Origin of the sequence: Nonomuraea sp. NEAU-A123 (assembly GCF_018603905.1) — a bacterium.
Classification (GTDB): Bacteria; Actinomycetota; Actinomycetes; order Streptosporangiales; family Streptosporangiaceae; genus Nonomuraea.
On sequence record NZ_JAHFZZ010000001.1, the window covers coordinates 741057 to 796723 of the forward strand.

At 70.3% G+C, this 55667-nt stretch carries 55 protein-coding genes and 1 pseudogene (2 of these 56 cut by a window edge); 36 read left to right on the forward strand and 20 right to left on the reverse strand.

Annotation, left to right across the window (positions count from 1 at the left end; translation table 11 throughout):
- The 10 genes and pseudogenes from KLK06_RS03385 to KLK06_RS03425 all read left to right on the forward strand — a co-directional run.
- Positions 1-293, forward strand: partial view of an AMP-binding protein gene (locus tag KLK06_RS03385; protein ID WP_214633756.1) — the 3' portion only. 937 nt of this gene lie to the left of the window's left edge; the window shows 293 of its 1230 coding nt (coding positions 938-1230); its start codon lies off the left edge, out of view; its stop codon occupies positions 291-293.
- The gene (locus KLK06_RS03390; RefSeq protein WP_214633757.1) at positions 290-1543 is read left to right on the forward strand and encodes an MFS transporter; all 1254 of its coding nucleotides are present in this window, start codon (positions 290-292) and stop codon (positions 1541-1543) included. Before KLK06_RS03385 ends, KLK06_RS03390 begins: the two co-directional genes overlap by 4 nt.
- Positions 1540-2388, forward strand: a complete 849-nt coding sequence (locus KLK06_RS03395; protein ID WP_214633758.1) for an SDR family NAD(P)-dependent oxidoreductase — start codon at positions 1540-1542, stop codon at positions 2386-2388. The genes KLK06_RS03390 and KLK06_RS03395 overlap by 4 nt, the downstream gene beginning before the upstream one ends.
- On the forward strand, positions 2385-2822 hold the full coding sequence (gene paaI / locus KLK06_RS03400; RefSeq protein ID WP_214633759.1) for a hydroxyphenylacetyl-CoA thioesterase PaaI: 438 nt from the start codon (positions 2385-2387) through the stop codon (positions 2820-2822). Before KLK06_RS03395 ends, paaI begins: the two co-directional genes overlap by 4 nt.
- Complete coding sequence (locus KLK06_RS03405; RefSeq protein WP_214633760.1) at positions 2819-4138, forward strand: MFS transporter; 1320 nt, start codon at positions 2819-2821, stop codon at positions 4136-4138. The genes paaI and KLK06_RS03405 overlap by 4 nt, the downstream gene beginning before the upstream one ends.
- A gap of 9 nt (positions 4139-4147) precedes the next feature.
- Positions 4148-5404: a hypothetical protein gene (locus KLK06_RS03410; protein ID WP_214633761.1), complete on the forward strand. Its 1257-nt coding sequence runs from the start codon at positions 4148-4150 to the stop codon at positions 5402-5404.
- 96 nt (positions 5405-5500) lie between these two features.
- Positions 5501-5623: pseudogene (locus KLK06_RS62930) on the forward strand (RNA polymerase subunit sigma-24); the annotation flags it as partial.
- Positions 5624-5634: 11 nt separating this feature from the next.
- Positions 5635-6009, forward strand: a complete 375-nt coding sequence (locus tag KLK06_RS03415; RefSeq protein ID WP_308168081.1) for a sigma-70 region 4 domain-containing protein — start codon at positions 5635-5637, stop codon at positions 6007-6009.
- Positions 6006-6701, forward strand: a complete 696-nt coding sequence (locus tag KLK06_RS03420) for a hypothetical protein (protein ID WP_214633763.1) — start codon at positions 6006-6008, stop codon at positions 6699-6701. The genes KLK06_RS03415 and KLK06_RS03420 overlap by 4 nt, the downstream gene beginning before the upstream one ends.
- A gap of 148 nt (positions 6702-6849) precedes the next feature.
- Positions 6850-7338, forward strand: a complete 489-nt coding sequence (locus tag KLK06_RS03425; protein ID WP_250904767.1) for a hypothetical protein — start codon at positions 6850-6852, stop codon at positions 7336-7338.
- On the opposite strand, the gene KLK06_RS03430 is transcribed toward KLK06_RS03425, so the two are convergent.
- Both KLK06_RS03430 and KLK06_RS03435 read right to left on the reverse strand, forming a co-directional pair.
- Entirely contained in the window at positions 7331-8038 is a 708-nt protein-coding gene (locus tag KLK06_RS03430) for a TetR/AcrR family transcriptional regulator (RefSeq protein WP_214633764.1), read from the reverse strand. The two genes, KLK06_RS03425 and KLK06_RS03430, sit on opposite strands and share 8 nt — an antisense overlap.
- 95 nt (positions 8039-8133) lie before the next feature.
- Positions 8134-11466, reverse strand: coding sequence for a S8 family serine peptidase (locus tag KLK06_RS03435; RefSeq protein ID WP_214633765.1), 3333 nt, complete (start codon positions 11464-11466; stop codon positions 8134-8136).
- Positions 11467-11556: 90 nt separating this feature from the next.
- Between KLK06_RS03435 and KLK06_RS03440 the strand changes: the two genes are divergently transcribed.
- A complete protein-coding gene (locus KLK06_RS03440) occupies positions 11557-12567 on the forward strand; it encodes a helix-turn-helix domain-containing protein (RefSeq protein WP_214633766.1) in 1011 nt (336 codons plus the stop codon).
- Between the two features lie 150 nt (positions 12568-12717).
- Here KLK06_RS03440 and KLK06_RS03445 read toward each other — a convergent pair whose 3' ends face one another.
- Complete coding sequence (locus tag KLK06_RS03445; RefSeq protein WP_214633767.1) at positions 12718-14127, reverse strand: glycosyl hydrolase family 28 protein; 1410 nt, start codon at positions 14125-14127, stop codon at positions 12718-12720.
- A 178-nt stretch (positions 14128-14305) separates the two neighbouring features.
- Between KLK06_RS03445 and KLK06_RS03450 the strand changes: the two genes are divergently transcribed.
- Together KLK06_RS03450 and KLK06_RS03455 are read left to right on the forward strand one after the other, a co-directional pair.
- Positions 14306-14755 carry a hypothetical protein gene (locus tag KLK06_RS03450; protein ID WP_214633768.1) on the forward strand — a complete coding sequence of 150 codons (450 nt, stop codon included), beginning with the start codon at positions 14306-14308 and terminating at the stop codon, positions 14753-14755.
- Positions 14756-14766: 11 nt separating this feature from the next.
- Positions 14767-15132, forward strand: coding sequence for a hypothetical protein (locus tag KLK06_RS03455; RefSeq protein WP_214633769.1), 366 nt, complete (start codon positions 14767-14769; stop codon positions 15130-15132).
- On the opposite strand, the gene KLK06_RS03460 is transcribed toward KLK06_RS03455, so the two are convergent.
- Entirely contained in the window at positions 15122-15511 is a 390-nt protein-coding gene (locus KLK06_RS03460) for a DUF4440 domain-containing protein (RefSeq protein WP_214633770.1), read from the reverse strand. The two genes, KLK06_RS03455 and KLK06_RS03460, sit on opposite strands and share 11 nt — an antisense overlap.
- A 181-nt stretch (positions 15512-15692) precedes the next feature.
- Here KLK06_RS03460 and KLK06_RS03465 point away from each other — a divergent pair, with 181 nt between their 5' ends.
- The 3 genes from KLK06_RS03465 to KLK06_RS03475 all read left to right on the forward strand — a co-directional run bounded on the left by KLK06_RS03465 (position 15693) and on the right by KLK06_RS03475 (position 17926).
- On the forward strand, positions 15693-16856 hold the full coding sequence (locus tag KLK06_RS03465; RefSeq protein ID WP_214633771.1) for an FAD-dependent monooxygenase: 1164 nt from the start codon (positions 15693-15695) through the stop codon (positions 16854-16856).
- A gap of 63 nt (positions 16857-16919) precedes the next feature.
- On the forward strand, positions 16920-17483 hold the full coding sequence (locus KLK06_RS03470) for a TetR/AcrR family transcriptional regulator (RefSeq protein ID WP_214633772.1): 564 nt from the start codon (positions 16920-16922) through the stop codon (positions 17481-17483).
- Positions 17484-17533: 50 nt separating this feature from the next.
- Positions 17534-17926, forward strand: coding sequence for a tautomerase family protein (locus KLK06_RS03475; RefSeq protein WP_214633774.1), 393 nt, complete (start codon positions 17534-17536; stop codon positions 17924-17926).
- 223 nt (positions 17927-18149) lie between these two features.
- Here the strand turns inward: KLK06_RS03475 and KLK06_RS03480 are convergent, their stop codons facing one another.
- The gene (locus tag KLK06_RS03480; protein ID WP_250904768.1) at positions 18150-18998 is read right to left on the reverse strand and encodes an LLM class flavin-dependent oxidoreductase; all 849 of its coding nucleotides are present in this window, start codon (positions 18996-18998) and stop codon (positions 18150-18152) included.
- A 212-nt stretch (positions 18999-19210) separates the two neighbouring features.
- On the opposite strand from KLK06_RS03480, the gene KLK06_RS03485 reads away from it, so the two are divergent.
- Positions 19211-19777, forward strand: coding sequence for a helix-turn-helix domain-containing protein (locus tag KLK06_RS03485; protein ID WP_308168082.1), 567 nt, complete (start codon positions 19211-19213; stop codon positions 19775-19777).
- Positions 19778-19942: 165 nt separating this feature from the next.
- Complete coding sequence (locus KLK06_RS03490; RefSeq protein WP_250904769.1) at positions 19943-20587, forward strand: DUF1707 domain-containing protein; 645 nt, start codon at positions 19943-19945, stop codon at positions 20585-20587.
- 31 nt (positions 20588-20618) lie between these two features.
- Here the strand turns inward: KLK06_RS03490 and KLK06_RS03495 are convergent, their stop codons facing one another.
- Positions 20619-21344, reverse strand: coding sequence for a helix-turn-helix domain-containing protein (locus KLK06_RS03495; RefSeq protein WP_214633778.1), 726 nt, complete (start codon positions 21342-21344; stop codon positions 20619-20621).
- Between the two features lie 235 nt (positions 21345-21579).
- On the opposite strand from KLK06_RS03495, the gene KLK06_RS03500 reads away from it, so the two are divergent.
- Together KLK06_RS03500 and KLK06_RS03505 are read left to right on the forward strand one after the other, a co-directional pair.
- On the forward strand, positions 21580-22737 hold the full coding sequence (locus tag KLK06_RS03500) for a serine hydrolase (protein WP_214633779.1): 1158 nt from the start codon (positions 21580-21582) through the stop codon (positions 22735-22737).
- A 91-nt stretch (positions 22738-22828) separates the two neighbouring features.
- Positions 22829-23728, forward strand: a complete 900-nt coding sequence (locus KLK06_RS03505; protein WP_214633780.1) for a DUF4097 family beta strand repeat-containing protein — start codon at positions 22829-22831, stop codon at positions 23726-23728.
- 7 nt (positions 23729-23735) lie between these two features.
- Here the strand turns inward: KLK06_RS03505 and KLK06_RS03510 are convergent, their stop codons facing one another.
- Complete coding sequence (locus KLK06_RS03510) at positions 23736-25349, reverse strand: DUF4038 domain-containing protein (RefSeq protein ID WP_214633782.1); 1614 nt, start codon at positions 25347-25349, stop codon at positions 23736-23738.
- A gap of 121 nt (positions 25350-25470) precedes the next feature.
- On the opposite strand from KLK06_RS03510, the gene KLK06_RS03515 reads away from it, so the two are divergent.
- The 3 genes from KLK06_RS03515 (at position 25471) to KLK06_RS03525 (ending at position 30321) form a co-directional block, all read left to right on the forward strand.
- Positions 25471-27054: an AMP-binding protein gene (locus KLK06_RS03515; protein ID WP_214633783.1), complete on the forward strand. Its 1584-nt coding sequence runs from the start codon at positions 25471-25473 to the stop codon at positions 27052-27054.
- 90 nt (positions 27055-27144) lie between these two features.
- Complete coding sequence (locus KLK06_RS03520) at positions 27145-29523, forward strand: CoA transferase (protein WP_214633784.1); 2379 nt, start codon at positions 27145-27147, stop codon at positions 29521-29523.
- Between the two features lie 30 nt (positions 29524-29553).
- The gene (locus KLK06_RS03525; protein WP_214633785.1) at positions 29554-30321 is read left to right on the forward strand and encodes an enoyl-CoA hydratase/isomerase family protein; all 768 of its coding nucleotides are present in this window, start codon (positions 29554-29556) and stop codon (positions 30319-30321) included.
- Between the two features lie 41 nt (positions 30322-30362).
- Here the strand turns inward: KLK06_RS03525 and KLK06_RS03530 are convergent, their stop codons facing one another.
- Complete coding sequence (locus KLK06_RS03530; protein WP_214633786.1) at positions 30363-30704, reverse strand: indolepyruvate ferredoxin oxidoreductase subunit alpha; 342 nt, start codon at positions 30702-30704, stop codon at positions 30363-30365.
- Between the two features lie 30 nt (positions 30705-30734).
- Positions 30735-31706, reverse strand: a complete 972-nt coding sequence (locus KLK06_RS03535) for an NAD(P)/FAD-dependent oxidoreductase (protein WP_214633787.1) — start codon at positions 31704-31706, stop codon at positions 30735-30737.
- A 237-nt stretch (positions 31707-31943) separates the two neighbouring features.
- Between KLK06_RS03535 and KLK06_RS03540 the strand changes: the two genes are divergently transcribed.
- The 8 genes from KLK06_RS03540 (at position 31944) to KLK06_RS03570 (ending at position 39195) form a co-directional block, all read left to right on the forward strand.
- Positions 31944-33161 (forward strand): Rieske 2Fe-2S domain-containing protein, encoded by a 1218-nt coding sequence (locus tag KLK06_RS03540; RefSeq protein ID WP_214633788.1) that lies wholly within the window; start codon positions 31944-31946, stop codon positions 33159-33161.
- Positions 33161-34138 carry a hypothetical protein gene (locus KLK06_RS03545; protein ID WP_214633789.1) on the forward strand — a complete coding sequence of 326 codons (978 nt, stop codon included), beginning with the start codon at positions 33161-33163 and terminating at the stop codon, positions 34136-34138. The genes KLK06_RS03540 and KLK06_RS03545 overlap by 1 nt, the downstream gene beginning before the upstream one ends.
- On the forward strand, positions 34135-35463 hold the full coding sequence (locus KLK06_RS03550) for a M20 family metallopeptidase (protein ID WP_214633790.1): 1329 nt from the start codon (positions 34135-34137) through the stop codon (positions 35461-35463). Before KLK06_RS03545 ends, KLK06_RS03550 begins: the two co-directional genes overlap by 4 nt.
- A gap of 9 nt (positions 35464-35472) precedes the next feature.
- Positions 35473-36333 (forward strand): alpha/beta fold hydrolase, encoded by an 861-nt coding sequence (locus tag KLK06_RS03555; protein WP_214633791.1) that lies wholly within the window; start codon positions 35473-35475, stop codon positions 36331-36333.
- Between the two features lie 2 nt (positions 36334-36335).
- Positions 36336-36470 carry a hypothetical protein gene (locus tag KLK06_RS61280; RefSeq protein WP_284734860.1) on the forward strand — a complete coding sequence of 45 codons (135 nt, stop codon included), beginning with the start codon at positions 36336-36338 and terminating at the stop codon, positions 36468-36470.
- Positions 36471-36483: 13 nt separating this feature from the next.
- Positions 36484-37362, forward strand: a complete 879-nt coding sequence (locus KLK06_RS03560; RefSeq protein ID WP_214633792.1) for an alpha/beta fold hydrolase — start codon at positions 36484-36486, stop codon at positions 37360-37362.
- Positions 37362-38318, forward strand: a complete 957-nt coding sequence (locus KLK06_RS03565; protein WP_214633793.1) for a zinc-binding dehydrogenase — start codon at positions 37362-37364, stop codon at positions 38316-38318. Before KLK06_RS03560 ends, KLK06_RS03565 begins: the two co-directional genes overlap by 1 nt.
- An 85-nt stretch (positions 38319-38403) precedes the next feature.
- Positions 38404-39195, forward strand: a complete 792-nt coding sequence (locus tag KLK06_RS03570; protein ID WP_214633794.1) for an IclR family transcriptional regulator — start codon at positions 38404-38406, stop codon at positions 39193-39195.
- A 6-nt stretch (positions 39196-39201) separates the two neighbouring features.
- On the opposite strand, the gene KLK06_RS03575 is transcribed toward KLK06_RS03570, so the two are convergent.
- The gene (locus KLK06_RS03575) at positions 39202-40011 is read right to left on the reverse strand and encodes an alpha/beta fold hydrolase (protein WP_214633795.1); all 810 of its coding nucleotides are present in this window, start codon (positions 40009-40011) and stop codon (positions 39202-39204) included.
- Between the two features lie 135 nt (positions 40012-40146).
- Between KLK06_RS03575 and KLK06_RS03580 the strand changes: the two genes are divergently transcribed.
- Positions 40147-40953, forward strand: a complete 807-nt coding sequence (locus tag KLK06_RS03580; RefSeq protein WP_214633796.1) for an IclR family transcriptional regulator — start codon at positions 40147-40149, stop codon at positions 40951-40953.
- A 68-nt stretch (positions 40954-41021) separates the two neighbouring features.
- Here KLK06_RS03580 and KLK06_RS03585 read toward each other — a convergent pair whose 3' ends face one another.
- From KLK06_RS03585 to KLK06_RS03605, 5 genes are read right to left on the reverse strand one after another with little or no spacing between them, the layout of a single operon-like run.
- Positions 41022-41924, reverse strand: a complete 903-nt coding sequence (locus tag KLK06_RS03585) for a sugar phosphate isomerase/epimerase (RefSeq protein WP_214633797.1) — start codon at positions 41922-41924, stop codon at positions 41022-41024.
- 24 nt (positions 41925-41948) lie between these two features.
- On the reverse strand, positions 41949-44039 hold the full coding sequence (locus tag KLK06_RS03590; protein ID WP_214633798.1) for an ABC transporter ATP-binding protein: 2091 nt from the start codon (positions 44037-44039) through the stop codon (positions 41949-41951).
- Positions 44036-44917 carry an ABC transporter permease gene (locus tag KLK06_RS03595; protein ID WP_214633799.1) on the reverse strand — a complete coding sequence of 294 codons (882 nt, stop codon included), beginning with the start codon at positions 44915-44917 and terminating at the stop codon, positions 44036-44038. The genes KLK06_RS03590 and KLK06_RS03595 overlap by 4 nt, the downstream gene beginning before the upstream one ends.
- 2 nt (positions 44918-44919) lie before the next feature.
- Positions 44920-45867: an ABC transporter permease gene (locus KLK06_RS03600; protein ID WP_250904770.1), complete on the reverse strand. Its 948-nt coding sequence runs from the start codon at positions 45865-45867 to the stop codon at positions 44920-44922.
- A 33-nt stretch (positions 45868-45900) separates the two neighbouring features.
- A complete protein-coding gene (locus KLK06_RS03605) occupies positions 45901-47463 on the reverse strand; it encodes an ABC transporter substrate-binding protein (protein WP_214633801.1) in 1563 nt (520 codons plus the stop codon).
- A gap of 378 nt (positions 47464-47841) precedes the next feature.
- Between KLK06_RS03605 and KLK06_RS03610 the strand changes: the two genes are divergently transcribed.
- The gene (locus tag KLK06_RS03610) at positions 47842-48774 is read left to right on the forward strand and encodes an NADP-dependent oxidoreductase (protein WP_214633802.1); all 933 of its coding nucleotides are present in this window, start codon (positions 47842-47844) and stop codon (positions 48772-48774) included.
- A gap of 55 nt (positions 48775-48829) precedes the next feature.
- On the opposite strand, the gene KLK06_RS03615 is transcribed toward KLK06_RS03610, so the two are convergent.
- Together KLK06_RS03615 and KLK06_RS03620 are read right to left on the reverse strand one after the other, a co-directional pair.
- Positions 48830-49930 (reverse strand): Gfo/Idh/MocA family protein, encoded by a 1101-nt coding sequence (locus KLK06_RS03615; protein ID WP_214633803.1) that lies wholly within the window; start codon positions 49928-49930, stop codon positions 48830-48832.
- A 39-nt stretch (positions 49931-49969) separates the two neighbouring features.
- Complete coding sequence (locus KLK06_RS03620; RefSeq protein ID WP_308168083.1) at positions 49970-51103, reverse strand: Gfo/Idh/MocA family oxidoreductase; 1134 nt, start codon at positions 51101-51103, stop codon at positions 49970-49972.
- 87 nt (positions 51104-51190) lie between these two features.
- Between KLK06_RS03620 and KLK06_RS03625 the strand changes: the two genes are divergently transcribed.
- Positions 51191-52408, forward strand: coding sequence for an ROK family transcriptional regulator (locus KLK06_RS03625; RefSeq protein WP_214633805.1), 1218 nt, complete (start codon positions 51191-51193; stop codon positions 52406-52408).
- 6 nt (positions 52409-52414) lie between these two features.
- Here the strand turns inward: KLK06_RS03625 and KLK06_RS03630 are convergent, their stop codons facing one another.
- Positions 52415-53005, reverse strand: coding sequence for a TetR/AcrR family transcriptional regulator (locus KLK06_RS03630; protein WP_214633806.1), 591 nt, complete (start codon positions 53003-53005; stop codon positions 52415-52417).
- Positions 53006-53139: 134 nt separating this feature from the next.
- On the opposite strand from KLK06_RS03630, the gene KLK06_RS03635 reads away from it, so the two are divergent.
- The gene (locus KLK06_RS03635) at positions 53140-53934 is read left to right on the forward strand and encodes an SDR family oxidoreductase (protein WP_214633807.1); all 795 of its coding nucleotides are present in this window, start codon (positions 53140-53142) and stop codon (positions 53932-53934) included.
- Between the two features lie 129 nt (positions 53935-54063).
- Positions 54064-54828, forward strand: a complete 765-nt coding sequence (locus tag KLK06_RS03640; protein ID WP_250904771.1) for an SDR family oxidoreductase — start codon at positions 54064-54066, stop codon at positions 54826-54828.
- An 8-nt stretch (positions 54829-54836) separates the two neighbouring features.
- Here the strand turns inward: KLK06_RS03640 and KLK06_RS03645 are convergent, their stop codons facing one another.
- Positions 54837-55259, reverse strand: a complete 423-nt coding sequence (locus tag KLK06_RS03645) for a roadblock/LC7 domain-containing protein (RefSeq protein WP_214633809.1) — start codon at positions 55257-55259, stop codon at positions 54837-54839.
- Positions 55256-55667, reverse strand: the 3' portion of a protein-coding gene (locus KLK06_RS03650) for a nitrate- and nitrite sensing domain-containing protein (protein ID WP_214633810.1). 2357 nt of this gene lie beyond the right edge of the window; only the last 412 of its 2769 coding nucleotides appear in the window; its start codon lies off the right edge, out of view; it ends in the stop codon at positions 55256-55258. Before KLK06_RS03650 ends, KLK06_RS03645 begins: the two co-directional genes overlap by 4 nt.

Here is a 55667-nt window from a genome sequence, read left to right on the forward strand (position 1 = left end):
TGGACGACATCGTCGCCCAGGCGGAGCGCGAGCCGGGCGTCTCCCGGGCGCAGATCCTCATCACCGAGCAGCGGGGCCGGGTGTCCGCGGTGGACGTGCTGCTGCTGGCCGACCGGGACGCGCCGCCGGACCTGCCCGAACGGCTGCGCGGCGAGCTCATGTCCGCGACGTTCACGATCAGCACGGCCTTCCAGCACGACCCGCACGCGTTCCGGGTCAAGGTCGTCGACGCGCTGATCAGCAACGAGCGCACCGGCAAGACCGCCGGCTTCGTCGTTCGGGAGGAGCCGTGAGGTTCCCGGGATCCCTGGGCAGGCAGTTCAACCTGTACTGGGGCGGCCAGACGGTGAGTCTCGTCGGCGACCGGGTCACGGTGTTCGTCGTCCCGACCCTGATGATCTTCGTGCTGCACGCCTCCGCGCTCGAGGTGGGGATCGTGGCCATGGCCCAGTACCTCGGCATCCCGCTGCTGGGGCCGGTCGCCGGGGTGCTGGTCGACCGGTGGGACAAGCGCCTGACCATGCTGATGTGCGACGTCGTGCGGCTGGTGGCGGTGGCGGCCGTACCCGTGGCCTACTGGTGCGGGGTGCTGTCGACGCCGGTGCTGTTCGTCTGCGTGGCGCTGATCAGTGGCGCGACGATCTTCTTCAACGTCGGCTACCTCGTCGCCGTGCCCACCACGGTGCCGGAGGACAAGCTGGTGCGGGCGTACTCGCGGCTTGAGGGCAGCAGCACGGTGTCAGAGGTGGCCGGGCCGTCGATCGCCGCGGGCCTGTACCACGTGTTCGGGGTGGCGGCGCTGCTCGTCGACGCGGCCAGCTACCTGGTCTCGGCGGCGTGCTTCCGGGCCATGCGGCCCTGGGGGACCAAGGCCGTCCAGCAGGGTTCCGTGTGGTCGCGGCTGGTGCTGGGGTTCCGGCTGAACTGGGCCGATCCGGTGCTGCGCCGGGTGGTGATCGCCGCCGTGACGCTGAACTCAGGCGGTCCGATCTTCGTCACGGTCCTGCCGGTGCTGGCGTACCGGGGCCTGGGCATCTCGGTGGGCGTGTTCGGGGCGGCGATGTCGGCGGGGGCGGGCGGCGCGGTGCTCGGCGCGCTCGTCGCGCCCAAGATCAGCGACCGGCTGGGTCTCGGCCGGACCATGGCCTGGGGGCTGCTGCTGCACTGCCTGGTCGGGCTGGGCATCCTCGCCGCGCCCGCGCTGCCCGCCGCACCCGTGATCGGCGTGACGTTCGGCTGCTACGGCTTCTTCATGTCGTGCATCAACGTCTGCAGCGCCCCGATCCGCCAGTCGCGGATGACGGCCGAGAACCAGGGCGTGATGCACGCGGCATTCCGTACCGCGACGTGGGGGGTGATCCCGCTGGCCGCCCTCGCCGGGGGGACGGCGGTCACCCTGCTGACCGGCAGCCTGGGCGTGCTCGACGCGGCCAGGGCGGTCATGGTCGGCGGCACGCTGCTGGCCGCGTTCTCGTTCCTGCCCGCGGTGGGGATCCAGCCGCTGCTGGACCGCGCCAAGCAGTTCGAGGGGAGCCCGGCATGATCGTGCTGATCACCGGTACGTCGTCCGGCATCGGCCTGGCGACCGCGATCACCGCCGCCAAGGCCGGATTCACCGTGGTGGCCACGATGCGTGACCCGGGTAGGGACGGCGCGCTGCGCGAGGCGGCGGACCACGCCGGGGTGACGGTGGACGTCCGCCGCCTCGATGTCACCGACGGCGCGTCCATCGCCTCGTGCCTCCAGGACGTGCTGGAGGTGTACGGGCGGCTGGACGCGGTGGTCAACAACGCCGGCGTCTCCAACTTCGACCCGACGATGGAGATGTCCACCATGGAGGCCCTGCGGGCCAACCTGGAGGTGAACTTCTTCGGCGTCGTCGCCGTGAGCCGGGTCGCGATGCCGCTGCTGCGCGCCGCCCGTGGCCGCCTGCTGACCGTCGGCAGCGTGCACGGCGTCGTCGGGCAGCCGTTCAACGAGGCGTATGCGGCGGCGAAGTGCGCCGTCGAGGGGTTCATGGAGAGCCTGGCTCCGGTCGCGGCCGCGCACGGGGTGCGGGTCAGCGTGGTCGTGCCCGGCTTCGTCCCGGACACCGAGTTCGGCATTTTTCCGGACATCAACCGGGGGACCATCCGGGCGGCCTCGGGGCCGTACGCGGGGACGTTCGACGGCTACCTCGACTGGGTGCGCGGCGCGGGCTGGGAGGGAGCCGGCCAGTCCAAGTGGGAGGTGGCCGAGGTGGTGGTGCGCACGTTGAGCGAGGACGAGCCGCCGTTCCGCGTCGCCACCAGCGCCTGGGTGGCCGAGTACCTGGCGCGCAAGCTCGCCGACCCGGACGGCTCGGCCGTCCAGGGCCTGGCCAGGACGTGGATCGGAGCCTCGGTATGAACCCCCTCGGTATGACCGCCTTCGGTATGAACGCCGAGGACCCGGCCTGCCGCTCGCTCGGCATCGCGCTGGAGGAGGTGGCCACCGGCCGGGCGCGGCTGCGGATGCGGATCACCGAGGAGATGGTGAACGGCCACGGCATCGCCCACGGCGGCTACCTGTTCCTGCTGGCCGACGCCGCGTTCGCGTACGCCTGCAACACCTACGGCCACGTCACGCTGGCGCACAGCGCGCAGGTGACGTTCCTGCGCCCGGCCGCGGCCGGCGACGAGCTGGTGGCCGAGGCCACGGAGCGCGTCAGGTACGGCAGGAACGGCGTCTACGACGTGACCGTACGCCGTCCGGCCGGCGAGATCGTCGCGGAGTTCCGCGGTCAGAGCGTGATGGTCTCCGGCCGACCCGATGGATCCACCAGTGAAGGGAAGCATTCATGAGTGAGAAGCGGAGGACCGGGCGCTGGATCGATCACTGGGAGCCGGAGGACCCCGGCTTCTGGGCGGCCACCGGGCGCCGCGTCGCCACCAGGAACCTGGTCTTCTCCATCTTCGTGGAGCATCTCGGCTTCGCGATCTGGCTGCTCTGGAGCGCGATCGTCGTCCTGCTCCCCAAGGCGGGGTTCCCGTTCACCGTCGACCAGCTCTTCTGGCTGGTGGCGGTGCCGAACCTGGTCGGGGCCACGCTGCGGCTGCCGTACACGTTCGCGGTCTCGGCCTTCGGCGGCCGTAACTGGAACGTGGTCAGCGCGCTGCTGCTCCTGGTGCCGGTAGGGATGCTCGCCTGGCTGGTCACGGACCCGGCGCACCCGTACTGGATGTTCCTGGTCGCCGCGGCGGCGGCCGGGTTCGGCGGCGGGAACTTCGCCTCCTCCATGGCCAACGTCTCCTACTTCTATCCCGAGCGGCGCAAGGGGTTCGCGCTGGGCGTGAACGCGGCCGGTGGCAACCTGGGCGTGGCCGTCGTGCAGTTGCTGATCCCGCTCGTGGCGACGGCCGGCCTGGTGTACGCCGGGCTGGTGTGGGTGGTGCCGATCGTGGCCGCCGCGCTGTGCGCGTACCTCTTCATGGACAACCTGGGCGTGGCGAACACCGACTTCGGCACCCAGGGGAAGGCGTTCCTGCGCACGCACACCTGGGTCATGTCCTTCCTCTACATCGGCACCTTCGGCTCCTTCATCGGCTACTCGGCGGCGTTCCCGCTGGTCGTCAAGGCGACGTTCGCCGAGTCCGCGTCGCCGTACTTCGCCTTCCTCGGGCCTCTGGTCGGCTCGCTGTCGCGGCCGGTCGGCGGGTGGATGGCCGACAAGTACGGCGGGGCCAGGGTCACCGCGTGGTCCTTCATGGCCATGGCGGTGGGGGTCGTCGGCGCGCTCGCCGGGCTCAGGCAGCACGGGTTCCCGCTCTTCCTGGGCGCGTTCATGCTGCTGTTCACCGCCTCGGGGATCGGCAACGGGTCCACGTACCGGATGATTCCGGCGATCTTCACGGCCCAGGCGGAGCACGGCGAGCCGGCCGCCCGGCTGCGCGCCAGGCGGGAGGCCGCGGCGGCCATCGGCATCGCCTCGTCGATCGGCGCGTTCGGCGGGTTCCTCATCCCGCGCGGTTTCGCCATGTCACTCGGGCAGACCGGGTCCATCGACCTGGCGTTGTACGTGTTCATCGGCGGCTACGCCGTGTTCCTGGCGACCAACTGGTGGTTCTACCGCCGCCGGGTGCTGGCCCGGGTCCCCAATCTGGCCCACAGCCGAATCTAGGAGCGACACATGCCCGCGAAATCCCTGCGTGACCTGATCGAGTTCGCCCGCCGCCACTCGCCCTTCTACGCGGAGGTGTACCGCGACCTGCCCGACGGCGTCTCCGACCTCACCCGGCTGCCGATCGTCGACCAGAAGGCGTTCTGGGCCGCGAACACCTTTCCGGACAACCGCCTGCTGACCGGGCCGCTGACCGACGCCGGCGTGTACGCCTCCGGCGGCACCACCGGCGCGCCGAAGTTCTCCCCGTGGACCCGCACGGAGCACGCCGACTCGGTGACCGCGTTCGGCGCGGGCATGGTCCGGGCCGGGCTGAAGCCGGGGCACCGGGTGGCGAACCTGTTCTCGGCCGGCGAGATGTACGGGGGTTTCCTCTACATCGAGCACGCCCTGCACAACGCCCCGGTGGAGAACGTCCGGCTGCCCATCGCCTGCCACGCGTCGGACGATTCCGTCGCCGACCTGATCGCCTACTTCGGCGTCGACGTGCTGGCGGGCCCGCCGATGAAGCTCGCGAGCGTGGCCGAGGCGGTGACCGCCCGTGGGCAGGTGGCCGACACGGTGGAGCTGCTGCTGTTCGCCGGCGACCTGCTCTTCGACGACCTGCGTCCCCAGCTCGCCAAGGCGTTCCCCGGGGCCGGGATCGCCTCGCTCGGGTACGCGTCGGTGGACGCCGGGCTGGTCGGCGCCCCGGTGCCGGGCGACGACGTGCGGGTGCACGAGGCGTTCGCCGACCGCACCCTGGTGGAGCTGATCGACGACACGACCGGCGACCCGATCACCGTGCCCGGCGTACGTGGCCGGGTGGTCGTCACCAACCTGTTCAGGACGCTGATGCCGATCATCCGCTACCCGGTCGGCGACGTGGCGGAGTGGACCGACGCGGACTGCCGGGCATTCCGGCTGGCCGGCCGGACGGACGAGGGTGCCAGGGTGGAGACGGTGGCGATGTCGACGGAGGCCATCCGCGCGGTCCTCGTCGCGGCGGACCCGGACCGGGCCATGTCGGGGATGCAGATGGTGCAGCGCCGCTGGAACAGCAAGGACGGGCTGCTGCTGCGGCTGGCCTGCGCCGAGGAGCCGCCGCCGGAGCTGACACAACGGCTCATCGACGCCGTGTACGCGGCCAAGCCGCTGTACCCCCAGTCCGTGGAGGAGGGGCTCATCCACCCGCTGGAAGTCGAATGGGTCCGGCCGTCGGAGCTGGTGCTGCATCCCCGTACCGGGAAGGTCCTGCAGGTGGTGGACGAACGCCCCCACTCCTGACCCGTCGCAGCGCGGGAAACACTTGCGGAGATGCCGGACACCTAGTGAGGTGTTCCGGCATTCTTCGGTAAGGAGACACCTGTGCAGGATCCACGCGTGCCCCCCGACACGCGAGATCGTTTCGAGAGGCTCTATCTCGATTGCTATCCGGCCGTACATCGGTACGCGCTGCGCCGTACCGATGCGATCGACGACGTCGCCGACGTGATCGCGGAGACCTTCCTCGCCGCGTGGCGGCGGCTGGACGACGTTCCCGACGGGGACGCCGCCGTGTCCTGGCCAATCACCGGCGCGGGGAGTCGCGCCGCAGCGCGCTGGCCTCGCGGCTCCGCGGTGAACTGGCCGTCGGCCAGGAGGCCGCACCCGCTGATCCGCGGACCGAGGCGGTCCGCACCGCTCTCGCCGCCCTGGACCCGGCCGACCGCGACGTGCTCGCGCTGGCCTGCTGGGAGGAGCTGACCGGCCCGCAGATCGCCGCGGTACTGGGCTGCAGCAGCACCGCCGCCCGGCTTCGGCTGTATCGGGCCCGTAAACGACTGGCCCGGCTGCTCGACACGACGGATGAGGTCACTGTGATGACCGCGCTGAGAGGAGAGACACGATGAACAAGCTCGACCGTATGGTGTCCGCCGTCGATCCGGCCGCGGCCTTCACCGAGCCTTCCATCAGCCAGGGCGTCCATGACCTCCTTGAGGAGATCGTGGCGACCCCGCCCGCGCCGCGCCGCGGGCGTTCACCGTTGCGTCGGCCCCTGCTGGCGGGGGCGGCGGTCGCGGGCCTCGCGGCGGCCGCGCTGGTGGCCGTGCCGGTGATCTCGCTGAGCCCGGCATATGCGGTGGTGAAGAACTCCGACGGCACCGTTCAGGTGACGGTCAACGAGTTGCGGGACCCCGAGGGGCTGGAGGCCAAGCTCAAGGCCGAGGGAATCACGGCCGACGTGACGTACACCGAGGCGGGCAAGCAATGCGCCCGTGGCCGTTTCGTCGGTGCGGACCTGGCCTACGACCCACCGAACCCGCAGAACATGACCGAGCAGGAGCGCAAGGAGGCCGACAAGCCGGACAACTGGCGCTCCCGAGACGTCGCCGCGCCGATCAACCAGGACACCTTCGTGATCTCCCCGCGTTTCATGCGGCCGGAAGAGACGCTGGTCCTGGAGTTCCGACCGGGTAACCACCCGGGAGTGGGCTGGGCGTTCCTCCCCTATCTGGCCAAGGCGGGCAGTACGGTCGCGCCCTGCAGGCTCGTGAACGCGAACTCCGACGGAGATATCGCCAAGGAGCTGGCCGGAAACTGATCACCGGTCCCTGGGGTACGGCGGGTACGTGGGCACCCGCCGTGCCCTGAGCGCCTACCCGCTCTGGCGGCGAACTTTTCTTCGGCGGGCGGCATCAGAGAGGGGGATACCAACTCCTGTTACAAGAAATGGGGCGACGGGGATGCACATGACTCGACTGGTGGCGGCGGCGCTGGCGGCCACGAGCGCGGCGCTGGTGATCGCGAGCCCGGCGGGGGCCACCGCCGCCGCGCCGGGCACCTTCGGCCCGTACGGCTACGGCGGCGTCAAGCTGGGGATGACCGCCAAGCAGGCCAAGGCCACCGGCAAGGTCGTGCTCAAGATGCGCGGCTACTGCGCGGGCTGGGACTACAAGGCCCACCGCAACCCCAGCGACGAGGTCGGGCTCTACATCTCCAAGAAGCGCGGCGTCGCCGTCATCTTCGGGTGGCGCGGGGTGCGTACCCCCAAGGGCGTCGGCGTCGGCTCCACCCTCAGCCAGGTCAAGAAGGCCTACCCGAGCGTCAAGAAGGAGGAGAGCGGCTACTACGCCACCGTGCCGGGCAACCCCAAGGCGTACTACTACTTCGGCGTCAACCAGCGGAACAAGGTCGAGCAGTTCGCTCTCGGCCTCAAGACCCAGGACTGCGTCAACTGACCTTGCGCGGGGTGTGCGGACCAGCGGTGAGCATGCCGTCGAGGAGGACGTCGAGGGCCCAATCGGCCCGGTCCGGGCCGGCTCCGGACACGAGTTCGTCACCGAGCCGGGCGAGGTGGGGAAAGCGCGCCGCGTCCACGGTGGCGATCTGCGCGGCCAGGGCCGTCAGGTCTTCGGTTTTCCGGGTGGCCGACTTCTGACTGCTCAGCTCGACGGCGATCGCGGTGGGATAGAGCAGCAGCAGGTCCAGGCCCCACGCCGCCGCCCGGTCCGGCACGCCGCCCTCGTTGAGCAGGCCCACGATCGCGTCGCCCAAGGCCAGGTAGTTGGGGCCGCTGGGCTGCGTGGACAGGGCCATCCGGGCGATCTCCGGATGAGCGAACAGGACATCGCGGTAGCCGGTCAGCAGAGCCTTCAACCGGTCCCGCCACGATCCGGCTCCGGGCGCGGCCGCCGTCACCGGCGCCAGCAGCGTGTCGAGGATCTGCGCGTGCAGATCCTCGGTGTCACGGATATAGACGTACAACGATGCCGGCCCGGTATCCAGCGCCGTGGCGATGCGCCGCATCGTCACCTTGCTCAGACCCTCGTCACGCAGGATCATCAGTGCGGCGTCGATGATCCCCTGCCTGGTCAACGCGGGCTTCGCCGGACGCTCCCGCCGGCTGACGGGTGCCCGGGGACGGTCGTCGGAGGTCATGCGAGGAACCTAGCACGAACATGTTCGTGAGGCTTCCCGCTCGAATCGGCCCGCGCCCGAAGCGCCTGGTCAAGCGCGGCGGGGCGTCCCGGTGGTTACTTGACCTGGTATGCCCTGATGACGGTCTCGGCGAAGCCGTTGCCGCCGCTGTCGGTGGCCTTGACGCGCAGCGAGGCGAACTTGCCGCGCGCGCTGACCGGGTGCCAGGTCTCGGCGGACCAGGTGTCCTGGGCCGACGGGTGCACCAGCGTGGGCAGCCAGGTGCGGCCGTCGTCGTAGGAGATCTCCACGGTGAGCGTCCGCAACTTCAGCTCGGGTGAGCCGTCCTGACGCTGGACGCGCAGCGGGATGCGCATGTGGCCCGCCGCGGCCCGGTTGCGGTCGTCCAGCTCCGGATTGATCTTGACGGTCAGCAGCGGCAGCACCTGCCGCCGGCCCGGCTCGGGCGTCTTCGACCTGAACCGCCACTCGGCGCTGACCCGGGTGGACACCTTGGTCTGGGCCGGCACGCGGTCGGCCGTCATGGTGAGCCGGTACTCGCTCTCCTTCGTCTCCGCGGGCACGTCGATCCAGCCGGGTAGGTAGTCGTTGGCGTAGATCTCCTTGCCGTCCCGGTAGAGCCTGGCCTGCGGGGCGACGTACTCGCCGTAGGAGACGCGATCGGACCTGCCGTCCTCGAACAGCCCGGCCGAGAACTGCAGCAGGTTCTCCTCCCGCCAGTTGTAGTCGCCGCCGGGGTTGAGCGCGGCCGCGAAGACGCCGGTGTTCCACCGGTCGTCGGTCTTCTGGCCGGCGCGGTAGACGGTGGTGTCGCCGAAGAAGAACTGGTCGGTGTCGTTCCAGCCGTCCGGCGGCGTCCGGTACTGGATGAAGGACGGGTACCAGCCGGTGTCGCCGGGGGTGTAGTACTCCGTCCGGTGGAACGGGAGCGCGAACCGCGACACCTGGCCGTACGGCATCCAGGCCAGCTCCGTCCCGTACAGCACGGGCAGGGCGAAGTGCTCGCCGAACTTGACGTCGTTCTGCGTGGCATAGGTGGAGGTGACCTCGGCGAGGTCGCGGCGGCGCGGGCGGTAGCCGGGGTCGGCGGGGATGCGCGGCTCGGCCTTCATCAGGTGGTAGAAGTACGGGCTGTCGTCGTAGCTCCCGTCGGCCTTCGGCTTGGCCCACTGGGTCCAGCGGTAGAACGCGAACTTCTTGCTCGCCGTACGGGTCGTCGGGATGGCCTTGATGCCCTCGACACGATCCGCGCCCCACATGCCGGCCAGGTCCACGTCCACGCCGAACGGCTGCTGGCCCTCGACGAGCTGGAGCATGCCGAGCATGCCGACGGCCAGCCGGGCGGTCGGCTCCTCCGTGCGTACGTCCACCGCCTTGGCCTTGCGGGCGTCGGCGGTGACGGTACGGTCGGCGTCGAGGGTGAACTCCGGATCGGAGGCCATCACCAGGGTGCCGTCGTGGTCGGCCATGAGGCTGACGACGGTGAAGCGGTGGCCCTTCTCCAGCTTGAGGTCCAGCGCGCCGCCAGAGATGTCGTAGTTGCGCTGCTCCTTGGTGTCGAGGTCGATCAGCCCGGCGAAGGCGTTCTGGGCGGGCTGCCCGTCCGTGCCGGTGAAACGCAGCTTGAGCCCGCGCTTCTCCGGCTCGACCCGCATGCCGATGCCGGTGCGTACGGAGACGTCGGCGTTCTTCGCGATGACCGTGCCGCTGAACAGGCCCGTCGGGCCCGGCTGCGCGGTCACCTTGACCTGGGCGGTGCCGTGCGCGGGCACCTCCAGCGTGGCGGCGCCGAGCTTGAACGGCGTCACCGTCGCGCCCGCGCCGTCCTTGGCGATCACGCTCAGGTCCAGCCGGACGGCGGCGGCGCCGTCGTTGCGGTAGGTGAGCGTCTGCTCCTTGGGCGCGGGGCTGGGCAGCTCGATGTCTCCCATGCTCAGCGCGGCGGGCTCGGCCGTGACCTGCTGGGTGACGGCGCGGGCGACGTCCACGCGGCCGGAGCCCTGGACGTAGGCGCCCAGCTCGTCACCGGGCGCGGTGGCGGCCATCAGCGCGGCCTTGATCTGGCCGGCCTTCCAGTCGGGGTGCTGCCCGGCGACGATCGCGGCCGCTCCGGCCACGTGCGGCGTCGCCATCGACGTGCCGCTCAGCGCCGTGTAGGAGTCGTCGACCGGGGAGCCGGCGGAGGTGCCCGCGGCCCTCGCGGCGACGATGTCCACGCCGGGCGCGATCAGGTCGGGCTTGACCGCGGCGTCACTCGCGCGCGGGCCCGTGCTGCTGAACTGCGCGACCGTGTCGTCGTCACGATAGGAGGCGCCGACCGACAGCGCGCGGTCCGCGGTGCTCGGCGAGCCGACCGTCTGCGGGCCGTCGTTGCCCGACGCGATCACGAACAGCGTGCCGTACTTCTCCGACAGGCTGTTGACGGCCTGCTCCACCGGGTCGTCGCCGGGGGTGTCGGGCTCCCCGAGACTGAGGTTGGCGACGCGGGCGCCGTTCTCCGCCGCCCAGGTCATGGCCTCGATGATGGCCGAGTCCGGGCAGTCCCCGCTCTGCAGGCAGACCTTGCCGATCAGCAGCCGGGCGCCGGGGGCGACGCCCTTGTACCGGCCGTCCGAGGCGGCGCCGGATCCGGCGATCGTCGACGCGACGTGGGTGCCGTGGCCGTTGAGGTCGCGGACGTCGGGCTCGGAGGTGAAGTTCTGGGCCTTGGCGACCAGCCCCTGGAGGTCGGGATGGCCGGGGTCGTAGCCGGTGTCGATCACCGCGACCGTGACGTCCTTGCCGGTCTGGCCGGCCGCCCAGGCCTTGGGGGCGCCGATGTGCGGGACGCTGACGTCGAGGGACAGCTTGGCCTTGCCGTCCAGCCAGATCTTCGCGGGCGCGGCCGCCGCCCTGGCCTGCCCGGTCAGGGACTTCCAGAGCGTGCCGGCGGCGGCGCGGGGCTCGCTCTGGGCGATCCCGTTGATCGCGGGCAGCGGGCGCCCGCCCGCGACGCGCAGCGTGGCGGCGGCGGTCTGGCCGGGGTACGTCACGATCAGCGGGAGCGCCGAGCTGGCGGCGTCGTCGTAGCCGAGGGCGGCGAGCCGGGTGACGTTGAACAGCCGGGGGTCCAGCCGGCCCGCGGCCAGCAGGGGCATCGCGTCGACGGGGACGATGCTGAGCCCTTCCGCGGCCCGGCGGTGCACGAAAGTGATCTTCTCCCTGCCGGGGCCGGGCCGGACGTCGAGCTGGGTCTGCTTGTCGGGGAGCGGGCGGAGGGTGACCTTGTCCCCGGTGATGAGGGTGACGGTCTTGGGCGGGCCGGCCTGCTGTGCTGCCGGGGTGGAGGACTGGGCCGACGGAGCGGGAGTGGGTGCTGCCTGGGCCGGAGTGGCGACCGCTATCAGGGCCGTTATCGCGACGCCCAGGAGGGCGGTTCTTTGAAGCACATCCGCTTTCTAGTTGTTTGTGACTTTTGGTGACAAGGTGATTGGTGTGGCCTATTGCGGCAACTGCCGGAAGTGGCCACGATCGTAGGCATGCTTGAGGACGGCCGGGCGCTGGAGGTCGTGGGAGTCAGCGCGTTCGACGAGCGGGTCTACCGCGGGGTGCTGGCCTGCCCCGGCATCACGGTGCAGGAGCTCGTCATGAGGAGCGGGGAGAGCGCGGCCCGCATCCAGACGTCGCTGAGCAGGCTCCGTGCCAAGGGCCTCGTCAGCCGCCTGTGGGGGCGCTCGCCCCGGTGGACGGTGACGAACCCGGGCACCTCGATCCGCTCGCTGGTGCGCGGCCTGCAGAGCGAGCTGGACCGGCTCACCGACACGGCCGACGAACTGGAGGCGGCGTTCCGCACCGTCGGCCAGGATCCGGAGGAGGGCGGGCAGTTCGAGGTACTGGCGGGCCCTGAGGAGCAGGCCCGGTGGTACGTCCGGCTGCAGCAGGAGGCCAAGGAGGAGGTGCTGACCTTCGATCGGCCCCCGTACGTGCTGGACTATCACAACCCGCTGCAGACCGGCCTGCTGCGCAGCGGCGTCCGCTACCGGACCATCTACGTGCCGGAGGCCTTCGATCACGCGGGGGCGCTCGACGAGGTGGGCAGCCTGATCAAGGCGGGCGAGGAGGCGCGGGTCCTGCCCCGGCTGCCGTTCAAGATGGCGATCGTCGACCGGTGGCGCGCGGTCATGCCGCTGCACATGGACCCGCCGCTGACGCGCGGTGTGCTGATCAGCGGGTCCACCATGGTGGTGGCCCTGGTGGAGCTGTTCGAACGCCTGTGGCGGGAGGCGCTGCCGGTGCGCCCCGAGCTGTGGCGGGAGCCGACCTCGGCCCCGGAGCCTGCCGACGAGGAGCTGGACCTGGCGGAGCTCGGCCCTGAGGATCGGCGGCTCCTCACGCTGCTCGCGGCCGGGCTCAAGGACGACGCCATCGCCCGCCAGCTCGGCACCAGCCCGCGTAGCCTCCGCCGCCGCCTGCGTCTCCTCCTGGACCAGCTGAACGCCGAGACCCGCTTCCAGGCGGGCGCCCAGGCCAGCCGCCGCGGCCTCGTGTGAGCCGAAAACAGGAAACTCTCAGTAGTCGAGCCGATACGATGCGGCGTGAACGGGGGAGACTCCGAAGGCCGAGTAGGACGCGCTGCCGCCTGAAGCGGTGGCCACTCTCCCGTGCGGCCCCGCGATCTGGGGAGCGGGGCCGCCGCGGCCTTATTGCTCCACGCCGTTCACGAACACCTTCCGCAGGGTCAGGTCGTCGGTGAACGTGATCGTGTTCGGGCCGGTGACGTTCGTGAACACGCAGTGCTCCAAGCGCACCCCGGCCAGGTGGTCGGTCTCCAGGCCGACGAGGTTGAGTACGGCGTCGGCGCCGTCGAGCCTGGTCCGCTCCATACGGATGTCGCGGACGGACACCGGCTCCGTGCCCTGCTCGTTGCTCGCGTAGGCCATGTTGACGAACATCACCTCGCGGTCCACGTTCTGGCCGGTGAAGCCGCGTACGTAGACGCCTTCGACGAAGGCGCCACGTTTCTTGCTGGCCTTGATGTAGATGGGATATTTCACCGGGTAGTTGCCGGGGAAGTCCGGCGAGTTGATCACGCACCGCTCGGCGAAGACGTCACGGACGCCGCCTGACATCTCGCTGCCGACGGTGATGCCGCCCCAGCGGCCGGAGAAGGAGCAGTCCTGGACGACGATGTTCTCGCTGGGCACGCCCACCCTGCGGCCGTCGGCGTCACGTCCCGACTTGACCGCCACGCAGTCGTCGTTGGTGTTGAACCGGCAGTCGTGGATGTGCACGTACGACGACGACTCGGGGTCGCAGCCGTCGGTGTTGTACAGCGTGCTGACGACGGTGATGCCGCGCACGGTGACGTTCGTGGACAGGACCGGGTTCACGGTCCACATGGCAGGCTCGAGGATCGTGAGGTCGCTGACCAGGATGTTCTGACATTTCACGAACTGGACCATGGAGGGGCGCAGGTAGTGGCCCGCCCCGAACACACGCTGCTCGACCGGTACGCCGTCGTCGCCCATCTTGCGCAGCGCGCGCTGGTCGGCGCCCTGGGGGCCGCCGTTGGCGTACCAGCTCTCCCACGGGCCCTGCCTGGCCTGGCCGTCGAGCGTGCCTCTGCCCGTGACCGCGATGTTCCGCTGGCCGTGGGCGTAGATGAAGGGGCTGTAGTTGTAGCACTCCGTACCCTCCCACCGGGTGAAGACGGCCGGCAGGTACGCGTTCGGATCGGTGCTGAAGGCGATCACGCCGCCCTCGGACACGTGCAGCTCGACGTTGCTGAGCAGGTGGACGGCGCCGGTGAGGAAGCGGCCCGGCGGGACCACGACCCGGCCGCCGCCCTCGCGATGGCACTCGGCGATCGCCGCCTTGAACGCGGCTGTGCAGTCGGTCGTGCCGTCACCTACGGCGCCGAAGGCGGTGACCTCCCACCGCCGGCGAGGGAAGCGAGGAGGTCGGATCTTACGCAGGATGTCCGGCACCTTGCGCCATGGATCAGCTGATCGGTCTTCGGCCTGCGCCGACGCGGTTCCCGCGGTTCCGGGGGCCAGCGTGGCGGCGGCGAGAACTCCGCCGGCCTTCAGTAGAGATCGTCGAGAGGGCATGGTCACCACCGGGGGGTGCGGAGACATCGGATCTCTGGAGCGTAAAGGCGAGTCTGTCGGAATTCAAATCTTGACGAAGTTAATTGTGCGGGGTGGTGGGCGCCGTTGACGCTCCATGGCCGCGCGATTCCCTGCGGGGAATCGCCAAGCCGCAGGCCGGGCCAGCACACTGCTGCGCATGAGCAACGAAGTCGATGTGAAAGAAGTCGATGTGAAGGTGCTGGCCGACCGATATGTCGCCCAGTGGAACGAGCCCGATCCGGCGGCTCGAAGCGCGCTCATCCGCGAGCTGTGGGCGCACGACGGGATCCAGGTCCTGATCGACCCGCCCCAGGAGATCCGCGAAGCCGCCGAGCGGCTCGCGTTTCCCGCGCCGCCCCTGGAGGTCCGCGGCCTTGACGCCTTGGATGCCCGGGTGACCCGTGCCTACGAGATGTTCGTCGCGCCGGGCGAGTACGTCTTCCAGGCTCACGGGGACGCCTTCCTCCTGCTGCCCAACGTGGTCGGGGTCCGGTGGTCGATGGTGTCGGCCCGGGATGCCGAGGCCGTCGGCGGCGGCCTGGACGTCCTGGCCTTGGACGGCGACGGCAGGATCCGTACCGACCACCAGTTCATCGAGGCGAGTTGATGGGGGAGAGCGTGCGTTTCACCAGGATCGCCCGCACCGACGACGGCGGGTCGGCGTTCGAGGACGGCGAGATCGTGCTCGCCGGCCAGCAGGTCGCCGACGGAGTGCCGGCCATGGCGGTGGGTGGTGTGCCGTCAACGGGCGGTGTGCTGTTCCTGCGTAGCGCGGAGTTCGACAGCGCCCCGCACACGGCGCCGCGGGAGCAGTGGGTGGTGATGCTGCGCGGGATGATCGAGGTAGCGGTCACCGACGGCACCCGCCGCCGTTTCGGCCCCGGCGACCTGGTGCTCGCCGCCGACACGACGGGCACGGGCCACGTCACGGTCGGCGTTGGCGACCCGCCGTTCGAGGCGCTGTTCATCCCGGTCAAGCCTTGATCGCGGTGCCCTGGGCGGAGGTGAGGCGCCAGGAGCCGGGGGAGTCGGCGACGTACACGTGGGTGTAGCGGCTCCCGGCACTGAACGTGGTGCCGTCGGGGTTCGTGAAGTTCATCCCGGTACGTCCGACGACGATGCCTACCTTCCCGATGACCCGGACAATCGCCTCGTCCGGGAACGAGTCGATCCGCGGAAACTTGAGGGACCCGGACGCCACCAAGTCGAGAACGATCCCCTTGTCGGCGACCGCCCCGTCCTCGACCCCCACCAGGATGAAGTCGTCCGCCAGCAGCTCCCTCAGGCGGTCGAGGTCGTTGGCCACCAAGGCGTCGAAGAAGCTCTGGTCGTGCTTGAGGAGCGTGGCGCGGTCCGTGCTCATGTGCGTCCGTTCGTCCGGTGGTCGGGGACCGAGAGTAAACGTTGACGCCGGTGACAGGGTCAAACCAGATAATTGGGTATCTCGTGACCAGCGGCGGAGCGGGAGGAGACTGCATCGCCGTGCACACGCCTGCTACTCTATGTGATGTATTGACTACCTTACGTCACTAATGGGAGCTCGTGTGAAAGTCGCCTGCGTCGGCGGCGGACCCGCCAGCCTGTACTTCTCGATTCTGATGAAGCTGGTGGACCCGTCCCATGACATCACCGTCTACGAGCGGAACCCGGCCGGATCGACGTACGGCTGGGGCGTGACCTACTGGGACGAGCTGCTCCAGAGCCTGCACGGTGCCGACCCCGAATCCGCGCGCGCCATCAGGGAGGGCTCGGTTGGCTGGGACAGCTGGGTCGCCCACGTCGGCGACCGCGCGACGGTGACGGTGGAGAACGGGGACGAGGGTTTCGGCATCGGCCGGCGCGAGCTGCTCGGCATCCTCACCGAGCGGGCCCGCTCCCTCGGCGCGCGCATCGAGTTCGAGTGCGAGATCGCCGACGAGGACGAGCTGGCTGACGCCGACCTCGTCGTCGCCGGCGACGGTGTCAACAGTGTGCTGCGCGAGCGCCACGCCGACCACTTCGGCGCCGAGATCGCGGTCGGGCGGAACGTCTATACCTGGCTCGGCACCACCAAGCTCTTCGACCACTTCACCTTCGCCTTCGTGGAGACCGCGCACGGCTGGATCTGGTGTTACGGCTACGGATACGGCAAGCAGCACAGCACCTGTGTCGTCGAGTGCTCCCCCGAGACCTGGAGGGGGCTCGGGCTCCACGAGGCGAACGAGGCCGACGGCCTGGCCCTCCTGGAGAAGCTCTTCGTCGACATGCTGGATGGGCACCCGCTGATCGGCCGGGCGCACCCTGACGGCAGCGCGCACTGGCTGAACTTCCGCACCCTGACCAACCGGAAGTGGTACCACGACAACATCGTCCTGCTAGGGGACGCCGCGCACACCACGCACTACTCCATCGGCACGGGCACCGCCCTCGCGCTGGGGGACGCCGCCTTCCTGGTCGGCGCGCTGCACGGGGGCACGCCCCTCCAGCCCGCCCTCGCCCGCTACGAGCGGCAACGCAAGGCCGCGATCCGCTCCACCCAGAGGGCGGCCCGCTACAGCGCCCGGTGGTACGAGAACCTCCCGCGCTACATCGGCCTGCCACCGGCGCAGATGGTCGCGCTGCTCGGCCAGCGGCATTCCCGGTTGCTCCCGCACCTCCCGCCGCGGCTGTACTACCGGATCGACCAAGCGGCCGTACGGCTCTCGTCGGTGCGCTCGAAGGGCGCATGAAGCGGATGACCTGATCGCGGCCGGGGTTGCGTTCTGTACCTACTAGTATGTACGGTCAGCGGTGTGGATACCAGGGAACGGCTGATCGAGAGCACCCGCGCGCTGCTGTGGGAGTACGGATACGTGGGCACGTCGCCCAAGGCGATCCAGCAGCGAGCCGGGGCGGGCCAGGGCAGCATGTACCACCACTTCCGCGGCAAGCCCGACCTGGCGCTGGCCGCGATCACCCGCAGTGCCGAGGAGCTGCGCGATCGCGCGGAGGCGGAGTTCGCCGGCCCCGGAGCTCCGGTCCAGCGGATCACCGCTTACCTGCGCCGGGAGCGGGAGGCTCTCCGCGGCTGCCCGGTCGGCCGTCTGACCCAGGATCGGGACGTGATGGCCGATCCCACGTTGCGCCGTCCGGTCGAGGAGACCTTCGCCTGGCTGCGCACCCGGCTCGCCGGGGTTCTCGCCGAAGCACGGGTGGACGGCGAGCTCGACACCGCGCTCGACCCGGCGGCCACCGCCACCGCGCTCGTCGCGGTGCTGCAGGGCGGATACGTGCTGGCCCGCGCCGCCGGCGACGCGGAGGTCTACGCGCAGGCCGTTGACGGCGCTCTTGGCCTGCTCACCGGACACGTCCACTGAGCTGACAGGTCTTCTTCTCCTCCTCCTCCTCCGATTGAAAGGATGAAACGATGCCCTTTGTACGCATTGACGCGCTCCGTGCAGACGAGAAGCGGTTGGAGGCCCTGGGCCGGGCCGTGCACGATGCCCTGGTCGACGCCATCGGCATCCCGAAGGACGACCTGTTCCAGGTGCTCACCAGCCACGACGGCACACAGCGCGTGTTCCGCTACGACGGCCACTACCTCGGCGTACACCGGGACGACGACCTCGTGTTCGTCGCCATCACCATGCGCTCCGGACGCACCGCGGCTCAGAAGCAGGCTCTCTACCGCAGGATCGCCGAGCTCGCCGAGGAGTACGCGGGCACCGAGCCGCGGAACGTGTTCGTCACGATCACCGAGAACGAGCCGCTCGACTGGTCATTCGGCAACGGTGTGGCGCAGTACGCGGAGACCGGCTGACGATCCAGCCGCACCCGGCATGAACCTGGCGGCCTCGCTCACCGACTGTGCTTGGTGACGGGCGACAGGAGACCGAGATGACCGACGACGTGACCCAGGAGATCTGGCTGTCCGTGATCCGCGGGCTGCCCCGGCTGAAGGACCCCGGCCGGTTCACCCCACGGCTTCGATCGAGGCGCCCACTGAGGCCGGGAACGGAAGCTTCAACCAGATCGAGCTGCCGTCATCGCTGGGCCGACTTGGTGATGAGCTCGTCGGTGACCCACCGTGCGACGTTGGCGGGGTAGGGCGCCGGCAGTCCGAGGACGATGTGCCGGAAGCCGGCCTCGATCGCTTCGCCGATCGCGTCCCGGGTGATGCCGGGCTGGTCGTAGGAGACCGGCAGGTGGATCGAGCGGACGATCGAGGCGGGGTCCCGGCCGATCTCCGTGCAGTAGCGATCCAGCAGCGCGCTGCGGCGGACAACGTCGTCGATGTCGCCGCCGGGGATGTTCCAGAGGTCGGCGTGCTCGGCGACCACGCGCAGGGTCGCGGCCGAACGCCCGCCGATGATGATCGGCGGATGGGGGCGCTGGACGGGTTTGGGGCTGCAGAACGCTCCGGCGAGCTGGACGTAGGTGCCGTGGAAGTCGAACGGTTCGGTCTCGGTCCACAGCCGCCGGATCACGGTGCATGATTCGGCGAGACTTCCCACGGCGTGGGCGGTGTCGTGGAAGGGCAGGCCGTGTGCTTCGTACTCGCGCCGGGCCAGAGGGTGGTCGGGTCGTGAGCCGACACCGATACCGAAGTCGAGCCGTCCGCCGGAGACGATGTCGACGGTCGCGGCGATCTTGGCCAGCATCGCGGGCGGTCGGAAGCGGTTGCTGGTCACGAGCACGCCGAGACGCAGTCGTCGGGTCTGTGGGGCGAGGGCCGAGAGCAGCGTCCAGCCTTCGTGGGTCGGTCCGTCCGGGTCCCCGAAGATCGGCATGAGGTGATCGAACAGCCACGCGTGCTCGATCTCCGGGATCGTGTCGGCCTCGCGCCAGACCCGCAGGATGTCCTGGTAGTCGACCTGTGATGGGGCGGTCATGATCCCGAAGCGAGGCCGGGGTGTTTGCGGCATGGGATTATTCGTCCTTTTACGCGGGATGGGCTGATCAAGGCGTGGCTTGGCCGTGTGCCCCTGCTCTGGCATCATGGGCCAAGAGGAACCTTGTTCCGATTACGATAAGGAACGTTGTTCCGTTTGGCAAGCTCGGTAGTGGAGGGAACGGCGCGGTGAACGACGGCGACGGGGGCGCAGTGCCTGCAGCCCCGCGCAAGCGGGCCGACGCCCGGCGCAACGAGAGGACGCTGCTCGACGCCGCCGCGGCGGTCTTCGTGACCTCAGGCGTCGAAGCGCCGGTGCGTGACATCGCGGCCAGGGCGGGGGTCGGGCTGGCCACGATCTACCGCCACTTCCCGACGCGAGCGGATCTCATCATCGCCGTCTACCGGCACCAGGTCGAGGCCTGCGCCGAGGCCGGTCCGGCCCTGCTGGCGAGCGGCGCGACTCCGCACGCCGCACTGGGACGATGGATCAACCTCTTCGTCGACTTCCTGGTCACCAAGCACGGGCTCGCCGCCGTGCTGCAGTCCGACAGCGCCGGCTTCGACACGCTGCACGCCTACTTCCTCGACCGGCTCGTGCCCGTGTGCGCCCAACTGCTCGACGCCGCGGCCGTCGCCGGCGAGATCCGCTCGGACATCGATGCCTACGAGCTCATGCGCGGCGTCGGGAACCTCTGCATCGGCGCGGACAGCGATCCCCGCTACGACGCGCGTCGGCTGGTCGAACTCCTCATCGCGGGCCTGCGCCTGCCGCACTAGCCGCCGCGCGTATCGGGAACGCGGGCGCCCATTCGGAACGATGTTCCGAATGTTCGGCAGGTTCAGCGTCCTGATGCGCGTAGCGAGGTAGAACGGCGGCCCACTTGACGTCGTAGTAAGTCATTTGGGCTTGCGATGACGCCACTATGGCGTCATAGTTGTGTCATGGATTCTGTGCCGCACGTCGAGCACCTCCACCGCGTCGCGCGCTCGCCCGCCGGACACGCGGCGGTAGAAGTGAGCGGTCAGCCAATGGCCCACCCCCTGGCACGGCTCCACGACGTCGATCGTGACCCGATCGTCGCGCGCGTCCAGCGGGCCTTCGCCGACGGACGCCTCGGCTTCGCCGAGATGGAAGAGCGGCTCGAAACGGCGCTTACCGCCGTGACCCAGGCCGATCTGGCGCGGGCGGTCGCCGACCTGCCCGAGCCCCCTGACGAGGTGGTCCGGCTGAAGAGCACCAACGGGCGCGTCAGACGGACGGGCGACTGGCAGGTCCCGCGCGTGCTGCGGGTCGAGTCCGAGTACGGCGGCGTGCTCCTCGACCTGTCGCGGGCCTTCATCGCGCATTCCGAGATCGAGATCGACCTCCAGCTCGCGTACGGCTCCGCCACGATCGTCCTGCCTCCCGGCGCGACGGCGAACGTCGACGGGGTGCGGACCGAATGGGGCAGCGTGATCTGCAAGACGGCGGGTCGGCCGCGTCCAGGGACACTGCACGTCCAGGTCACCGGGAAGCTCGGCTACGGCCGGGTGAGAGTCCGCCCCGCACGCCGCCTGGCCAGGAAGGCGATCGCCACCGGATCTTGAGCCCACGCACCCGGAGCATCGCTTCGACGTACTAACGGTCTGTCGTCCGGCTGGCGGAGAAGAGCTGCCGCCAGTGTTCGGCTGCCTGGATCATGTCCCGGCCGACGTGCTCGAAGAACTGGCCCGCGTCGTGTAGCCGGGTGCCGGCGGGTGTGGTGGCGCCGAGGACCTCGGCTCCTTTGCGGGCGAACTCGGCGAGCGCGGCGTTCTGCCGGGCACTGGCCAGCCAGGCTCGGAACCAGACGTCGGCGTCGATGATGTAGCGGTCGCGCCGCCGGCGCGGGTCGCGTTCGCGCCGGATCAGCTCCTGCTGTTCGAGTTCGCCGATGGCCTTGGAGATGGACGCCGGGCTGACCTGGAGGCGCTGGACGAGTTCGGCGGCGGTGAGGCTGCCGCTGTCGGTGGTGTACAGGCAGGTGAGCACCCGGGCGGTCATGCGTGGCAGCCCTGTCTGGATCATCAGTACGGTGAACTGTTCCTCCAGCTCGTGGACCGCTTCCGGGTCTCGCCCGTCTGCCTCGCCGGCGACCCGTGGCCCCGGGGCCGGGGTTTGCCTGCGCCGGCGGGCACGGCTTTCCGTCGCCTGGTGTGCCCGGTCGGGCTGGTAGCCGCCGGCGCCACCATTGCGGGTCACCTCCCGGGTGACGGTCGAGGTCGGCCGTTCCAGGCGCTTGGCGATCTCGGTGTAGGTGAGTCCTTCGGCCAACCCCTCGGCGATGTGGCGGCGGTCCTGATAGGTGAGCCTGCCTCCCGGCATCGGTGGTCGCCTCCTGTTGCTGTGTCATCCCCAGTGCGTTCGACAGTATTGCGTTCGCGGGCACTTCATTGCAACATCTGTCCATCGGATGTTGCATTCGGCTTCATGTTCATTGCAACAAGCGATGCATTTACCTGCATAAATAGAAGTAGTGTCGTAATCTGCGTTGACAGTTTTGTGAAGGCAAAGTAGCTTTTGTCGTGCGCTGAACACGTACTATCGCAAAGGAATCGACATGACCAGATCCCTCCCTGCCGCGGCAAGGCTGCTCATCGCCGCGGTGACGGTGGCGGGGGCCACCATGGCGGCCCCCGCGGCATTCGCGTCCGGCCATGCCGGGGTCCAGCGGGCGCTCGACGACGCCGTGGCCAAGGGCGGTGCTCCCGGCATCGTCGCCGAGGTCCGCGACGGCCACCGGAAGTGGTTCGGCTCGGCGGGCGCGGCCGACACCAAGACCGGCCGCAAGCGCCAGCAGCAGGAGCGGTTCCGGATCGGCAGCGCCACCAAGGCGTTCACGGCCGCCGTGGTCCTGCAACTGGCGGCCGAACGCAAGCTGAGCCTGGACGACACGGTGGACAAGTGGCTGCCCGGCCTGGTCGAGGGCAACGGCTACGACGGCAGCAAGATCACCATTCGGCGGCTGCTCAACCACACCAGCGGGATCTTCAACTACGGCAACGACAAGGACTTCTTCGCCAAGGGCGTGGGCGCCGCGTGGTTCAAGCACCGCTACGACACGTACACCCCCGAGGAGCTGGTGCGGATCGGCCTGGCCAACCCGCCCTACTTCCAGCCGGGCGGGGGCTTCGGCTACTCCAACACCAACTACTTCCTGGCCGCCATGATCGTCGAACGGGCGACCGGCAGGACGTACGCCGAAGAGCTTTCGCGACTGATCTTCCGCCCGCTGGGGTTGACCGGGACGTACCTGCCGGGTGGCGAGGCGAAGATCCGCGGGGTGCATCCCGTGCACTACTCCACGCTGTTCTCCCAGGACGCCGACCCCAAGATCTACGACGCGACCGAGATGGACCAGTCCTTCGCCTGGTCGGCCGGCGGCATCGTCTCGACTACCGGGGATCTCGGCCGGTTCTTCGGCGCGCTGCTGGGCGGACGCCTGCTGCCGACCGCGCAGCAGCGGGAGATGTTCACCATGGTCACGACCCAGAACTGGATCCCCGGCACCACATACGGCCTCGGCGTCTTCGCTCAGAAGCTGCCGTGCGGCGTCACGGTCTGGGGCAACGCCGGCGCCACCTACGGGTCGTGGGCGTACGCCATGGGCACCCGCGACGGCAAGCACATGGTCGTCAGCCAGGTCAACGGCGACTGGAGCGGCCTCGGCGTCTTCAGTGACGTACTCGCGGCGGAGTTCTGCCCGGCCGAGTCCTGACAAGCCGCCTGCTCTGCGCCATGACGCCAATGTGACATCATCGATGGCGCGATAACTTGTCATGGCGTCGAAATAGCGTCAGAATGGCGTCATGGAACTTCATCCCGCGTTCGACACCCCTGAGCCGATCTCGGTCAGGATCGACCTGCCCGGCGGCGACGTGCGGATCATCGCGAGCGACCGCACGGAAACGGTGGTCCAGGTGCGGCACGACGATGACGACGAGGAGGCCGCGATCCAGGTCGGGTACGAGCGCGGCAACCTGGTCGTCACGAGCGCGAGCCTTCAGGGCTTGGAGCCGCCCTGCCCCCGCGGTGACAACCTGATCGTCGAGGTCGTGAAACAGCTGAGCCGGGGCCTGCTGGTCGGCGGCTGCGAATCGGTGCAGGTGACGATCGAGCTGCCGTCGGGTTCGCACGTGCACGGCCAGACGATGGGGGGCGGCTTCCACTGCTCGGGCAGGCTCGGCGAGTGCCGGCTCCGTACCGACTACGGCGACATCCGGCTCGACCAGGCCGGCCCGGTGGACTTGACCAGCGACAGCGGCGAGATCGCCGTGGAACGCGTTACCGGCCACGCCGAGATCACCAGCGCGTCGGGCGAGATCACGGTCCACGAGATCGACGGCACCGCGTCGATCAGGAACGACGATGGCGAGAGCCACATCCGCGACATCACCGGCGACCTCCGGCTGATCAGCGACAGCGGCGACCTGACCGTCGACCGCGCCCACGGCGCGGTCGAGGCCAAGTCCGTGCACGGCAGCGTGCGGATCGGCGAGGTCACCCGCGGTTCGGTCGTGCTGGCCAGCCAGTCCGGCGACATCGAGGTCGGCATCAAGCGGGGCACCGCCGCGTGGCTCGACGTGAGTACGGCCAACGGCAGCTTGCGCAACTCCCTCGATCCGCACGACAACGCGGAGGGGTCCGACGAGGTCGTCGAAGTACGCGCCCGCAGCCAGGACGGCGACATCGTGATCAGACGCGCCTGACCCCAGGTCACTCGTCGTAGAAGATGATGACCCGGGGCACGTGCTCCAGATCTTCGACCAGCCGGCCCGGCCCCCGGCGTCCGGTCGCCACGGTACGGCCGGTCCGCGGGTCGACGACGCGGTAGCCGATCGGCACCCCCTCCTCGCGCGCCAGGCGCAGGAGGCCGCCGTTCTCCAGGTAGACCACATGCAGGCGGCCCGGCACGCGCAGCCCCCTGGGGCTGAGGAACGTCTCCCAGTCCGGCTCCATGTCGGTGGTTGGCAGGCCGTCGAGGATCTTGGACAGCAGCCCGACGTAGGTGGAGCCCTCGAAGCCGAGGGAGTCGCACCATCCGCCGGAGGAGGCCACGAAGTAGGGCGAGTGTCCGGGCTCGTCGGCGTGCAGCTTCCATTGCCAGATGTTCGCCGCGCCGTAGACGACGCCCATGGTGCCGCCGGCGCACAGGTTGCTCCACGCTTCGTGCCCCTGCCACCAGCCCGCGGCGTTGTCGTCGGTGCGGGTGCGCTCGTACGTGGGCTCGCCGTTGGCGACGGCCTTGACCGGGGTGTTGCGCCACGCGTCGGCGACCCGCTCCGGGACGTGCTCGCCGCCGTGGCCGGTCTGGCACCACTGGAAGTCCAGCCACTCGGCGTCCTGCCAGGCGCGGTTGTCGCTGTACGGGCGGTAGTGGATCCCGGTCGGCTGCGCGTAGCAGTCCCACTCGTGGACCTCGGCGCCGCCGGCCGGGATCTGCGGTTCGCGGCCGGAGCCGTCGGCGCCGACCAGGTAGATCACCGGTCGGGCCCCGTAGCGGGCGACGAGGTAGCGGCAGTAGCGGGCGTACTCCTCCGGGGGTACGACGGTGCCGGCCACGCCGAGTCCCTTCCAGCCGAACCCCTGGAAGACCGGCTGCAGCACGGGCACGATCTCGTGCTCGGCGAGGATGTCGAGCAGCCGGTCCAGATACTGGAAGTAGGCGGGGTTGAGCTCGTTGAGGTGGCCGGTGGGCAGGTCCTCGAAGCCGACGTCGAAGCCCTCGTCGGCCTGCCGGTCGCGCGGGCCGGTGGCGCGCATGTCGGGCTGGACGGACATGAGCAGCACCGCGTTGAAGCCCTTGGCGTGGCGGTCGGCGGCATAGACGCGGACCTGCTCCTCGGTCGCCCGCCAGGGCAGCGCCCAGGCGGTGTCGGCCACGAGGATGGCCGGGGTACCGTCGCGGTGGACGAGGCTGCGCCCGCCCGGTGACATGGTCCAGAAGCCGTGCCGCAGGAATCGGTGTCCACCTGGCCCCGCGTCCGTGACCTGGCCCGCGTCTGCGACCTGGCCCGCACCTGAGACCTGGCCCGTATCCACGATCTCGCTCGTGACGTCGATCACGCCGTTGATGCCGCGCAACCCCGGGTCGTCAATCGAGGCGTGGGTGGTCCAGCGCCACCTGCCATGTGCCAGGGGAGAGCTGAACCGGATCCGCCAGGTACGGCCACCGTCATAGAACGCCGGCCTGCGCAGGACACGCCCGTCGTCGTGGGTGAAGTCGGCCCAGACGTCCACCGTGGCGTAGGCGTCGGGGATGTCGGAGGAGGCGGTGAGCGTGATCTCGGCCTCGCGCCAGGCGCCGCGAATGTGGATGAAGTCTCCCATCAGCGGACGACCCTCTGCGGTCTGTGCGATGAGGTATAAGACATCCTCATATGGTGCGGGAATGGCCGGGCGTCCCTCCATCCGGGGTCCGGTGGGTGGACCGTGCCGATCGGGGGAGAACATGGACAGTCGTGGTGCGGACGATGTCACGGCCTTGCCCGAGACGATGCTCGACGTGCTGGAACGCCGCGCGACCGTCGCGCCGGAGGCGGAGCTCGTCCGGTTCGAGGACGGCGTGTCGCTGCGGGTGGGGGAGTGCCACGAGCGGGCGATTGCCGTGGCGCGAGGATTGGCGGGCCTGGTGTCGCCCGGAGACCGGGTCCTCACGTGCCTGCGTCCCGGCCCGCGACTCATCGAGGTGCTCTTCGCCCTGGCCAGACTCGGCGCCGTGGAAGTACCCCTGGCCCTGGACACACGCCTTACCGCCGCCGAGCAACTCACCGCCGCCACCGGAGCACGGGTCCTCATCACCGGCACCGACGCCATACACGACAACCCCGACCTGCTCACCCTGGCCACGCGGATGGACCACGTCGTGCTCGCCACCGAGCGGGAAAAGACCGAGGTCCCCGGTTCGGTTGATCTGGACGACCTGGTCGCCTCACCCGGCCGGCTCCCATCGTGGCGGCCGGGGCCGGCGGATCCGGCCGTCGTCATGGCGACCTCCGGCACCACCGGCCGGGCCAAGGCGGCGCTGCTGCCGCACTTCGCGGGCGTCCGGCATGCTCGCCGGGTGGTGCGCACCATGGACTACGGGCCGCACGACGTGCTGTACAACGTCTTCCCCTGGAACCACATCAACGTCAGACACGCCGGCCTGCTGCCCGCACTGATCACCGGCGCCACCCTCGTGGCCCACCCCCGCTTCTCCGCCTCCCGCTTCTGGGACACCTGCCGGCGCGAACGCATCACCGCCTTCAACTTCATGGGCGCCATCGCCGCCATCCTCGAACGCACCTCCGCCACCGACACCGACCACCAAGTACGCCGCGCCTACGGAGGACCGGCACCCGAAGCCCTATCGAGGCGCTTCCTGGACCGGTTCGGCGTCCTCCTGCTGGAGGCCTACGCCTGCACCGAACTCGGCGACGTGGCCGCCAGCACACCCACCACCCGCCGACCCGGCTCAGCCGGACGACCCGTCCCGGAATACGAAGTAGTGATCACAGACGACCACGGCCACCCCCTGCCAGCAGGACAGATCGGACAGATCACCGCCAGACCCCGAGCACAATCGATCACCTTCACCAGCTACGCCGGCGACGACGCCGCCACCGGAAAGGTCCTGCGGGACGGATGGTTCACCACCGGAGACCGCGGCCGACTCGACGACGACGGCTACCTCTACTTCGCCGGCCGCCGCACCGACGTCATCAGACGACGCGGCGAGAACATCCCCACCTGGGACGTGGAGCAAGCGGTCGCCGCCATGCCCGGCGTCCTAGACGCGGCCGCAGTGGGCGTGCCCTCAGAACTGACCGAAGAAGAAGTACTGGTAGCGGTAAGCGCGGCACCCGGAACCACCCTCACCGCACCACAGGTACACGCCTGGTGCCTCGACCGACTCCCACGCCACGCCGTCCCCCGATACATCCGCATACTCAACGACCTGCCACGAAACACCTCTACAAAAGTGGTCAAGGGCGAGCTACGCGGCCAAGGAGTGCCGCCGGACGCATGGGACGCCACCGCATCGATCAGCTGACCACGCGGACCGCTGGACAGACCGGGAGGGTCGCGCCCCGGCGATCCCGCGCTCTACGTTCGAGCCTTCTGCACATGGGAGGAGACCGGCATGCCGGACAGGTTGCGGATTCTCGACCTCACCGATGAGCTGGCCTTCCACGGGGCCCGGCTGCTGGTGGGTCTCGGGGCGGATGTCGTACGCGTCGAACGCTCGCCCGCTCCGGCACTGTCGCGCGCGGAGACGCTGCACTGGCATGCGGGAAAGCGGGTCGTGGGCGTCCCGAAGAGCCCCGCCGCGCTCGACCGGCTCGTGGAGCAGGCGGATGTGGTCATCGAGAGCGGCCCCCTCGACCAGCTCCTCGGCGTGCGCGCAGGAGCCGACCCGGCATCCAGCACGAAAGCCGGCACAGGAGATGGCACAAGAGACGGCGGGGTGTCGTCGCGCTGGCCAGGGGCCATCCACGTCGTGGTCACCCCGTTCGGCACGACCGGCCCCCGGCGCACATGGCGAGCCGACGACCTCGTGGCCGCGGCCGCCGGTGGCATGGCCTGGCTGGGCGGGCAGCCCGGTCAGCCGCCCAAGCCGCCGCCCCGCGAGCAGGCCACCCAGCTCGCGGGGGCGCACGCGGCCATCGCGGCGCTGCTCGGCGTCATCGCCCGCGACCGCACCGGGCACGGGCAGCTCATCGACGTCTCCGTACAGGAGGCGGTGGCCGCCACGCTGGAGACGGCCGCCATCTCCTGGATCCACGCCGGCCGGTACCCGTCCCGCAATGGCGGGGTGTACGAGCACGTGGCGCACCGCGTCTTCCGTACCGCGGACGGCCATGTCGCAGGCGGGTACTCCGGCAGTGACCGCATGTGGACGGATCTGCTCGCCTGGATGGCGGAGTCAGGCGAGGCCGAGGACCTGACGGAGGAGAAGTGGTCCGATCCCGTCTTCCGCTGGCGGGGTCGTGGTCACGTGGACGAGATCGTGGCCAGGTTCGTCGCGAAACGCTCCGCCGCGTTCATCGCCGCGGAAGGACGCGCCCGGGCGCTGCCATGGGCGGAGGTCGCCACGGCCGCCCGCCTGCCCGCCAACCCCCAGCTCACCGAGCGTGCCTTCTTCACGCGCATCCTGGGCGAAGGGCTGCCGCCCGACGGCGTCACGGACGTGGGCTTCCCCTTCGCCGCCCCGGACCTTCCACGTCCGGTACGCCTCAGCGAGCCCCTTCCCGCTGATGCCGAGGCGCCCTGGCAGTCCGCCCGCCCCCGAGGCCGCCGGGAGGGGATCGAGGCCGGTGGGCGCTCGCTCGCCGGGATCCGGGTCCTGGACCTGACCTGGGTGCTCGCGGGCCCGTACGCGACCAAGACGCTGGCCGAGCACGGCGCGGACATCATCAAGATCGAATCCCGGCATCGGCAGGACCCCACGCGCTTCGCCCCGTCGATGCGGCTGCGCCCCGAAGCGGGTTTCGACGACAGCGGCTACTTCATCAACTTCAACCGCGAAAAGCGCGGCGTCGCGCTCAACCTGCGTACCGAGCCCGGTCGTGAGGTGCTGCGGCGGCTCGTCGCCGAATGCGACGTGGTCATCGAGAACTTCAGTCCCGGCGTGCTCGACAGGTGGGGGCTGTCCTACGACCGGATGGTGGAGCTGAACCCCGGCGTCATCCTGGTGTCGATGGCCGGAGTGGGGCAGAGCGGACCCTGGCGGGACGCGGTGACCTTCGCCGACACGCTCGCGGCCATGTCCGGACTCACCAGCGAGACCGCCGACCCCGGCGAGGAGCCGCAGGGGCTGACCTTCGGGCTGGGCGACATGGTGGCCGCCAACTCGGCCGTCCTGGCCGTCCTGGACATGATCGCGGCCGGTCGCGGGGGACACGTGGACCTCTCCCAGTTGGAGTCGATGGCCGCGTCGATGGGGCCGGCCGTGCTCGAGACGGAGCTCGGCGACCCCCGGACGGATTCCCGTACGGCGGCCCAGCCCAACCGGCACCGGCGGATGGTGCCGCACGGTGTGTACCCGACCAGAGGCGACGATCGCTGGCTCGCACTGGCCGTACGCGGCGACGCGGAATGGCGGCGCCTCACCGAGCACGCTGGACTGCCGGTGCCGGCGTCCGCCGGACTGGAAGAGCGGCGCCGGCGCGAGGACGAGATCGACGACGCCCTGGCGGCCTGGTGCGCGGAACACGACGGCGACTCTCTGACGGCCGAACTGCAAGGGCTGGGCATAGCCGCCGCCGTCGTCGCCACCGGCCGGGACCTGGTGGACGCCGACGAACACCTGGCCGCGCGCGGCTTCTACCCGGTGCTGGAGCACGCGCTCGCGGGTCCGGTCCGGCACGAGGGCATCGTGGTCCGCATGTCCGCCACCCCCGGAGCGCTCACGGCACCGGCCCCCCTGCTGGGCGAGCACACCGACGCGGTGCTGAAGGGCCTGCTCGGCATGGACGACGACGAGCTCTCCCTGCTACACGAGGCCGGGGCTCTGGAATGACACCACTGAAATAACCCCATGGGAGGGCAAATGAACGTGCTGGACGTGCGGCGCGACGGGGGGACGGCGACGATCGTCATCAATCGCCCACCCGCCAACGCCGTCGACCCCGCGATGATCGACGAGTTCCTGGCGCTGCTCCCCGAGCTGGCCAAGGACGTCACGGTCCGCTGCCTGGTCATCCGCGGGACCGGCCGCTTCTTCGTGGCGGGGGCGGACATCGCCGTGATGCGTGACCTCTCGCCGGCCAACCACGTGAAGATGCGCCGCTGGATCGACGTACAGCGGCTGCTCGAACTGGCGCCCAAGCCGGTGATCGCGGCGATGAACGGTCACGCCCTGGGCGGCGGCGCCGAGCTGTCCCTCGCCTGTGACCTGCGCATCCTGACGGCCTCGGCGACGATCGGCTTCCCCGAGATCAACCTGGGCCTGTTCCCGGGAGCGGGTGGCAGCCAGCGATTGCCGCGCCTGCTCGGCCCGCATCGCGCCAAGCGTCTGATGATCGAGGGCGCTCGCCTGTCCGCGGCCGAAGCGCTCGATCTGGGGCTGGTCGACGTGGTGGCGGACGACCAGGACTTCGACCGTGTGGTGGCCGAGCACGCCGAGAGCCTGGCGGCCAAGCCGACCGGGACCATCGGCCTGCTCAAGCAGATCGTGGACGCCGGGTACGGCCTGCCGATCGAAGAGGGGCTGGAAATGGAGCGCCAGGCCGTCATGGAGCTGATCCACACCCACGATGCCGCCGAGGGGCTCCAGGCGTTTCTGGACAAGCGCGAGCCGCGCTTCAGCGGCCGCTGACAACGGCGGAGGTCCGGCGGACGGCCGGACCTCCGCCGTTCTCAGTCGTTGTAGCCGGTGACCAGCGAGGTGTCGGTGTTGAGGTCGCCGACCTTGCGGGCGCCGCCCGGGTTGCCCAGCGGCTCGTCACGTCCGGCCAGCACCTCGGTGAAGAAGGCCTTGGAGTCGTGCAGGAAGAGCGTGCGCGTCTCGTCGCCGCGCGCCGTGCGATCGACGAAGATCGCCTCGACCGGGCACTCCGGTTCGCAGGCCCCGCAGTCGATGCACTCGGCGGTGTTGATGTAGCTCTTGCGGTCGCCGACATAGATGCAGTCGACGGGACATACGTCCACGCACGCGCGATCGTTGACGTCGATGCAGGCGGGGCCGATGACGTAGCTCATGGATCTTCTCCTGTCTGCTGGAGTACGGGGTCAGGCGGTGTCCGTGGAGTGCCCGGGGAACAGGGCCAGTTCGGGGTCCAGTTCGACGGCGGCGTTGTTCACGGCGGTGGCCACCTCGCCGAAGCCCACCGACATCAGGCGGACCTTGCCCTCGTGGTCGGCGAGGTCGCCCGCCGCGTACACGCGGGGCAGGTTGGTGCGCATGCGCCGGTTCACCAGGACGGACCTGCCGCGCAGCTCCAGGCCCCAGTCCGCGAGCGGGCCGAGGTCGCTGATGAACCCGAGGGCCGCGATGACGGACTCCGCGGGCAGCGCCCGGTCCTCTTCGCCGCGCGTACGAAGGTGCGCCTTCTCGACCCGCTCGCCACCGGACAGGGCGACCACCTGGCTGTCGACGACGATGCTGACCCCGGCCACCCGGGCGGCCTCGACGCCGGCGGCGTGCGCGCGGAACGCGGCCCGGCGATGCACCAGGGTGACCGACCTGGCCAGCGGCGCCAGCGCCAGCGACCAGTCGACCGCGCTGTCCCCGCCACCCACGACGACGACGTCGCGGCCGGTGTGTTCGGACAGGTCCGGCACGAAGTACGAAAGCCCCCGGCCGAGCCATTCCTCGCTGGCCGGCAGCGGGCGCGGGGTGAACGTCCCGATGCCCGAGGTGAGGATGACGGCCTGTGCCTGGACGGCCGTGCCGTCGGACAGCAGCACGACGGGCCGCTCGTCCTGGTCGCGGCGCAGCTCGACGGCCTGCCTGCCCAGCAGGTAGACCGGGCTGTAGGCCGCCGCCTGGGCCGAGAGCGCGGCCACCAGCGAACGTCCGGGCAGCCCGGGGACGCCGGCCACGTCCCGTACTTCCTTCTCCGGGTACAGCGCCGAAATCTGCCCGCCGACCTGTGGCAGCGCGTCCACGACCACGGACCGCAAGCCGCGGAAGCCCGCGCAGTAGGCGCCGTAGAGGCCGGTCGGCCCCGCTCCGATGATCACGATGTCGGTCTCGATCACGCTGGTTCCACCTAGGTCTCCCGGTAGTCGCCTGTCAGGCCACGGAAGCTACACACCCCGGCAGCGGGAACCCGCAGGTCGCGGACCGCTGACCGGAACGCGGCTCGCTCAGCGGGACACGGTCCGCTGGGCGGGATGATCCGCTGGGCGCTCGGCCGGGCCGGTGGTGAACTGCGTGTCGTGGTCGGCGGCCGCATCGGGGCGCCGCGAGCACAGCCATGGGAAGCGGAGGCGAGAATGAGTGCAGAGGCGGATGCGCCGACTGCGGCCGGAGGCGCTGCCAGGCGCCGGCCGTCACGGCGCGGCAAGCTGCCGGGCCGCCAGGACTGGTCGAGCTGGCCCCACTACCAGGGCGCGGCCAGCGGGTTCCGCGGCTACTGGTATCCGGTGGCGTTCTCCTCGCACATCACCGGCAAGCCCAAGGCGATCACCCTGCTCGGCGAGCGGATCGTCGTCATCCGCGACGGCGGCAAGGCGTACGCGCTCAAAGACCGCTGCCCGCACCGGGGTGTGCCGCTGAGCTACGGCAACCAGCAGTTCCCCGGCACGATTTCGTGCGCGTACCACGGCTGGACGTTCGACCTGGAGACCGGCGATCTCAAGGCGGCCATCACCGACGGCCCGCGGTCACCGATCTGCGGAAAGGTGACCCAGCCCACCTACGACGTCGAGGAACGCCTCGGCATGGTGTGGATCTTCGTGGGAGACGGCGAGGACGCGCCGCCCATCGACGACCAGCTCCCCGAGGAGCTGCGCGACAACCCGGCCGTGATCGGCGCGCGCATTCAGCCGCGCGAGGGGAACTGGCGCTTCGCCTGCGAGAACGGCTATGACGAGGGCCACGCCAAGTACCTGCACCGCACGGCGCTGTGGCGGCTGTTCAAGGCCATGCCGGTGTGGAACGAGACCCGGATCGAACGCCGCGGCCGCTGGATCTACCGGGTGCAGGAGGCCCAGCACTGGGATGCCGACTTCCCCGGCCTCGGCCGGTGGAACAACCAGGCGTGGTTCAAGCTCAAGCCGCCGAAGCAGGTCGCCAACATCGGGAACACGGGCAGCCACAGGCAGGTGAACCCGGCCATCGCGGCCGAGGACTTCCCCGGGTTCGCCTCGGTCAGCATGCCGGGCGTCCTGCGCATCGTCTATCCGACCTTCATCCACTACGAGTTCTACGTGCCGGTCGACGCCGGCAACCACCTCTACGTCGGCGTGATGGCCAACTTCGAGAAGGGCATCAGGACGCTGCCCTTCTACGCCAAGTATCTCGGCGCCGTCCGCTGGCTGTTCCACGGCCAGTTCTCCGGCCAGGACAAATGGATGGTCGAGGTGACCGACGCGCCGCCGGAGCGGCTCTACCGCCCCGACGACTCGCTCCTGCAGTGGCGCAAGCTCGCCGAGGACGTCACCGAGGAGCGCATCGAACGGCTGGGACTCCCCTCGAAGCAGGCCGGCTGATGGGCAGGATCGTCCTGGGCGTGGGGGCCTCCCATTCGACGCTGATGAACACGCACTGGGAGCAGGTCGAGCACAAAGACCGTGCCGAACGCTTCCGCGACGCGCTCGGCACGGCCCGCGACGCCCTCGCCGCCGCCCGCCCGGACGTGGCGATCATCATCGGCTCGAACCACTTCCGCGGCTTCTGGCTGGACCTGATTCCCGCCTTCACCCTCGGGGTGGACGAGGTCATCTCCTCGGGAGAGTCGGGAACGCCGTCGGGACCGCAGCGCACCCACCCCGCCGTCGCCCAGGCCGTCGCCGAATCCCTGGTGGCCGCGGGCACCGAGGTGGCGATCTCGGCGAAGCTGCAGATCGACCACGGCCAGAGCCACGCGATCCAGTACCTCCTGCGCGACCTCGACGTTCCCGTGATCCCGCTGGTGGTGAACGTGTTCGCCACGCCGCTGCCCCTCATGCGCCGCTGCGTCGAACTCGGGCGCAACATCGCCGCCGCGGTGGACGCGCTGCCGGACGAGCTGAGGGTGGCCGTCATCGCGTCCGGCGGACTCTCGCACCGGCTCCCGTGGCCGAGCCGCTGGCAGGACCCCGACGGGGAGGACGAGGAGTTCCTGGTGGAGGCCTGGCGCGAAGGCCGGGGCGACTGGCAGCGCTACGACGCGCGCCGGCGGCAGATCATCACCGCCGCGCGGCCCACCATCTTCCCCGAGTTCGACGAGGAGTTCCTCGCCGCGCTGGAGAAGGGCGAGCTGTCGCGCTACGCGAACCTGTCCACCGCGGAGATCGAGGTCCTGGCCGGCAACGGCGGCCAGGAACTGCGGACCTGGCTGACCATGGCGGCGGCCCTGGGCTTCGCCCCCGGGCGGACGCTGGCTTACGCGCCGATGCCGGAATGGCTGACCGGCATGGGGGTCGCCGTCATCGAGCCCGCCCCGTCCGCGGCAGGAAGACCGTCGGCAGGAAGACCGTCGGCATGAGCACGATCGACATGAAGGAGGCCGAGCGCGAGCGGATCGTGACGGAGGCGCTCGCGTCGATCACCGAGGACCGCCTGCGCGAGGCGGCGGTGGGGGTCACCTCCATCGCCAGCCCCACCGGCGGGGAGGCGCCGCTGGCCCGATGGCTGGCCGAGCGGCTCGCCGCCGCGGGCCTGGACGCGCACCAGCAGCGCATCGACGACGGCCAGGCCAACGCGGTCGGCCGGCTGAGAGGCGACGGTACGGGCGCCGACCTCATGCTGTACGCCCCGATCGACACCCTGACCACCGGTGACCCGGACCTGGACGTGCCGTGGATCGGCCCCGTGCTGCGCCCCGACATGCGGGCCGAGGCGCGTTGCGACGGCCCCTTCGTCAGCGGCCTCGGCGCGAGCAACCCCAAGGGCCACGCGGCGTGCGTCCTCGTCGTGGGCGAGGCCCTGGCCGGGGTGCGGGCGCGGCTCGCCGGAGACCTGCTGATCGCCTTCGGGGCGGGCGGCATGCCGACCAACGCCATCGACGGCACCGGCCGGCTCAACACCGGGCACGGCGTCGGCTGCTCCTTCCTGCTCGAACGCGGCTGGCACCCCGACTACGCCGTGATCGCCAAGCCGGGGGACTTCGTCGCGCACGAAGAAGTCGGTCTGTGCTGGTTCGAGATCGTCGTCCCCGGCATCCACACCTACTCCGGCAGCCGGCACCGGCTGCCGTACCAGAACCCGATCGTGACGGCCGCCGAGGTGGTGACGCGGCTGGAACGGTGGCTGGCGGACTACCCCGAGCGGCACCGCACGGCGACGGCCGCGCCTCAGGGGATCATCGGCTCGGTCGCCGGCGGCTGGGAGCGCATGCCGGCCGTCACGTCCGCGGCCTGCCGCATCCGCCTCGACCTGCGGATCGCGCCCGGCACGACGCCGCTGGCGGCCAAGCGCGAGCTAGCGGCGTACCTCCGGCGACTGTCGGCGGAGCTGGGCGTGGACCTGGCGGTCGAGCTGGTGCTGGCCATCCCGGGCACGCGCACGCCACCGGAGGACTGGGTCGTGCGCAGTGCCGTCCGGGCCTGGGAGAGCGTGTCCGGCCGCCGGCACGAGCCCATCGACGGCAACAGCGGCGCCACCGACGCCAACATCCTGCGGGCGCGGGGGATCCCGACCGCCCGGGTGGGCATGCCGAAGGTCGTCTCCACCGAGTTCGACGTCGACTTCGCCCGTGGGATGAACACCGTCGACGTCAGAGCCATGCGCCGCCTGTGCGAGCTGCTCGTACGGGTGGCCGTCGACACCACCACGCGGACCCGCGCCGAGATCGACGAGACCAAGGACTAAGGAGGCGAAATGGAACCCCCCAGCGGTTCGTACGCCGACGCCGACGGCGTCAAATACCACTACCTCGAGCTGGGCTCGGGGACGGACACGATCTTCCTGCACGGCGGCGGCCCCGGCTGCACCGGATGGAGCGACTTCGGCCCGGTGGCGCCGCTCTTCGCCGCCGACCGGCGCTGCCTGATCGTCGACATCCTGCAGTACGGCAAGTCGGAGAAGTGCCTGATCACCGGCCCGATGTGGGACTTCCACGCGGCCAAGACCGTGGCGCTCATGGACACGCTGGGTGTGGAGCGGGCCGACTTCATCTGCAACTCCTGGGGCGGCACCATCGCGCTGTGCCTGGCCGCCCGCTACCCGGACAGAGTCCGTTCGCTGGTCATCACCGGCAGCATGCCGGTGTTCTATGGCCCGCTCGCGCCCCTGCCCGAAGGCGGTCGCCGCGGTCGCGCCGCCCGGGACGCCTACTACGGCGGCGAGGGCCCCACCCGGCAGAAGATGCGCGACCTCATCACCCGGCTGGAGTGGTACGACGGGGACCGGCTGCCCGAGTCCACCCTGGACCTGCGCTACGAGCAGAGCCTGGACCCCGGGGAGCGGGAACTGGCCGCCATGTCGGACTCGCCCCGTGGCGAATGGCAGGACCTCACCGCCGAACTGGCCGAGATCCAGGCGCCCGCGCTCTTCATGTGGGGCATGCAGGACGCCTTCCTCACTCCCGACTACCCGCTGATGCTCGCGCGCATGGTGCCCCGCGGGAACCTGCACGTCATGGACCACGCCTCGCACCACCTCCAGGAGGAACGGCCGGCGGCGTACCACGCCGTGGTCACCGGCTTCCTGAACTCGCTCGGCGCCGGAATGGAGAGATGAGCATGTCCAGGACCAGGAAGCTGCTGATCGCCGCGCCCGTCATCGCGCTGGTCGTGATCCTCGGCCGCCTGCTCGCGGCCCGCAGCAACACCCAGGTGCACCGCATCAATCAAGACAAGCCCGCTCTCGACCGCTGAAGGTGACGTGACGATGAGTATCTGGACCGAATTGAGCCCGCTGGGGATGAGTGTCTCGTACGTGGACGCGGCGGGAGTGAAGACCCGCAGCCTGCGGGCCGGGTCGGGCGAGCCCGTGGTGTTCCTGCACGGGACCAGCGGCCACCTTGAAGCGTTCACCCGGAACCTGCCCGCGCACGCGGCACAGTACGAGTGCCACGCCATCGACATGCTGGGCCACGGCTACACGGGCAAGCCCGACTACCCCTACGAGATCCCGCGCTATGCCGACCACCTGCTGGCCTACTTCGACGCGGTGGGCATCGAGCGCGCCCACATCGTGGGGGAGTCGCTGGGCGGCTGGGTCGGCGGGCGCGTCGCGATCGACCACCCCGACCGGGTGGCCAGCCTGCAACTGCTCTGCGCGGGCGGGACCGTGGCCAATCCCGAGGTCATGAAGCGCATCCGGACGAGCACCCGCGAGGCGGTGCTCAGCGATGACGTGGAGCTCACCCGCAAGCGGCTGCGGCTGCTGATGGCCGATCCGGCCGACGCCACCGAAGAGCTGGTGGAGGTGCGCCACGCCATCTACCACCAGCCCGATTTCGTGGCCAACGTCGACAATCTGCTATGCCTGCAGGACATGGAGACCCGCCTGCGTAACATCCTTCACCCTGACGATCTGGCCAGGATCTCTCAGCCCACGCTGATCGTCTGGGGCCGCAAGAACCCGTTCGGCGACGTGCCGGAGGCGACCGCCATGCACGAGGCCATCACGGGCTCGCAGCTCGAACTGTTCGAGGAATGCGGCCACTGGCCCCAGCACGAGCAGGCCGCCCGGTACAACCCGATCAGCCTGTCCTTCCTGGCCAAGAGCTCGGCGGCGGGCTTCTCGGGCAAGGGACGGGGCTGATGCGCGCGGCACGGTTCCACGACTGGGGCGCCCCGCCGATCGTGGAGGAACTGCCCGAGCCCGAGCACAAGCCCGGCGAGGTGCTCGTCGAGGTGCAGGCGGCGGCGCTGGGGCATCTGGACCTGACCGTCGCCGGCGGGTCCTTCGCCCTGAAACCCCCGCTTCCCTACGTCGGCGGTGTCGAGGCCAGCGGCGTGGTCCTCGCCTCCGACACCTTGGCGCCGGGCACGCAGGTACTGCTTCGCGGTGGCGGGCTCGGCCTGCTGCGCGACGGTTGCTGGCGCGAACGCCTCAGCGTCAGCCCCAAGGCCGTCACCCCGCTGGCCTCGCCGCTCCCCCCGGAGGTCGCGGCGTCGTTCTTCCTGCCGACGACCACGGCGTACGTGGCCCTGCACGACGTCGCCCGCCTGGAGCCGGGCGAGGAGGTCATCGTGACCGGTGCCGCCGGCGCGGTCGGCGCGATGGTGGCCCAGCAGGCACGGCTGGCCGGAGCCACGGTGACCGGGGTGGTGGGCCGGGCCGATCAGCTCGGTCAGGTGCCCGAGGGGATCCGCGGGGTGGTGGCCGACGATGCCGAGGCGGTCGCCGAGCTGGCTTCGGCACGGCCAGCGTCCCTGCTGGTCGACACGCTCGGCGGGAACGCGCTGGTCGAACGCTCGCGGTGGGTCCGTCCCGGCGGCCGGGCCGTGGTGATCGGCTACGTGCTGGGGACGTCCGTCACCGTCGATCTGCCGTCCTGGCTGCTCGACGACGTGGCGCTGCTTCCGGTGAACATGGTCCGGCAGGAGCGGCGGGCTCGCGAGGTGGCCCCGGCGCTGATCGACCGCCTGGCCACGGGTGAGCTCACCCTGGAGGTCGAGCGGTTCGACCTGTCCGAGATCGCCAAGGCCCTCGAACTGCTGCGCGACGGCAGAGTGCGCGGACGCGCGGTCGTCCATCTAGGAAAGAATCACTGAGGGCCGTCTCGCTCACCGGAACAGGCCCGTTGATCGAACCGGACATAAGCCCGATTATCGGTCAATGCCGCTTATCTCCTCCCCGTTGTCAGACCCTACGATCGCCTTTCCGCCCGAGCCCGACGGCGCGGCCAACAGCGTGCTGGGCAAAGTACGGCTGATCCTCGAGGCGTTCGGCCCGGACGACGAGAGCCTCGGCCTGTCCGAAATTGTCCGCCGCACCGGCGTGGCCAAGGCGTCGGTCCACCGGCTGGCTCAGGAACTGCTGCAGTGGGGGCTGCTGGAGCGGCGCGGATCCGAATACTGGCTGGGCATGCGCCTGTTCGAGATCGGGCAGCGCGTGCCGCGCCAGCGGATCCTGCGCGAGGCGGCGCGGCCCTTCATGGAGGATCTCTACCAGGCGACAGGCGAGACCATCCATCTGGCGGTGCTGGACGGGCTGGAAGTGATCTATCTGGAGAAGGTGTCCGGTCACGGACAGGTCTCCAGGCCGTCGCGTGTCGCCGGCCGCATGCCGCTGCACTGCACGGCGACCGGCAAGGCCCTGCTCGCCTTCGGCCCGGGAGCCCTGTTCGGCGACGTCGTCGCCGAACCGCTGGCCCGCGTGACGCCGCGGACGATCACCGTGCCCAAACTGCTCGCCCAGGAGATACAGCAGGCGCGCAAGGTCGGGTACGCGATCGAGCAGGAGCAGACCCGCACCGGCTATCTCAGCGTGGCCATCCCGCTCACCGGCGCCACCGGAACGATGGTCGCGGCGCTGTCGGTGACGGCGCCGACCTTCCGAGCCGACGTCAACAAGTATGTGGGCCTGCTGACCATGGTGAGCAGGCGCATCACGAAGTCCATCATGGCCGCCGACGGCGGCAGAAGCTGACGCCGCTCAGCCCGTGAGAAAGGCCGTCACGGCGGCGGCCACATCCCGCGCCTTGTGCTCCATGAGGGGGATCGTGCCGCCCTCAATGACGACCGACGTCACGCTCTCCGCCCCGGTGAGGTTCTCCCGGAGGGGGGTCATGGACGGCAGCGCGAACGGGTCCTCAGCGGCGCCCAGCAGCAGCACGGACGTCTTGACCAAGCCGATCTTGTCCTCCATGTAGTAGCGCGCGCAGGCCCGATGCCCCTCCGCGGGATCGACGCCGGGGGTGAGGGCGTCGTGCACGAACCGGTCGAGGAGGTCCGTGGCCGGTTCGGGATAGTAAGGCTGCCGGAGCCGCCACAGCCTGCGCAGGTGATCGCCGTCGGGGGAGGGCACGGCCTCGTCCACTCCCGGGCCGTCCGCATGGGACTCGCGGTATCGGGCGTCGATCCACGGTGCCGACGACAGGACGAGCCGGCCGATCCGCTCGGGCGCGGACGCCGCCAGCTCGACGGCCACCGCGCCGCCGGTGTGGTGGCCCAGGAGGTCGGCGCGCTCGATGCCCAGGGCGTCCAGCAGCGCCAGAGCACCGGTCGCGAACAGTTCGATCGTGTGGGGCGCCGGGGCTTTCGCGCTGGCTCCGAAACCGAGCATGTCCATGGCGATGACCCGCCGGCGCGGGGCCAGGAGGGGGATCAGCTCCCGGAACTCCTCCCAGGATCTGGGGGTCTGGTGCAGGAGCAGTAAGGGGCGGCCCGTGCCCTGCTCGGCGTAGTGAAGCTGGCCGAACGGCGAGTCGGCGTACCCGAATCGGAGTGGCGGCGTAATGCGCAAAAGATCCTCTTCTGCAGGTCGGAGGTGTGGGAGGTGTCGGAGGTAAGGTGGCTTTCCCCTCCGGAGTTTCGCCGGGCCCATCCGTGATCGCTACGGGAGGGGACCGGTGACCGGACCGGCGTGAAGGGAGTCCCGATGGCGTCACAGATGTTCGTGGAGGCACCGACGGGCTCCGGCGATGACGCGGCCTACCCCAACTCGGTCCTCGGCAAGGCCCAGCTCCTGCTCGGCGCCTTCGAGTCGGGGGCCTTCCACCTCCGGCTCGCCGAGCTCAGCCGGCGCTCAGGGGTGCCGAAGGCGTCGGCGTACCGGCTGGCGCAGGAGCTGGTGCAATGGGGGCTGCTCGAGCGCAGGGGGGATTCCTACCAGCTCGGCATGCGCATGTTCGAGCTGGGACAGCGGGTCCCGGTGTCGGCGATGCTGCGTCGCGTGGCGCGGCCGCTCCTCACCGACCTGTTCGCCGCCACCAGGGCGGCCATCCATCTGGCGGTGCTCGATGGCGGCCATGTGCTGTATGTGGAGAAGGTCGCGGGGGAGGCGAACGTTCATACGCACTCCCGGGTGGGCGGGCGGTTGCCCGCGACGTGCACGGCGACGGGCAAGGTCCTGCTCGCGGCGCGCTCTGACCGGGAGGAACGTCTCCGCCGCCTCGAGCTGACCGGCCTGCCCAGTCTGACGCCACGGACGGTCGGGTCCGTCGAAGATCTGCGACGGCAGCTCGTGATCGTCCGCGAACGCGGTTACGCCGTCGAGCGGGAGGAGATCTTGCTGGGGTTCGGCAGCGTGGCGGTGCCCGTCGCGGGCGCCGACGGCACGGTCGTCGCGTCGGTGTCGGCCACCGCGCCGGTGGCACGCCTCGAGACCAGGCTGTTGCTGCCCGCACTCCGTTCGACCGCGGCGGGCATCTCCCGTGCCTTCCGATGCGAGACGCCGGACGGCTGAACCGGCTGAACCGGCTCAGCCGGGCCGACCGCCGGCGCGGCGGAAGGCGCCGCGCCGGGCGGTGCGCGTCAGCTCTGGGCCGGCGACGGGAACGTGGCGTGCATCCAGCGGGCCGATACCTGCGCGCTCTCGTAGGGGTCGGTGATGTCGGGACGGTCCACCTCCACCATCAGCCACCCGTCGAATTCGCTGGGCAGGTTGCCGATGATGCCGGCCAGGTCGAGCTCACCTCGGCCGGGCTCGACCCACAGTCCGGCCAGGACGGTCTGCTGGTACCCCCACCCCTTCTCGCGGCCTTCGGCGGCGACGCTGAGCCGGCAGTCCTTCACATGCACGAACGGGATCCGCTCGGCGTAGTCCTTGACGAACCGGCCGACGTCGGCGCCCGCCCACGCCAGGTGCCCGGTGTCGGGCAGGAAGCCGAGCCGCGACGACGGAAGGGCGTCGAGCACCGCCCGGCCCTCCTCCTCGGTCTCGATCCACGTGCCGACGTGCGGGTGCAGCGACGGCCGGACCCCCTCGGCGAGCATGGCGTCGGAGATCTGCCCGATCAACGCCGTCACCGCCTCGACGCGGGAGTCGTCCGCGTCATAGGCCTGGGCGGGGTGCAGCACACGCGGCCGGTCCTTGGCCATGCCGAGCCCCAGACCGATCTCGGTCATGCCGAGCTGGGCGTGCTGGCGCGCGACCTCGGTGGCAGCGGCCACGACGTCGGCCTGGTTGCCGTCCCTGCCGTCCGACCGGCAGACGAAGTAGCCGGGCGCGAGCGTCAGACCGGTCTCGTCCAGCAGCGCCAGGTACTGCTCCACGGTGAAGTCGGCCGGGACCTCGGCCATGACGGCGTCGAATCCGGCCTGCTTGATCAGGGACAGCCGCTGCTTCGGCTCGGGCGCCAAGGACGGGTCCAGCCAGCCGTCGGCGCTGGCCATCCACTGGATGGGGTTGAGGGCGATCTTGGGTGTGCCGGGCATACGGCTTCCTTTCGGTATTCGGTGTCAGGCTTGGAGCGCGAGTTCGCCGGCGAAGTGGCAGGCGGCACGCCGGCCGGTGGCGGTGAGGGTGAGCTGCGGGTCGACCTCGGTACAGATCGTCCGATCGGGCTGCGCCAACGGGCCGATCGGGCATCTGGTGCGGAAGCGGCAGCCGGTCGGCGGGTTCGCGGGGCTGGGCAGGTCACCCGGCAGGATGATGCGTTCGCGGGAGCGCGCCGAGACCGACGGGACAGGCGAGGACGACAGCAGCGCGGCGGTGTAGGGGTGCTGCGGGTTGCCGTAGACCTCGGCGGCGTCGCCGTACTCCACGATTCGGCCGAGATACATCACCGCGACGGTGTCGCTGAGGTGACGTACGACCGACAGGTCGTGGGCGATGAACAGGTAGCCGAGCCCGAGTTCGTTCTGCAGCTTCTCCAGCAGGTTGATGATCTGCGCCTGGATCGACATGTCCAGCGCGGAGACCGGCTCGTCGAGGATGAGCGTGCGTGGTTGGCGGGCCAGTGCGCGAGCGATGCCGATCCGCTGGCGCTGGCCGCCCGAGAACGCGTGGGGGTAGCGGTCGAGGTGCTCGGCCCGTAGCCCGACCTGCGTCATCAGGGATCGCGCCGCCTCCTCGCGGGCCCGCCCGCCGATGCCCCTGAACGCGAGTGCCTCGGCCAGCGACTGCCGGATGGTCCGGCGCGGGTTCAGCGACGCGTACGGATCCTGGAACAGGTACTGCACCGAGGACCGAACCCGCGTCAGCTCCTGCTCGCCCATCGCGCTCACGTCGGCGCCGTCGACGAGGATCGACCCGCCCGCGACTCGATTGATGCCCACGATGCTGCGTGACAGCGTCGACTTGCCGCAGCCGCTCTCGCCCACGAGCCCGAGCGTGCGGCCCGCGTGCACCGACAGGCTCACCGAGTCCACCGCGTACACGGGGGGCTCACGGTGGAACAGCCCGCGCCGCCGGGATCCGACGTCGACTCTCAGGTCGCGGACCTCCAGGACGGCCTCGGCCGCCGGGGGAGCGGCCGGTGTGCCGGTCGTCGTCGCCGGTTCGTCCCGCACCGGAGCGGAAAAGTCGAGGCCGCCGGCGGCCCGCTGGGCGACGAAGCAGGCCGCGGCCTGCCCGGCGCCGCCGATCTGCAGCAACGCCGGTGGTTCCTGCTCGCAGGCCTCCTCGGTGAACCGGCACCGAGGGGCGAAGGGGCAGCCGGGGGGCGGTGCGGCCGGGTCGGGCGGCGCTCCCGGGATCGCGGGCAGCGACCGGCCGGTCCGATCGTCGTCCAGCCGGGGCATGGCCGCCAGCAGCGCCGCGGTGTAGGGATGCCGTGGCTGCTCGAAGACCTGCTCGACGGTCCCCTTCTCGACGGTGCGGCCGCCGTACATGACGACGACGTCCGTGCAGAGCTCGGCCACCACGCCCATGTCGTGGGTGATGATCGCGATGGCGATGCCCAGCTCGGTGCGCAGCCTGGCGAGCAGGCGCAGGATCTGGGCCTGGATGGTGACGTCGAGAGCGGTGGTCGGCTCGTCGGCGATCAGCAGCGCGGGGTCGTTCGCCAGGGCGATCGCGATGACGACGCGCTGGCGCATGCCTCCGGAGAACTGGTGCGGGTAGTGGTCGATCTTCGTCTGGACGTCGGGGATGCCGACCTGCTCGAGCAGGTCGCTCGCGCGCTCGCGCGCGGCCTGCTTGCCGACGCCATGGACCGTCATGGCCTCGACGATCTGATCGCCGACCTTCATGACGGGGTTGAGCGCGGACTGCGGGTCCTGGAAGACCAGGGCCACCTTGCTGCCGCGGCGGCGCCTCATCTCCCGTTCGGGCAGCGTGAGCAGGTCTTCCCCGCCGAACCGTACGGAGCCGGCGACGACCTCGCCCGGCGGGCGCAGCATGCGCATGATGGAGCGCGCCGTCACCGACTTGCCCGAGCCGGACTCGCCGACGATGCCCAGCACGTCGCCCGGGTAGATGTCGAAGCTGACGTCGTTGACGGCCTTGATGCCGCCCTTCTTCGAGCGGAACTCCGTGCGCAGGCCCTCGACGCGCAGGAGCGGCGCGTCCTTGGCCATCACCGGTGCCGGCGATTCGGTGGAGGTCATCGGCGGTTCACCGCTTCGTTGAGTGCGTCCGACAGCAGGCTGAAGCCGACCGAGACCAGCAGGAGCAGCAGGGCCGGGCCGACGATGTACGTGGGTGACTGGGTGACGAACCGCAGGCCGTTGTTCAGCAACACGCCGAGCGAGGGCGTCGGCGGCTGCACGCCGAGGCCGACGATGCTCAGCCCGGCCTCGATGTAGACGCCGACGACCATCCAGACGGCGCCGTTGACGACGATGGCGTCCATGGCGTTCGGCAGCACGTGGCGTACGAGCAACTGCCATCGTGAGACGCCGAGCACCCGGGCGGCGAGGACGTACTCCCTGCTCTGCTGGGCCAGCCAGGCGCCGCGGGCGAGGCGTCCGGCGGTGGGGAGGCCGCTGATCAGGATCGTGAGGAAGAGCGCCGGCCAGCCCGGCTGGAGGATGGCGACCAGGCAGATCCCCAGGATCAGGCCCGGGAAGCCGATGACCACGTCGAGCAGCCGCTGCACCGCGGCGCCCAGGCGTTCGGAGATCACCCCGCTCAGGCCGAGCAGCGTGCCCACCGCCATGCTGAGGGGGACCGCGGTGAGGATGAGGCTCAGGTCGATGCGGAGCCCGTAGAGGCTGCGGACGAAGATGTCGCGGCCGAACTCGTCGACGCCGAAGATGTGCTTGCCCGACATCCCGGTCAGCGCCTGAGGCCCCTGCTGGTCGTAGCCACCGGGGAACAGCACGGGCGCGAGCAGGGCGGCGAGTCCCATGAGGACGAGGATCGACAGCCCGACCACCCCCTTCGGGGTGCGGAGTGCCGACAGGTAGCGGACCAGGGTCGGGTTCAGTCGTCGGCGCGCCTCTGGGAGAGCCACGTCGGAGGGTGCCAGCGGAAGGTCTGCCATGCCTACTCTCCCAATTTGATGCGCGGGTCAAGTCCTGCCAGGACGACCTCGGTGAGGATCTGACAGATCACCGCCACGAAGACGACAGCGAGGATCAGCACCTGCAACACGGTGAAGTCGCGGGTCTGCACGCTGGACACGGCGAGCTGGCCGAGTCCGTTGCGGTTGAAGATCGCCTCGATGATGACCGCGCCGGCGAGCAGGTTGCCGATCTGGAGCCCGACGGCCACGACCGCGGTTCCCACGCTGTTCCTCAGCACGTGCCGGAGGGTGATCCGGGTGGCCGACGCCCCCTTGCTCAGCGCGAGGTCGACGTAGTCCTCGTTCTTGACGGCGAGCATCTCCGCCTGCAGCAGGCGGGCGACGACCGCGGCCGAGGGCAGCGCCAGCGCGAACGCCGGCAGGATCAGGAACTGGAAGCCGATCGTCGGATCCGCCATGAAGCTGACCTCGCCGCTGACCGGCAACCAGCGGTTCAGCACGCCGAAGACCAGGATCAGCGCCAAGCCGGTGAGGAACGACGGAATGGCGATGAAGAAGCTGTTGACCAGGTCGAGGCCGGCCCGCGCCCAGCGGCGCCGGGTCGAGCCGACCGCGACGCCCAGGGTCGTCCCTATCAGGATGACCAGGAGCGTCGCCAGCGCGGCGAGCTCGAGGGTGCTTCCGAGCCGGTCGCCGATGAGGCTCGCGACGCTGCGGCGCAGGAGGTAGGACTCTCCGAGGTTCCCCTGGAAGAGCCCGACGATCCAGTCCCAGTACTGCACCACCAGGGGCCGGTTCAGGCCCAGCTCCTGCCGGATCGCGGCGATGGCGGCCGCGGTCGAATCCGTGCCGGCGAGGGTGACGGCGACATCACCCGGCGCCAGCCGGGGCAGGGCGAAAGCGACGATCGAGCTCGCGAAGAGCACGAACACCACTGATGGGATCTTGCGTATCAGGAACCGGACCATCGTCTCGATACCGCCACTCGCTCTAAAGGTCGATTACTTGGACAGCCACGCCCGGCTGATGTCGAGGAAGCCCATCTGAGTCGGTGCGAGGTCGTTCAGGGCGTTCGACCGCACCGTGAGGGTGGGGCGGGTGATCAGCGGGAGCACGAACGCCTCATCGGCGAAGTAGGCGTTGTAGTCGTGCAGCGCCTTCTGCTGGTCGGGCGTGGTGCTGGCGCTGGTGACCGCCTTCACGAGCCGGGTGTACTCGGGGCTCTTGAAGTGTGAGACGTTCTCGTCCGCCTGGAGCTCGGGGCGGCTCACGACGGCGCTCGCCGGTGAGAGGCCGTTGCTGTTCATCATCAGGAAGGCGGGAGTCCCCATGTTCTTGCTCGAGACCTTGGCGTCGTAGTCGGCCGTGGCGATGACCGGCTTGGCGTCCAGCCCGACGGCGGCCAGGTTGTTCTTGACGATCTGGAAGACTCCGGTGGCCTCGGGCGTGTTCAGCATGGTCACGTCGAACGACGTGCCTGCCTTCACACCCGCCGCAGCCAGCAGCTGCTTGGCCTTGTCCGGCTGGTAGGTGTACTGCTTGGCCTGCGTGGCGTCGTAGCCGACCGTGGAGGCCCGCCACGGCAGGTTGGTCGCCTCGGCCTGGCCGCCCTCGACCTGCTGCACGATGCGGTCGCGGTCGATCGCGTACTGGATCGCCTGGCGCACGGCCTTGTTGTCGAACGGCGGCTTGGTCACGTCGAACCCGAGCGGGATCGCCGCGCCGCCGGACGACACGAGGGCGAAGCCCGGCTGCTGGCTCAGGCTTCGCGCGTCCAGCCCGGCCAGGCCGACGCCGTACTGGACCCGGCCGCTGCGGATGGCCGCGACCATCGCCGTCGGGTCCTTGATGAGGTTGATCTCGATGTTGTCGAGATGGGTGTTCTGGGCATCGCGGTATTTCGCGTACTTGCCGAGCTGGAGCTTGCCGCCCGGGGTCCACGACTTCCACTCGAAGCGTCCGGTGCCGTCCACCTTCTTGCCGGCCGCGTAGTCGGCGTAGGCGTCCTTGTTCGGGATCGGCATGGTCTCGAAGAGGTCGAAGACGTTCGGCAGCGGCTGCTTGAAGGTCAGCGCCAGCTCGTAGTCGCCCGTCGCCTTCATGTCGGAGATCTGGGCGGCGATCGACTGGTTCGCCGCCCCCACCTTCGGGTCCTGGACCTGCTCGATGGCGAAGACGACGTCGGCCACGGTCAGCTTGCGGCCGCTGTGGAAGGTCACGTCGTCGCGGAGCTTGATGTCCAGGCTCTTGCCGTCCGGAGCCAGCGTCCAGGACTTGGCCAGGACGCCCTTGGGCTGTCCGGTCTTGGTGTCGATGAGGGTCAGCGTCTCGAAGACGGCGTACTCCCACAGGATGTTGCCGAACGAGGTCTTGAGGAAGGAGCCCGGTTCGGCTTCGGTCGTCTGGCCGACCACGAGAGTGCCGCCCTTGCTCGCCGTGCCGGCGGGCGCGGAGCTGCCGATGGCGCCTTGGGTGGCGGCACTGCATGCGGCGGACGCGAGCATCGCCGCGCCGGTGGCGCCTGCCGCGAGCCGGCGTCGCCAGGCGGATTTCGTCAGTGACATCGATACTCCTCGAGACATTCTGGGTGCGGGGGGTGTACCAAGGTGTCGGGAATTGTACAGTCAGCCCGATTTGTCCCCTGGCGAGGAGCATGCTTCGTGACTTGGACAGGCACAACCCGCCGCTTTTAGTTTTATTCCCGTCATAAAGGGAGTGTTTTCGGCTCGGCCTCGCCGTCCGCAGCCGAAGACGGCCGAGATGATCACCGAGCGCCGAACGGGTTCGGCAGCGTGATCGCCAGGCATTCGCACCGTCGTCACCGTCCTTCAGGTGGTGGCCTCACACCCTAGGACGGAGGGTTCCGGCAGGCCCTCGCACCGGTTCGCTGACCGGAACAGCCCGTCACGTCGACCGGCACGCGGCAGATAGCGTCCGGGACCATGCCTCTCACATACGGGTTCATCGACTACGGCGGTCCTGACCTCCAGCGCTTTCTCGACGTTCCCGCGCCCGAGCCGGACCAGGGCGAAGTGCTCGTCGAGGTGCGCGCGGCCGGCGTCAACCCGGTGGACTGGAAGGTCCGTGCCGGTATGCACCGCGGCTTCCTGCCGCTGAAGCTGCCCGCGACCCTCGGCCGTGAGGTCGCGGGGACCGTTGTACGGACCGGGCCGGGAGTCACCGAACTCGCCGTCGGGGACAAGGTCTTGGGCAGTACGGTCGGCGGCAGCGGCGGGTACGCCGAGCTGGCGCTGCTGCCGGTGGCACGGGCGGCGCGGATGCCGGACGGACTGTCGTTCATCGACGCGGCGGCGCTGCCGATCGCGGCGGGGACCGCCTATGAGGCGCTCTCCGTCCTCGGCCCGGCTCCGGGGCAGACGCTGCTGATCCTGGGCGCCGGCGGGGGAGTCGGCACGGTCGCGGCCCAGCTCGCGGTCATGGGCGGCGTCGCCGTCGTGGGCACCGGGAGCCAGGCGAAGCGCGCGTTCATCGAGTCCCTCGGCGCCACGGCGGTCGCCTACGATCGCGACGACCTCGCGCGCCGGCTCCAGGAGCTGCTTCCGGGTGGGGCCGACGCGGTCCTCGATCTGGCCGGTGGTGACGCGCTCGACGGCGTCGCCGGCGTCATCACCGCCCGGACGCGGGTGAGCAGCGTGGCCGATGAGGAGACCGTCGCCCGCTTCGGCGCGCGCCCCCTGATGCGCGTCGGTGACCCGGCGACGCTGTCGGCCGTGGCCGAGCTGGTGGCCGCCGGGAAGCTGGACCCGTGCGTCCGCCGGGTGTTCCCGCTGTCCGCGGCGGGCGACGCGCTCGCCCTGGTGGAGTCCGGCCACGCGTCCGGCAAGGTCGTCCTCGACGTCGCCGGACGGCGCTGAGACTCACCCCGCCGCGCCCGGCCGCCCGCCGCTGAGACTCACCCCCTCCGCGGGGTCACTTCTCGAAGCGGCCGGCCGGGCGGTCGCACGTGCTCTCCAGGCGGGTGACCTGCCCGGGCCCGTCGATCGCGGACAGCGCCTCGAGCACGTGGAAGGCGAACGCGGCGTTGGCGCGGTGCGCTCCGCCCTCGATCGCGTCGGCCAGATCCCGTACGCCGAGCCCGCGGCGGGCCTGCTCCTTGGTGCCGACCGCGCCGAACAACTCGACCACGGGCGGCAGAACGGACCAGTCCGCGTTGCCGTGCCGCCGCACCCGTACGTCACCGTCGAAGTGGTTGGGATTGGGCACCGTGAGCGTGCCTTCGGTGCCGTAGATCTCGATGGCGGGCAGATCGCTGTCCCAGACGTCGAAGCTCATCATCGTCGTGCCGATGACCCCGGAATCGAAGACCAGGACGGCCGAGGCGTGGGTCGGCACCTCGACGTCGATGGAGTCCACGGCCCGGTCCGGCGCGGTCACCGTGCGCACCGGCGCGCCGATGCGGGCGGCTCCCGCCACGGAGCTGACGGGGCCGAGCAGGTTCACCAGGATCGCGAGATAGTACGGCCCCATGTCCAGGACGGGGCCGCCGCCGGCCTGGAACAGGAAGCGCGGATCCGGATGCCAGGTCTCGGCCTTGCTGTGCCGGATGAACGCCGACGCGCCGATGGGTTCGCCGATCAGCCCCTCGTCGAGCGCCTTGCGCGCGGTCTGGCTGGCGCTGCCGAGGAAGGTGTCCGGAGCGGAGCCGAGAACACGCCCGCTGGCCGCGGCCGCCGCCAGCACCGTCTTCGCGTCGGCGACGGTCGTGGCCAGCGGCTTCTCGACATAGACGTGCTTGCCGGCGTCGAGCGCCCGCATGATGGTGCTCGCGTGGTGCACCGGCGGGGTCAGGTTGACCACGATGTCGATCGAGTCGTCGGCGTAGAGCTCGTCGGCGTCTCCCCAGCCCAGGATGCCGTGCTCGCCGGCGGCCCGCTTGGCCCGGTCGACGTCGATGTCGCCGACGCGGACGATCTCAAGCTCCGGATACCGGGCCATGCCGGTGACGTACCGGCTGAAGATGTTGCCGCTACCGAGGATGCCGATGCGATGGTGCTGAGGCTGAGTTGCCACGTTCTGTCGGTCCTTCCTTAGATGGATCCTGGATCGTGATCACTCGACCACGCTCCAGGTGAGGCTCTCGTCGGCACGCAGTACCGCGTCGATCAGCCGTGCCGAGCGGACGCCGTCGGCGGCGGTCGGCAGCCCCACGACCGGCAGGCCGGCCATGGCCGAGTAGGCGTCGTCGACGAACGCGCGGAAGCAGTCGCCGTAGCCCTGCGCGTGCCCCGCGGGAAGGGTGGCCAGCCGGCGCTGCTCGGCCGATCCCTGGCTCGGATCCCGCACGACGATCTGTGCGCCCTCGGTGTTGCCGAGCCACACCGCCTCCGGATTCTCCTGGTCGAACACGGCACTGCCGGCCGCGCCGTCGAGCTCGAACCAGAGCCGGTTCTTGCGTCCGGCGGAGACCTGCGACACCGTCAGCGAGCCGAGGACACCCTCCGCCGTCCGCAGCAGGACGGTGGCCACATCCTCGGTCGTCACCGGCCGCAGATGGTCCGATGTCGTTCCGCTGGCCGGACCGAAGGTCGAGCCGCTGCCCGCGGGGCGCTCGGGCTTGGTGATGCCGAGCCGTGCCGTCACCTCGTGGAACCGCACTCCGGCCACCCATTCGACGAGGTCGCACCAGTGGGAGCCGATGTCGGCGAAAGCGCGGGAAGGCCCGCCCAGCGCGGCGTCGACGCGCCAGTTCGCGGTGCCGGCGTCGAGCATCCAGTCCTGCAGGTAGCTGCCGTGCAGGAGTTGCCAGGCGCCGAAGTCCCCGTTCATCCGGCGGGCCCGGATCTCACGGACCAGCGGGTGATAGCGGTACACGTACGGGACGGCGAGCGTGCGGCCCGTCTCGGCGGCCACCGAGGCGAGCCGCTGAGCGTCGGCGAGCGATGTCGCGATCGGCTTCTCGCAGATCACGTGCTTGCCGGCCCGCAGCGCCGCCACCGCCTGGTCGGCGTGCAGCGCGTTCGGCGTGCAGATGTGCACGACGTCCACCGCGTCATCGGCGAGCACGGCCGCGAGGTCCGGATAGCGAACCGGGACGTCCCATTCGTCGGCGAGTACGGCGGAACGGCTCGGGCTGGAACCGACGACGCCCCGCACGGTCGCGCCGACGCCGCGAAGGGCCCCCGCATGGACCGAACCGATGAGGCCGGCGCCGATAATGACGGCTTGAGTGCGCGGATGCGCCACGTTCAGACCTCCAAAAGACTGTTTGGCCATATCCGAGCATGATTGAGGCTATTGACAGCCACAAGATGCCATCTTTAGTTTCATCGCATGCAAAAAGACGGGAAATCCGGCGTCGACGCCGTGCCGGCACCTGTGGCCATCGCGCTGCACCGGGTGCTGGGGATGATCGCCGCCGGCGAGGCGACCAGCCGCGCGGCGATCGCGCGGCTCACCGGCCTCGCCCGGTCGACCGTCAGTCAGCAGGTGGACAGCCTGATCGGCGCCGGCATCGTCGAGGAGACCGAGTCGAGCCAGTCGGTACGCGGCCGGCCGCCCCGGGCACTCACCATCAGCCCGCGCGCCGGCACGATCGCCGTGGCCGATGTGGACGTGGCCGCGACCCAGCTCGCGATCGCCGACCTCGGCGGCACCATCATCGGCCGCGACCTCGTCAACCTGCCCGTCGACCGCGGTCCCGAGGAGCTCCTGGCCGAGGTGTCCGGGCGGCTGCGTTCGATGCTCGCCGAGCACGGCCATGATCCGGCTCGGGTCCGTCACGTCGTCGCCGGCCTTCCGGCCCCCGTCGACTTCCAGCGCGGCTGCGCGGTGCGCCCGCCGATCATGCCCGGCTGGGACGGCTACCCGGTCGGGGACTACCTGCGCGGGCAGTTCGGCGCTCCCGTCACGGTCGACAACGACGTGAACCTGATGGCCCTGGGCGAGGCGACCCAGGAGATGGCCGACACGCCGCTGCTGGTCATCAAGGTCGGGTCGGGCATCGGCGCCGGCATCGTCACGGCGGACGGCTCGGTGCATCGCGGCGCCGACGGCGCGGCCGGCGACATCGGGCACATCCGGGCGTCCACGCGGCGGGACATCGTCTGCAGGTGCGGCAAGTTCGGCTGCCTGGAGGCCGTCGCGAGCCATCGCGCGGTGCTCGCCGACCTCGGCATCGCATCGTCGTCGTTCGACGACCGGCTGTCCGCCTCGCGCGAGCTGGCCCGCCTGGTGGCCGACAGCGACACCAGCGCGCTGCACAGAATCCGCCAGGCGGCCGCCGACATCGGCGAGGTCGTGGCGATGCTGATCCACACGCTGAATCCGCGCATGCTGGTGCTCGGCGGCCCCTTGAGCGAGCTGCAGGACGAGATCCTGTCCGGAGTCCGCGCGGCGGTCTACGAACAGGCGTTGCCGCTGGCGACGCGTAAGCTCATCATCACCCCGAGCCAGCTCGGCGCCGACGCGGGGATCATCGGCGCGATCGCCCTGGCGGGCCGAGAGGTCTTCAGCCAGGCGGGCGTGGGACGGCTGCTCGCCGAGGTGTGAGGGTGGTCAGGTGGGGTCGCCCGATCGCTGTGAGAAGCGGTTGACCAGGAGGGCCAGTCGCCGCTCGTGGTCCTCGGGCGGGAGCCTGCCGCCACGCATCAGCGTCACCAGTCCGTGCAGGCCGGCCCAGAGGGTCTCGGTGAGCGTGCCCAGTTCGTCGTCGCCGGTATGTGGCCGCAGCGCCTGGCTCAGTTCGCCGAAGGCCGCGTGCAGGACGGGTGGTGCTTGGGGGGTGGCGAAGGGCAGGTTGACGGTCTGGCTGAACATGGCGTCGTACAGCGCGGGCCGTCGTTCGGCGAAGTCCGCGTAGGCGGCGCTGACCTCGGCGAGAGCGTGTCGAGGGTCGCTTGCCGAGATGCGGGCCGCGCGCAGGTCGGCGGCCAGGTCGGCGAAGCCCTCCACGGCCACCGCGGCCATGATGGCGTCCTTGCCCTTGAAGTGGCTGTAGAGCACCGGCTGGCTGTATTCGACGCGTTCGGCCAGGCGCCGGGTCGTCACCGCCTCCCAGCCCTCGGCCTCGGCCAGCGCGCGGGCGGCTGTGACGATCAGCTGTTCCCGCTCCGCACGCTCGCGCTCCCGACGCTCCTGAATCGACATGCTGCCAACTCTAGCATCGCTAGCACTCCTGTCGATGCTCTGACTATTTCGGGCGATGTCACATTCCTTCCACGCGCGGTGTCGGACAAGCGGACCCTCGAAAAACGGGAGTCCCAAACGAGCTTGGAGCAGATATGACGTCTCCCATCCTGGTCACCGGCGGCACGGGCACGCTGGGACGCCTGGTCGTACCACTCCTGCGGAACGCCGGCCGCGAGGTGCGGGTGCTCAGCCGGACCGGCCACGGGCCCGGGAACGGCGTCGAGTTCGTGACCGGCGATGTGAGCACCGGTGAGGGGCTCGACGCCGCGGTCAAGGGGGTCGGGACCGTCGTGCACTGCGCCGGGAGCGCCAAGGGCGATGAGGACAAGGCCCGGAACCTGGTGCGGGCGGCCGCTCCCGCGGGTGTCGGGCACCTGGTGTACATCTCGGTCGTCGGTGTCGATCGGGTGCCGGTCGTCAGCGGTGTCGACCGCGCCATGTTCGGCTACTTCGCCGCCAAGCACGCCGCCGAACGTGTCATCGCCGAGTCCGGGATCCCGTGGACCACCCTGCGCGCCACCCAGTTCCACGAGTGGGTCCTCATGACGCTGGGGCTGATGGCCAAGTCGCCGGTGATGCCGCTCTGGGGCGGCGTCCGGTTCCAGCCGGTCGACTCCGGCGAGGTGGCGGCCCGGCTCGTCGAGCTCGCCCTCGGCCGGCCAGCCGGACTCGTGCCCGACATGGCCGGGCCGCGCGTGTACACGATGAAGGAGCTTGCCCGCGGTTATCTGAAGGCCACCGGCAAGCGCCGGTTGGTCATGTCGGTCAACAGCCCGGGCCGGGCCGCCCGCGCGTACCGGGCCGGTGCCAACCTCGCTCCCGAACGGGCCGTCGGCCGCCGGACCTGGGAAGAATTCCTGGCCGAGCAGGCGCGGCCGAGCCGGTAGGTGCCCCGTTTTGCCAGCACTTGCCGGTTTAGATGGCAAGAGCTGATCTTTGCAGGGGTATGGGCGGTTATGTCCGGAAAGGCGAGGGTGGTCAGCCCACCGCACGACAGACCGTCGAAAGGCAGCAACATGTCCAACGGAACTCTCACGGGCCGCGTGGCGGTCGTCACCGGCGCCTCCAGCGGAATCGGGGAAGCCGCCGCGGAGCACCTGGCGGGGCTGGGCGCCAAGGTCGCCGTCCTGGCCCGCCGGGCGGACCGGCTGACGGAACTGGTCGCCCGAATCGAGAAGAACGGCGGGATCGCCCTCCCCCTGGCCGCCGACGTCACCGACGCCGCCGCGCTGCAGGCCGTCGCCGACCGGGTACGCGGCGAGCTGGGGGTGGCCGACCTGCTGTTCAACAACGCCGGGGTGATGCTGCCGGCGCCGGTCGAGGAACTGGCCACCGAGCAGTGGCGGCACCAGATCGACCTGAACATCACCGGCTTGATGAACGCGATCGCCTCCTTCGTACCGCAACTCGTGGAAGCCGCGGCCCAGCGGGGCGTGGCCGATCTGATCAACACCTCCTCGATCGCGGCGCAGAACATCTTCCCGAACTTCGCCGTGTACGCCGGGACCAAGGCGTACGTCACTCACCTGTCCCGCACCCTGCGCACCGAGCTGGGGGCGAAGAACGTGCGCGTATCGGCGATCGAGCCGGGCATCGTCGGCACCGAGCTGCAGAGCCACGTCACCGACGAGGGCGCGCAGACCTGGCTGGAGGGCTCCAAGGAGACGATCGAGTGGCTGACCCCGCAGGACATCGCGGAGATCGTCGGCTTCCTCGCCTCCCTGCCGCCGCGGGTGAACCTGCAGCAGGTCACCATCATGCCCACCCGGCAGCCCAGCTGACCGCCGTATCACCTGTTCTGGCCGGCCCGCAGGTGGGCGTGCACGGCCGGGGTCAGCACCTGGCCGGTACGCTCCACCATGAGCGTCATGTGATACGCCACGAGCGCCATGTCGCACTCGGGCGCGACGAGTACGGCCAGGCACGAGCCGTCACTGATCGACATCGTCAGCATCAGCCCACGTTGCATCTCCACCACGGCCTGGGTCAGGGGGCCGGACTCGAACATGCGAGCCGCTCCCTGCGTCAGGCTGACCAGTCCCGAGGCGATCGCGGCCAACTGGTCGGCCCGGTCGGCGGGAAAGGCCGACGAGAACGCGAGCGGCAGGCCATCGGATGAGACGACCACCGCGTGGGCGACGCCTGGGACGGTGCTGACGAACTCAGTGATCAGCCAGTCGAGGCCATGAGCCACGTACGTCAGGTCGGTCATGCGCCCTGCCCACTGTTCGTGGGGTCGGCAGCAGGCGCCCTGCCCGAACTGATGTCATTTCGGGCCGCCCGAAACCCCTGCTGGAAGCTGGACAGGCGGTTGCGCACCTGCTCCGGCGAAGGCGCCGGCATCGGTGCCACGCTCTTGGGCGCGGTGTCCGTGTTGGCCGAGCCCGGCACCAGGTTGGCCTTGGGCACCCGCTTGGGGAGCCCCGCCGAGGTCGCGCCGTCTCGTACCGGCTTCACCACGGTCTCGGCCGCGCTCCAGCCGGCGTCGGCGTTGGACGATCCCCAACTGGCGCTGGACTCGCTCCCGTGCTCGAACCAGGCCGACTCCACCGCCGCGAAGATCGGCAGGTACTCGTCACCCGAGGTGGCCGGCTTCACGGTCGGGATCGGGCCGGTGGCG

Bases quoted from the DNA above. Each gene is read 5' to 3' on its own strand.
- KLK06_RS03515 (WP_214633783.1), top strand. From the start codon at position 25,471: ATGGACAGTCGTGGTGCGGACGATGTCACGGCCTTGCCCGAGACGATG.
- KLK06_RS03410 (WP_214633761.1), top strand. From the start codon at position 4,148: ATGCCCGCGAAATCCCTGCGTGACCTGATCGAGTTCGCCCGCCGCCAC.
- KLK06_RS03645 (WP_214633809.1), bottom strand. From the start codon at position 55,259: ATGACCGACCTGACGTACGTGGCTCATGGCCTCGACTGGCTGATCACT.
- KLK06_RS03630 (WP_214633806.1), bottom strand. From the start codon at position 53,005: ATGTCGATTCAGGAGCGTCGGGAGCGCGAGCGTGCGGAGCGGGAACAG.
- KLK06_RS03540 (WP_214633788.1), top strand. From the start codon at position 31,944: ATGAGTGCAGAGGCGGATGCGCCGACTGCGGCCGGAGGCGCTGCCAGG.
- KLK06_RS03510 (WP_214633782.1), bottom strand. From the start codon at position 25,349: ATGGGAGACTTCATCCACATTCGCGGCGCCTGGCGCGAGGCCGAGATC.
- KLK06_RS61280 (WP_284734860.1), top strand. From the start codon at position 36,336: ATGTCCAGGACCAGGAAGCTGCTGATCGCCGCGCCCGTCATCGCGCTG.
- KLK06_RS03480 (WP_250904768.1), bottom strand. From the start codon at position 18,998: ATGACCGCCCCATCACAGGTCGACTACCAGGACATCCTGCGGGTCTGG.
- KLK06_RS03525 (WP_214633785.1), top strand. From the start codon at position 29,554: ATGAACGTGCTGGACGTGCGGCGCGACGGGGGGACGGCGACGATCGTC.
- KLK06_RS03610 (WP_214633802.1), top strand. From the start codon at position 47,842: ATGCCTCTCACATACGGGTTCATCGACTACGGCGGTCCTGACCTCCAG.
- KLK06_RS03560 (WP_214633792.1), top strand. From the start codon at position 36,484: ATGAGTATCTGGACCGAATTGAGCCCGCTGGGGATGAGTGTCTCGTAC.
- KLK06_RS03430 (WP_214633764.1), bottom strand. From the start codon at position 8,038: ATGACCTCCGACGACCGTCCCCGGGCACCCGTCAGCCGGCGGGAGCGT.
- KLK06_RS03420 (WP_214633763.1), top strand. From the start codon at position 6,006: ATGAACAAGCTCGACCGTATGGTGTCCGCCGTCGATCCGGCCGCGGCC.
- KLK06_RS03580 (WP_214633796.1), top strand. From the start codon at position 40,147: ATGGCGTCACAGATGTTCGTGGAGGCACCGACGGGCTCCGGCGATGAC.
- KLK06_RS03520 (WP_214633784.1), top strand. From the start codon at position 27,145: ATGCCGGACAGGTTGCGGATTCTCGACCTCACCGATGAGCTGGCCTTC.
- KLK06_RS03445 (WP_214633767.1), bottom strand. From the start codon at position 14,127: ATGCCCTCTCGACGATCTCTACTGAAGGCCGGCGGAGTTCTCGCCGCC.
- KLK06_RS03555 (WP_214633791.1), top strand. From the start codon at position 35,473: ATGGAACCCCCCAGCGGTTCGTACGCCGACGCCGACGGCGTCAAATAC.
- KLK06_RS03585 (WP_214633797.1), bottom strand. From the start codon at position 41,924: ATGCCCGGCACACCCAAGATCGCCCTCAACCCCATCCAGTGGATGGCC.
- KLK06_RS03395 (WP_214633758.1), top strand. From the start codon at position 1,540: ATGATCGTGCTGATCACCGGTACGTCGTCCGGCATCGGCCTGGCGACC.
- KLK06_RS03600 (WP_250904770.1), bottom strand. From the start codon at position 45,867: ATGGTCCGGTTCCTGATACGCAAGATCCCATCAGTGGTGTTCGTGCTC.
- KLK06_RS03505 (WP_214633780.1), top strand. From the start codon at position 22,829: ATGGAACTTCATCCCGCGTTCGACACCCCTGAGCCGATCTCGGTCAGG.
- KLK06_RS03590 (WP_214633798.1), bottom strand. From the start codon at position 44,039: ATGACCTCCACCGAATCGCCGGCACCGGTGATGGCCAAGGACGCGCCG.
- KLK06_RS03500 (WP_214633779.1), top strand. From the start codon at position 21,580: ATGACCAGATCCCTCCCTGCCGCGGCAAGGCTGCTCATCGCCGCGGTG.
- KLK06_RS03545 (WP_214633789.1), top strand. From the start codon at position 33,161: ATGGGCAGGATCGTCCTGGGCGTGGGGGCCTCCCATTCGACGCTGATG.
- KLK06_RS03625 (WP_214633805.1), top strand. From the start codon at position 51,191: ATGCAAAAAGACGGGAAATCCGGCGTCGACGCCGTGCCGGCACCTGTG.
- KLK06_RS03595 (WP_214633799.1), bottom strand. From the start codon at position 44,917: ATGGCAGACCTTCCGCTGGCACCCTCCGACGTGGCTCTCCCAGAGGCG.
- KLK06_RS03440 (WP_214633766.1), top strand. From the start codon at position 11,557: ATGCTTGAGGACGGCCGGGCGCTGGAGGTCGTGGGAGTCAGCGCGTTC.
- KLK06_RS03565 (WP_214633793.1), top strand. From the start codon at position 37,362: ATGCGCGCGGCACGGTTCCACGACTGGGGCGCCCCGCCGATCGTGGAG.
- KLK06_RS03605 (WP_214633801.1), bottom strand. From the start codon at position 47,463: ATGTCACTGACGAAATCCGCCTGGCGACGCCGGCTCGCGGCAGGCGCC.
- KLK06_RS03425 (WP_250904767.1), top strand. From the start codon at position 6,850: ATGACTCGACTGGTGGCGGCGGCGCTGGCGGCCACGAGCGCGGCGCTG.
- KLK06_RS03495 (WP_214633778.1), bottom strand. From the start codon at position 21,344: ATGCCGGGAGGCAGGCTCACCTATCAGGACCGCCGCCACATCGCCGAG.
- KLK06_RS03640 (WP_250904771.1), top strand. From the start codon at position 54,064: ATGTCCAACGGAACTCTCACGGGCCGCGTGGCGGTCGTCACCGGCGCC.
- KLK06_RS03475 (WP_214633774.1), top strand. From the start codon at position 17,534: ATGCCCTTTGTACGCATTGACGCGCTCCGTGCAGACGAGAAGCGGTTG.
- KLK06_RS03550 (WP_214633790.1), top strand. From the start codon at position 34,135: ATGAGCACGATCGACATGAAGGAGGCCGAGCGCGAGCGGATCGTGACG.
- paaI (WP_214633759.1), top strand. From the start codon at position 2,385: ATGAACCCCCTCGGTATGACCGCCTTCGGTATGAACGCCGAGGACCCG.
- KLK06_RS03490 (WP_250904769.1), top strand. From the start codon at position 19,943: ATGGATTCTGTGCCGCACGTCGAGCACCTCCACCGCGTCGCGCGCTCG.
- KLK06_RS03405 (WP_214633760.1), top strand. From the start codon at position 2,819: ATGAGTGAGAAGCGGAGGACCGGGCGCTGGATCGATCACTGGGAGCCG.
- KLK06_RS03530 (WP_214633786.1), bottom strand. From the start codon at position 30,704: ATGAGCTACGTCATCGGCCCCGCCTGCATCGACGTCAACGATCGCGCG.
- KLK06_RS03450 (WP_214633768.1), top strand. From the start codon at position 14,306: ATGAGCAACGAAGTCGATGTGAAAGAAGTCGATGTGAAGGTGCTGGCC.
- KLK06_RS03635 (WP_214633807.1), top strand. From the start codon at position 53,140: ATGACGTCTCCCATCCTGGTCACCGGCGGCACGGGCACGCTGGGACGC.
- KLK06_RS03460 (WP_214633770.1), bottom strand. From the start codon at position 15,511: ATGAGCACGGACCGCGCCACGCTCCTCAAGCACGACCAGAGCTTCTTC.